The 57,671-nt window shown below is 71.4% G+C and carries 46 protein-coding genes (2 of these 46 cut by a window edge); 14 read left to right on the forward strand and 32 right to left on the reverse strand.

Annotated elements, in window-relative coordinates; all coding sequences use genetic code 11:
• From ACZ5PB_RS37395 to ACZ5PB_RS37420, 6 genes are all read left to right on the forward strand, one after another.
• Window positions 1-2,332, forward strand: the 3' portion of a protein-coding gene (locus ACZ5PB_RS37395) for a MinD/ParA family ATP-binding protein (RefSeq protein WP_468697615.1). Its footprint begins 1,082 nt before the window's first position; 2,332 of the gene's 3,414 nt are visible here — the last part of the coding sequence; its start codon lies off the left edge, out of view; it ends in the stop codon at window positions 2,330-2,332.
• 393 nt (window positions 2,333-2,725) lie between these two features.
• Complete coding sequence (locus tag ACZ5PB_RS37400; RefSeq protein WP_468697523.1) at window positions 2,726-4,657, forward strand: ABC transporter substrate-binding protein; 1,932 nt, start codon at window positions 2,726-2,728, stop codon at window positions 4,655-4,657.
• Window positions 4,658-4,706: 49 nt separating this feature from the next.
• Window positions 4,707-5,780, forward strand: a complete 1,074-nt coding sequence (locus tag ACZ5PB_RS37405) for an ABC transporter permease (RefSeq protein ID WP_468697524.1) — start codon at window positions 4,707-4,709, stop codon at window positions 5,778-5,780.
• Window positions 5,777-6,700 (forward strand): ABC transporter permease, encoded by a 924-nt coding sequence (locus tag ACZ5PB_RS37410; protein ID WP_468697525.1) that lies wholly within the window; start codon window positions 5,777-5,779, stop codon window positions 6,698-6,700. Before ACZ5PB_RS37405 ends, ACZ5PB_RS37410 begins: the two co-directional genes overlap by 4 nt.
• Complete coding sequence (locus ACZ5PB_RS37415) at window positions 6,697-8,031, forward strand: ABC transporter ATP-binding protein (RefSeq protein WP_468697526.1); 1,335 nt, start codon at window positions 6,697-6,699, stop codon at window positions 8,029-8,031. Before ACZ5PB_RS37410 ends, ACZ5PB_RS37415 begins: the two co-directional genes overlap by 4 nt.
• 47 nt (window positions 8,032-8,078) lie before the next feature.
• Window positions 8,079-9,101: an oligopeptide/dipeptide ABC transporter ATP-binding protein gene (locus ACZ5PB_RS37420; RefSeq protein WP_468697527.1), complete on the forward strand. Its 1,023-nt coding sequence runs from the start codon at window positions 8,079-8,081 to the stop codon at window positions 9,099-9,101.
• A 112-nt stretch (window positions 9,102-9,213) separates the two neighbouring features.
• Here the strand turns inward: ACZ5PB_RS37420 and ACZ5PB_RS37425 are convergent, their stop codons facing one another.
• A complete protein-coding gene (locus tag ACZ5PB_RS37425) occupies window positions 9,214-9,417 on the reverse strand; it encodes a CsbD family protein (protein WP_468697529.1) in 204 nt (67 codons plus the stop codon).
• A gap of 192 nt (window positions 9,418-9,609) precedes the next feature.
• Between ACZ5PB_RS37425 and ACZ5PB_RS37430 the strand changes: the two genes are divergently transcribed.
• Window positions 9,610-11,559 (forward strand): flavin monoamine oxidase family protein, encoded by a 1,950-nt coding sequence (locus tag ACZ5PB_RS37430; protein ID WP_468697531.1) that lies wholly within the window; start codon window positions 9,610-9,612, stop codon window positions 11,557-11,559.
• Between the two features lie 152 nt (window positions 11,560-11,711).
• On the opposite strand, the gene ACZ5PB_RS37435 is transcribed toward ACZ5PB_RS37430, so the two are convergent.
• The 9 genes from ACZ5PB_RS37435 to rimP all read right to left on the reverse strand — a co-directional run bounded on the left by ACZ5PB_RS37435 (window position 11,712) and on the right by rimP (window position 23,650).
• Window positions 11,712-12,671 (reverse strand): bifunctional riboflavin kinase/FAD synthetase, encoded by a 960-nt coding sequence (locus ACZ5PB_RS37435; RefSeq protein WP_468697532.1) that lies wholly within the window; start codon window positions 12,669-12,671, stop codon window positions 11,712-11,714.
• A 99-nt stretch (window positions 12,672-12,770) separates the two neighbouring features.
• Window positions 12,771-16,280, reverse strand: coding sequence for a trypsin-like peptidase domain-containing protein (locus ACZ5PB_RS37440; protein WP_468697533.1), 3,510 nt, complete (start codon window positions 16,278-16,280; stop codon window positions 12,771-12,773).
• A gap of 277 nt (window positions 16,281-16,557) precedes the next feature.
• Window positions 16,558-17,460: a tRNA pseudouridine(55) synthase TruB gene (gene truB, locus ACZ5PB_RS37445; protein ID WP_468697535.1), complete on the reverse strand. Its 903-nt coding sequence runs from the start codon at window positions 17,458-17,460 to the stop codon at window positions 16,558-16,560.
• Complete coding sequence (rbfA, locus tag ACZ5PB_RS37450; RefSeq protein ID WP_468697537.1) at window positions 17,457-17,906, reverse strand: 30S ribosome-binding factor RbfA; 450 nt, start codon at window positions 17,904-17,906, stop codon at window positions 17,457-17,459. Before rbfA ends, truB begins: the two co-directional genes overlap by 4 nt.
• A 26-nt stretch (window positions 17,907-17,932) precedes the next feature.
• Window positions 17,933-18,226, reverse strand: coding sequence for a DUF503 domain-containing protein (locus ACZ5PB_RS37455; protein ID WP_468697538.1), 294 nt, complete (start codon window positions 18,224-18,226; stop codon window positions 17,933-17,935).
• Between the two features lie 158 nt (window positions 18,227-18,384).
• Complete coding sequence (gene infB / locus ACZ5PB_RS37460) at window positions 18,385-21,525, reverse strand: translation initiation factor IF-2 (protein ID WP_468697539.1); 3,141 nt, start codon at window positions 21,523-21,525, stop codon at window positions 18,385-18,387.
• A gap of 155 nt (window positions 21,526-21,680) precedes the next feature.
• A complete protein-coding gene (locus ACZ5PB_RS37465; protein WP_468697540.1) occupies window positions 21,681-21,971 on the reverse strand; it encodes a YlxR family protein in 291 nt (96 codons plus the stop codon).
• Between the two features lie 120 nt (window positions 21,972-22,091).
• Window positions 22,092-23,135, reverse strand: coding sequence for a transcription termination factor NusA (gene nusA, locus ACZ5PB_RS37470; protein WP_468697542.1), 1,044 nt, complete (start codon window positions 23,133-23,135; stop codon window positions 22,092-22,094).
• A 2-nt stretch (window positions 23,136-23,137) separates the two neighbouring features.
• Window positions 23,138-23,650 (reverse strand): ribosome maturation factor RimP, encoded by a 513-nt coding sequence (gene rimP, locus ACZ5PB_RS37475; protein WP_468697543.1) that lies wholly within the window; start codon window positions 23,648-23,650, stop codon window positions 23,138-23,140.
• 152 nt (window positions 23,651-23,802) lie between these two features.
• Between rimP and ACZ5PB_RS37480 the strand changes: the two genes are divergently transcribed.
• Genes ACZ5PB_RS37480 through ACZ5PB_RS37490 form a run of 3 tightly spaced genes read left to right on the forward strand, consistent with a single transcriptional unit; the run spans window position 23,803 to window position 25,680 of the window.
• Window positions 23,803-24,309, forward strand: coding sequence for a hypothetical protein (locus ACZ5PB_RS37480; RefSeq protein ID WP_468697545.1), 507 nt, complete (start codon window positions 23,803-23,805; stop codon window positions 24,307-24,309).
• Window positions 24,306-24,740 (forward strand): ferritin-like domain-containing protein, encoded by a 435-nt coding sequence (locus ACZ5PB_RS37485; protein WP_468697546.1) that lies wholly within the window; start codon window positions 24,306-24,308, stop codon window positions 24,738-24,740. The genes ACZ5PB_RS37480 and ACZ5PB_RS37485 overlap by 4 nt, the downstream gene beginning before the upstream one ends.
• Window positions 24,741-24,771: 31 nt before the next feature.
• Complete coding sequence (locus ACZ5PB_RS37490) at window positions 24,772-25,680, forward strand: aminoglycoside phosphotransferase family protein (protein ID WP_468697548.1); 909 nt, start codon at window positions 24,772-24,774, stop codon at window positions 25,678-25,680.
• Window positions 25,681-25,693: 13 nt separating this feature from the next.
• Here ACZ5PB_RS37490 and ACZ5PB_RS37495 read toward each other — a convergent pair whose 3' ends face one another.
• The gene (locus tag ACZ5PB_RS37495) at window positions 25,694-26,596 is read right to left on the reverse strand and encodes an NAD(P)-dependent oxidoreductase (protein ID WP_468697550.1); all 903 of its coding nucleotides are present in this window, start codon (window positions 26,594-26,596) and stop codon (window positions 25,694-25,696) included.
• A gap of 115 nt (window positions 26,597-26,711) precedes the next feature.
• Between ACZ5PB_RS37495 and ACZ5PB_RS37500 the strand changes: the two genes are divergently transcribed.
• On the forward strand, window positions 26,712-27,311 hold the full coding sequence (locus tag ACZ5PB_RS37500) for a TetR/AcrR family transcriptional regulator (protein ID WP_468697551.1): 600 nt from the start codon (window positions 26,712-26,714) through the stop codon (window positions 27,309-27,311).
• 462 nt (window positions 27,312-27,773) lie between these two features.
• Here the strand turns inward: ACZ5PB_RS37500 and ACZ5PB_RS37505 are convergent, their stop codons facing one another.
• The 9 genes from ACZ5PB_RS37505 to ACZ5PB_RS37545 form a co-directional block, all read right to left on the reverse strand.
• Window positions 27,774-29,474 (reverse strand): proline--tRNA ligase, encoded by a 1,701-nt coding sequence (locus tag ACZ5PB_RS37505; RefSeq protein WP_468697553.1) that lies wholly within the window; start codon window positions 29,472-29,474, stop codon window positions 27,774-27,776.
• Between the two features lie 67 nt (window positions 29,475-29,541).
• The gene (locus ACZ5PB_RS37510) at window positions 29,542-30,108 is read right to left on the reverse strand and encodes a GNAT family N-acetyltransferase (RefSeq protein ID WP_468697555.1); all 567 of its coding nucleotides are present in this window, start codon (window positions 30,106-30,108) and stop codon (window positions 29,542-29,544) included.
• Between the two features lie 60 nt (window positions 30,109-30,168).
• On the reverse strand, window positions 30,169-31,014 hold the full coding sequence (locus tag ACZ5PB_RS37515; protein ID WP_468697557.1) for a GNAT family N-acetyltransferase: 846 nt from the start codon (window positions 31,012-31,014) through the stop codon (window positions 30,169-30,171).
• A 194-nt stretch (window positions 31,015-31,208) separates the two neighbouring features.
• Window positions 31,209-32,366: a flavodoxin-dependent (E)-4-hydroxy-3-methylbut-2-enyl-diphosphate synthase gene (ispG, locus tag ACZ5PB_RS37520; protein ID WP_468697559.1), complete on the reverse strand. Its 1,158-nt coding sequence runs from the start codon at window positions 32,364-32,366 to the stop codon at window positions 31,209-31,211.
• Between the two features lie 151 nt (window positions 32,367-32,517).
• Window positions 32,518-33,819 carry a M50 family metallopeptidase gene (locus ACZ5PB_RS37525; RefSeq protein ID WP_468697560.1) on the reverse strand — a complete coding sequence of 434 codons (1,302 nt, stop codon included), beginning with the start codon at window positions 33,817-33,819 and terminating at the stop codon, window positions 32,518-32,520.
• Entirely contained in the window at window positions 33,816-35,093 is a 1,278-nt protein-coding gene (dxr, locus tag ACZ5PB_RS37530) for a 1-deoxy-D-xylulose-5-phosphate reductoisomerase (RefSeq protein WP_468697561.1), read from the reverse strand. Before dxr ends, ACZ5PB_RS37525 begins: the two co-directional genes overlap by 4 nt.
• A 64-nt stretch (window positions 35,094-35,157) precedes the next feature.
• Entirely contained in the window at window positions 35,158-37,833 is a 2,676-nt protein-coding gene (gene secA / locus ACZ5PB_RS37535; protein WP_468697563.1) for a preprotein translocase subunit SecA, read from the reverse strand.
• A gap of 115 nt (window positions 37,834-37,948) precedes the next feature.
• Window positions 37,949-38,707 carry a hypothetical protein gene (locus ACZ5PB_RS37540; protein WP_468697564.1) on the reverse strand — a complete coding sequence of 253 codons (759 nt, stop codon included), beginning with the start codon at window positions 38,705-38,707 and terminating at the stop codon, window positions 37,949-37,951.
• A 64-nt stretch (window positions 38,708-38,771) separates the two neighbouring features.
• Window positions 38,772-40,745: an acyl-CoA dehydrogenase family protein gene (locus ACZ5PB_RS37545; RefSeq protein WP_468697565.1), complete on the reverse strand. Its 1,974-nt coding sequence runs from the start codon at window positions 40,743-40,745 to the stop codon at window positions 38,772-38,774.
• A 255-nt stretch (window positions 40,746-41,000) separates the two neighbouring features.
• Here ACZ5PB_RS37545 and ACZ5PB_RS37550 point away from each other — a divergent pair, with 255 nt between their 5' ends.
• Window positions 41,001-41,807, forward strand: coding sequence for an HAD family acid phosphatase (locus ACZ5PB_RS37550; protein ID WP_468697566.1), 807 nt, complete (start codon window positions 41,001-41,003; stop codon window positions 41,805-41,807).
• A gap of 33 nt (window positions 41,808-41,840) precedes the next feature.
• Here the strand turns inward: ACZ5PB_RS37550 and ACZ5PB_RS37555 are convergent, their stop codons facing one another.
• From ACZ5PB_RS37555 to ACZ5PB_RS37585, 7 genes are all read right to left on the reverse strand, one after another.
• Window positions 41,841-42,035 (reverse strand): hypothetical protein, encoded by a 195-nt coding sequence (locus tag ACZ5PB_RS37555; RefSeq protein ID WP_468697568.1) that lies wholly within the window; start codon window positions 42,033-42,035, stop codon window positions 41,841-41,843.
• A gap of 182 nt (window positions 42,036-42,217) precedes the next feature.
• Window positions 42,218-43,663 carry an aldehyde dehydrogenase family protein gene (locus tag ACZ5PB_RS37560; protein ID WP_468697569.1) on the reverse strand — a complete coding sequence of 482 codons (1,446 nt, stop codon included), beginning with the start codon at window positions 43,661-43,663 and terminating at the stop codon, window positions 42,218-42,220.
• 155 nt (window positions 43,664-43,818) lie between these two features.
• Window positions 43,819-44,556, reverse strand: a complete 738-nt coding sequence (locus ACZ5PB_RS37565) for an aspartate/glutamate racemase family protein (protein WP_468697617.1) — start codon at window positions 44,554-44,556, stop codon at window positions 43,819-43,821.
• A 46-nt stretch (window positions 44,557-44,602) separates the two neighbouring features.
• Window positions 44,603-46,129 (reverse strand): NCS1 family nucleobase:cation symporter-1, encoded by a 1,527-nt coding sequence (locus ACZ5PB_RS37570; RefSeq protein WP_468697571.1) that lies wholly within the window; start codon window positions 46,127-46,129, stop codon window positions 44,603-44,605.
• Between the two features lie 256 nt (window positions 46,130-46,385).
• A complete protein-coding gene (locus tag ACZ5PB_RS37575; protein ID WP_468697573.1) occupies window positions 46,386-47,039 on the reverse strand; it encodes a GntR family transcriptional regulator in 654 nt (217 codons plus the stop codon).
• 61 nt (window positions 47,040-47,100) lie between these two features.
• Window positions 47,101-48,687, reverse strand: a complete 1,587-nt coding sequence (locus ACZ5PB_RS37580; RefSeq protein ID WP_468697574.1) for a PucR family transcriptional regulator — start codon at window positions 48,685-48,687, stop codon at window positions 47,101-47,103.
• 140 nt (window positions 48,688-48,827) lie between these two features.
• On the reverse strand, window positions 48,828-51,197 hold the full coding sequence (locus ACZ5PB_RS37585; protein ID WP_468697576.1) for a type IV secretory system conjugative DNA transfer family protein: 2,370 nt from the start codon (window positions 51,195-51,197) through the stop codon (window positions 48,828-48,830).
• A 252-nt stretch (window positions 51,198-51,449) separates the two neighbouring features.
• Between ACZ5PB_RS37585 and gabT the strand changes: the two genes are divergently transcribed.
• Window positions 51,450-52,781 carry a 4-aminobutyrate--2-oxoglutarate transaminase gene (gene gabT, locus ACZ5PB_RS37590; RefSeq protein WP_468697577.1) on the forward strand — a complete coding sequence of 444 codons (1,332 nt, stop codon included), beginning with the start codon at window positions 51,450-51,452 and terminating at the stop codon, window positions 52,779-52,781.
• 359 nt (window positions 52,782-53,140) lie between these two features.
• Window positions 53,141-53,743: a phosphatase PAP2 family protein gene (locus ACZ5PB_RS37595; RefSeq protein ID WP_468697578.1), complete on the forward strand. Its 603-nt coding sequence runs from the start codon at window positions 53,141-53,143 to the stop codon at window positions 53,741-53,743.
• Here the strand turns inward: ACZ5PB_RS37595 and ACZ5PB_RS37600 are convergent.
• The 5 genes from ACZ5PB_RS37600 to ACZ5PB_RS37620 all read right to left on the reverse strand — a co-directional run.
• Window positions 53,676-54,131, reverse strand: coding sequence for a hypothetical protein (locus tag ACZ5PB_RS37600; RefSeq protein ID WP_468697580.1), 456 nt, complete (start codon window positions 54,129-54,131; stop codon window positions 53,676-53,678). The two genes, ACZ5PB_RS37595 and ACZ5PB_RS37600, sit on opposite strands and share 68 nt — an antisense overlap.
• A gap of 196 nt (window positions 54,132-54,327) precedes the next feature.
• The gene (locus ACZ5PB_RS37605; RefSeq protein ID WP_468697582.1) at window positions 54,328-55,746 is read right to left on the reverse strand and encodes an NAD(P)/FAD-dependent oxidoreductase; all 1,419 of its coding nucleotides are present in this window, start codon (window positions 55,744-55,746) and stop codon (window positions 54,328-54,330) included.
• 34 nt (window positions 55,747-55,780) lie between these two features.
• Window positions 55,781-56,587 carry an ABC transporter permease gene (locus ACZ5PB_RS37610; RefSeq protein WP_468697583.1) on the reverse strand — a complete coding sequence of 269 codons (807 nt, stop codon included), beginning with the start codon at window positions 56,585-56,587 and terminating at the stop codon, window positions 55,781-55,783.
• A complete protein-coding gene (locus ACZ5PB_RS37615) occupies window positions 56,587-57,507 on the reverse strand; it encodes an ABC transporter permease (protein WP_468697585.1) in 921 nt (306 codons plus the stop codon). Before ACZ5PB_RS37615 ends, ACZ5PB_RS37610 begins: the two co-directional genes overlap by 1 nt.
• Window positions 57,504-57,671: the 3' end of an ABC transporter ATP-binding protein gene (locus tag ACZ5PB_RS37620; protein WP_468697587.1), read on the reverse strand. 987 nt of this gene lie beyond the right edge of the window; 168 of the gene's 1,155 nt are visible here — the last part of the coding sequence; the start codon falls outside the window, past its right edge; it ends in the stop codon at window positions 57,504-57,506. The genes ACZ5PB_RS37615 and ACZ5PB_RS37620 overlap by 4 nt, the downstream gene beginning before the upstream one ends.

Genomic DNA, 57,671 nt, shown 5'->3' on the forward strand with positions numbered 1-57,671 from the left:
ACAGCCCGCCCCCCAGCCCGGAGCCGGACCTGCCGCACCGCAGGCCCCCTCCCCCGGCGCACCGGCACCGGCCCCCGCTGCCCAGCAGGGCGGTTACGGCTTCCCGCAAGCCGCCCAGCCCGCCCCGGCAACCCCGGCCCCCGACCCGGCGGCCCAGGGCGGATTCCCGCAGCCCCTCAACACACCCGCACCCGGCGCACCGCAGGGCGGATACGGGTTCCCGCAGCCCGGCAACCCCCTTGCCCCGCAGGCGAGTTCGGCGCCCGCGCCCGCCCCGGCACCCGTACAGCCGGAAGCCGGTACCCCCGGCGCGGCACCGCAGCCCCAGCCCCAGCAGCCGCAGCCGGGTTACGGATTCCCGCAGCCCGCCGGCCCCGCACTGCCCGCGCAGCAGGACCCCGCCCAGGCCCAGCCGGGCCAGGTCCCGTCGCACCAGGCCCCCGTACCGCAGCAGCACCAGCCGGGCCAGCTGCCTCCGCAGGCAATGCCCGCGCACCAGGCACCCCAAGCACCACAGACACCGCAGGCCCAGCAGCCCGAGGCTGCCGCCGCCGGGCCCGGGGCTCCCGTGGACCCCCGTACCGGGGCCGCCTGGCCGTCGCCCGTCACGCCCGACCAGCGGCAGGCTTCGCACGCCGGGGCTCCCCTCGGGTACACCGCCGCCGTCGAGCTGTCCTCCGAGCGGCTGCTGCGCAACAACAAGCAGAAGCCCAAGAGCAGCCGCAACCCCTCCGGCTCCTCCCGCTTCAAGTTCGGCGGCAAGAAGGAGGAAGCCGAGCGGCTGCGCAAGCTGGAGCTCATCCGGACGCCCGTACTGTCCTGCTACCGGATCGCGGTGATCTCGCTCAAGGGCGGCGTGGGCAAGACCACCACGACCACCGCGCTCGGCGCGACCCTCGCCACCGAGCGGCAGGACAAGATCCTCGCCATCGACGCCAACCCTGACGCCGGTACGCTCGGCCGCCGCGTGCGGCGCGAGACCGGGGCGACGATCCGCGACCTCGTCCAGGCGATCCCGTACCTCAACAGCTACATGGACATCCGGCGGTTCACCTCGCAGGCCCCCTCCGGCCTGGAGATCATCGCCAACGACGTCGACCCGGCCGTCTCCACGGCCTTCAACGACGAGGACTACCGCCGCGCGATCGACGTGCTCGGCAAGCAGTACCCGATCATCCTGACGGACTCCGGCACGGGCCTCCTCTACAGCGCGATGCGCGGAGTGCTCGACCTGGCCGACCAGTTGATCATCGTCTCGACGCCGTCCGTGGACGGTGCGAGCAGTGCGTCGACGACGCTGGACTGGCTGTCGGCGCACGGGTACGGGGAGCTGGTGCAGCGTTCGCTGACCGTCATCTCCGGGGTGCGCGAGACCGGGAAGATGGTCAAGGTCGACGACATCGTGCAGCACTTCGAGACGCGCTGCCGCGGTGTGGTGGTCGTGCCGTTCGACGAGCACCTGGCGGCGGGCGCCGAGGTCAACCTCGACATGATGCGGCCGAAGACGCGCGACGCGTACTTCCACCTCTCGTCGCTGGTCGCCGAGGACTTCGTACGGGCACAGCAGGCGCAGGGGCTGTGGACGGCGGACGGCAACCCGCCGCCGCACCTGGCACCGCCGATGCCGGGCCAGCAGGGATACCCGCAGGGACAGGGCCAGGCCCAGGTGCCGGGCCAGGTACCGGACCAGCAGCAGGCCCCGGGCGGCCAGTACCAGCAACAGCCGTACGCCCCCCAGCAGCCGGGCCCGCAGGGACAGCCGGGCCAGCCGGCGCCGCAGGGACAGCAGCCGGGCCCGCAGGGCCAGCCCGGACCGCAGGGACAGCAGCCCGGCCAGCCCGGCCAGCAGCAGTGGCAGCCCCAGCCCGGTCACCCCCAGCCGGGAGCGCAGGGCCAACCGCAGCCGCAGCCCGGCCAGTTCCAGCACGGACAGCCCGGCCAGCCCGGCCAGCCCAGCCAGCAGCAGCCCGTCGGTGGCGCGCCCCAGCCGTACCAGCACCAACACCCGCACCCCCAGCAGCCCCAGTCCCCCGGCGGCTGGCAGCAGGCCCCGGCACCCCAGGGCCAGCCCCTCCCCCCGAACGCCCCCGCCGGCCAGCAGCCCATGCCCCAGCCACTTCCCCTGCCCGCGCAGAACCTCCAGCAGGGTCAGCCGGGCCAACCGGGTCACCCGAACCAGCCGGGCCACCAGGGCCAGCCCGGACAGCCGAGCCACCCCAGTCAGCAACCCACCCCCGCCCACCCCCACCAGCCCTCCACCCCCGACGCCTCCGCTCCTCCCGGCTGGACGCAGCAGCAGCCTCCGCAGGCGCCGCCAGCCCCTCAGCAGTAGGGCTTCAGCGGTATAGACCAATGAGGGCCCGCACCACGGTCACACCAGGACCGGGTGCGGGCCTTCCGCTTGTCCGCCCGCGCCGACGTCCGTACCCCCACCCGCACCCCCACCCGTACGCCCGGACGGTCCTCACCACGCGTCCGACCCGCCCCGTATGGCGCATTCCCGCAGCACACGCGGTAGTTGACACGCCGTTGACACGTCCCGAAGAGCGCTGGTAGACCTTCGCCACACCACTCGGCCGACCCATGATCCACCTGCCGCCGGGGCATGCATGGGCAAACACGGTCCAGCAGAAGCAAGCACAGGCAAGCAGACGCCAGAGCACAGGCAAGAGCACAGGCAAGTACGAGCAAGTGACGTGCAAGTGACGACGCGAGGTCTCCGTCCATGGACACACAGGGCACCACCACTCAGGCTCCGCCGTACGACTCCCCATCCCGGAACCGGAACGCCCGGGCCCGCCGCCTGCTGGCGACCGGCGCCGCCGCCTTCGCCCTGCTGGCCACGGCAGCAGCCCCGCTGAACCCGGCCGCCGCCGCAGCCCAGGCCCCCGAGGCACAGGCCAAATCCCAGGAACAGGCCAACGCCCAGCCCCACACCCAGGCCAAGGCCGCCGACCAGAACCTCACCATCGCCGTCTCCCAGAGCGTCGACTCGCTCAGCCCGTTCCTGGCCTCCCGCCTCGTGAGTACGACGGTGATGCGCCTGGTCTACGACTTCCTCACCAACTACGACGTCAAGGACGCGCACACCGTCCCCGCGCTGGCCACCGAGTGGAAGCCGTCCGCGGACAAGCTGACCTGGACGTACAAGATCCGCAAGGATTCGCAGTGGACCGACGGCAAGCCGGCCACCGCCGAGGACGCCGCCTGGACCTTCAACAAGATGATGACGGACGAGGCCGCCGCCACCGCCAACGGCAGCTTCACCTCCAACTTCAAGAAGGTCACCGCCCCCGACCCCGAGACCCTGGTCGTCGAGCTCAAGAAGCCGCAGGCCACGATGACGGCGCTGGACGTGCCGATCGTGCCCAAGCACGTGTGGGAGAAGGTCGGCGACTTCTCCAAGTTCAACAACGACAAGGCCTTCCCGATCGTCGGCAACGGCCCGTACTACATCGCGGACTACAAGACCGACCAGTACGTGAAGCTGAAGGCCAACAAGAAGTACTGGCGCGGCGCCCCGCAGTTCGAAGAGCTGACGCTGAAGTACTACAAGGACAACGACGCGGCGGTCGCCGCACTGCGCACCGGCGAGGTCGGCTTCGTGCAGGGGCTCACCCCCGCCCAGGCCGCGTCCCTGAAGTCCGAGCCGGACATCAAGGTCAACGACGCCCCGGGCCGCCGCTTCTTCGCCATCGCCACCAACCCCGGCGCCCAGGACAGGACCGGCAAGAAGTTCGGCGACGGCCACCCCGCGCTGCTCGACCCGGCGGTCCGCAAGGCGCTGTTCCTCGCGGTCGACCGCAAGACGCTCGTCGACAAGGTCTACCAGGGGCACGCGGTGGAGGGGCAGGGGTACATCCCGCCCCGGTTCGCCGACTACCACTGGAAGCCCACCCCCGAGCAGCAGCGCGCCTACGATCCCGCCCGCGCCGCCAAGACCCTCGACGACGCCGGGTACAAGAAGGACGCGTCGGGCAAGCGCCTCGGCAAGGACGGCAAGCCGCTCGAATTCCGCATGCTGTGCCACGCCACCGACCCCAACGACAAGGCGATCGGCAAGTACCTCTACGAGTGGTGGGGGGCGCTCGGCATCACCCTGAAGACCGTCTGCCTCGACAACGTCAGCGACCCCTGGCTGGCCGGTGAGTACGACCTCGCCTTCGACGGCTACTCGGTCAACCCCGACCCGGACTACGTCCTGTCCATCCACACCTGCGCCGCGCTGCCGGCCACCCCCAAGGGCAAGGGCCAGACCGACAACTTCATCTGCGACAAGCAGTTCGACGACCTCTACGCGAAGCAGCTCGCCGAGTACGACCCGGCCAAGCGCGCCGCCCTGGTCCGGCAGATGCAGGCCCGCCTGTACGAGACCGGGTACATGAACGTGATGCTCTACCCGAACGCGGTCGAGGCCTACCGCACCGACCAGATCAAGTCGATCAAGACCATGCCGGAAGCGGCGGGCAACATCTGGGGCCAGGACGGCTACTGGAGCTGGTGGTCGGCGGTTCCGGCGGTCAACGACACCGCGGACGACGGCAGCGGCACGAGCCCGGCCGTCTGGATCATCGTGGGCGTCGGTGTGCTGCTGGTCGCGGGCATCGCGGTAGTGGTCGCCCGGCGGCGCAGTTCCACGGCCGAGGACCGCGAGTAGTTCCGAGCACGTACACGCGCGGCACGCACACGAAGGACCACAGGCACCCATGAGCACCGCAAGCACCCCCGCCGTGGTGCGGGAGCCGGACGGCGGCCCGGTGAAGTCCGGGCCGTCCTCCGGCCTCTCCCGCAGCTCACGCCCCTGGCTGACCTATCTGCTGTACGTGGCCGGAAAGCTCGGCGGCGCCGCCGTCTCGCTCTTCGCCGTACTCGTCACCAGCTTCTTCCTGTTCCGGATCATCCCGGGCGACCCGGTGAGCGCGATGACGCACGGCCGCCCGGTGGACGCCGAGCAACTGGCCGCCCTGCGCAGGCAGTTCGGGCTCGATCTGCCGGTGTGGCAGCAGTTCACCGAGTACTGCGGCAAGGCGCTGTCCGGTGATCTGGGCACCTCGTACCAGTTCCACGCCCCGGTCGGGGAGCTGATCGCGGAGAAGTTCCCCGCGACGCTGCTGCTGACCGGGGTGGCGGTGCTCCTCTACTCGCTGCTCGGCCTGTGGCTGGGCACCCGGGCCGCGTGGCGGCACGGCGGGCTCGGGGACCGGTTCAGCACCGGTGTGGCGCTGACCCTGTGGTCGATCCCGTCGTTCTGGCTCGGACTGCTGATGATCATCGTCTTCTCGGTGGGCATAGGGCCGATCCCGGGGATGTTCCCGACCGGCGGGATGGAGTCCGGCAACGAGACGGGGTTCGCCCATGTCGTGGACGTCGCGCACCACATGGTGCTGCCCGTCGTCACGCTCGTCGCCGTCGGCTACGCGCAGACGCTGCTCGTCATGCGGTCCTCGCTGCTCGACGAGATGGGCAGCGACTACCTGACGACGGCGCGGGCCAAGGGCCTCCAGGACGCGCTGGTGCGCCGCAGGCACGCGGTGCCCAACGCGCTGCTGCCGACGGTCACCATGATCTTCATCAATCTGGGCCATGTGGCGGCGGGTTCGATCCTGGTGGAGACGGTGTTCTCCTGGCCGGGACTCGGCGGCCTCTTCTACCAGGCGATCAAGGTGCCGGACCTCCCGCTGATCCAGGGGCTCTTCGTCGTCTTCGCGGGCGCGATGATCCTGACGAACCTCCTTGCCGACCTGCTGTATCCGCTGCTCGACCCCCGGGTGGGCCGATGACGACCGAATCCGTACCGTCCCCGAAGCAAGCCACCGCGCGCTCCCTGGCCAGGGCCCGGCGCCGCCGGTCCGCCGCCCGCTTCTGGCGGCAGTACCGCTCGCACCGGGCGGGCCTGGTGGGGCTCGGGGCGCTCGTCCTGATCGCCGTACTCGCGCTGGCCGCCCCGCTGCTCGTCGGCAGCGACGTACAGAGCGTGGCCAGTGCCAGCGGCGAGGCACTCGAATCCCCCAGTGCCGAATTCCCTTTGGGCACCGACCAGTTGGGGCGCGACCTGCTCGGGCTGCTGCTGTGGGGTGCCCGGGTCTCGCTCGCCGTCGGGCTGATGGCGGCGGCCCTCTCGGTGCTCATCGGCACCCTCGTCGGCATCCTGGCCGGGCACTTCGGCGGCTGGTTCGCGACGATCACGATGCGGATCACCGACTGGTTCCTGGTGATGCCCGCGCTGATCCTGGCGATCGTCCTGGCGACGGTGATGTCGCACAGCATCTGGACGGTGGTGCTGGCCATCGGGCTGACGTCCTGGCCGACGACCGCCCGCCTGGTCCGGGCCCAGACGCTGGCCGTCGAGTCCCGCCCGTACATCGAACGCGCCCAGGCGCTCGGCGGCGGCCACGGCCACATCATGGCCCGCCACGTGCTGCCCAACGTCATGCCGCTGGTACTCGCCCAGACCACCCTCCTCATCTCCTCCGCCATCCTCACCGAGGCCACCCTGGCCTTCCTCGGCCTCGGCGACCCGAACGTCGTCTCCTGGGGCGGCATGCTCCAGGAGGCGCGCGAGACGGGCGCCGTGTCGTCGGGCCACTGGTGGTACCTGGCGCCGCCCGGCATCGCCATCGCCGTGGTCGCGCTGGCGTTCACCCTGTGCGGCCGCACCATCGAGGCCGTACTCAACCCGAAACTGGGGGTGGCCCGTTGAGCGCCGCACCAAGTCCCGCGCACTCCCTCCTGGAACTGAAGAACCTCTCCGTCACGTACGGGAAGGACGTGCACGCCGTACGGGGGGTGGACCTCGCCCTCGCCGCCGGCCAGAAGCTGGGCGTGGCGGGCGAGTCCGGCTGCGGAAAATCCACCCTGGCACTGGCACTCCTGCGCCTCCTCCCGGCCTCCGCCCGCATCACCGGCGAGATCCTGCTCGACGGCGAGGACGTACTGAAGATGAAGTGGGGCCGGCTGCGGGCGGTCCGCTGGGCGGGCGCGTCCATCGTCTTCCAGGGCGCGATGCACTCCCTGAACGCGGTGCACCGCATCGGCGACCAGATCGTTGAACCGGTCCTCGTCCACCGGCAGGCCACCCCGCAGGCCGCCCGTGTCCGGGCCGCCGAGCTCCTCGAACAGGTCGGCCTGCCCGCCGCCCGCGCGAACGCCTACCCGCACGAACTCTCCGGCGGCCAGCGCCAGCGCGTCATGATCGCCATGGCCCTCGCCTGCGACCCGCAACTGATCGTCGCCGACGAGCCCACCACCGCCCTGGACGTGATGATCCAGGCCCAGATCCTGCGCCTGATCGAGCAGTTGGTCGCCGACCAGAACATCTCCCTGCTCATGATCAGCCACGACCTGGCGGTCCTCGCCGACACCTGCGACCGCCTGGCGGTGATGTACGCGGGCCGGGTCGTCGAGGAGGGCCCCGCCCAGGAGGTCTACCTCCGCGCCCAACACCCGTACGGACGCGCCCTGTCCGCCGCCTTCCCCCGCATCGGCGACCCGACCTCCCGCCGCTCCCCCGGCGGCCTCCCGGGCGACCCCCCGGACCCGACGGACCTGCCCACCGGCTGCACGTTCCACCCCCGCTGCCCGGTAGCCCTCACGGCCTGCGACACGCAGGACCAACCCCTGAGACCGGCGGGCCCCTCCCACCAAGCAGCCTGCGTACACGTAACGGCGACCCCACCCCAGCACCTACGCCACCCCTCGCACGAAAACCTCCCGAGGCAGCCGGGGGGCCCACTTGGGGACCTGCCTGGGGGCCCGCCCGGAGGCCTGCCCGGGAGCCCGCGCGGGGGCGAGGCCGGAGGCCAGCCCGAGGACCCGCCCGGGAGCAAGCCCAGAAGCCTGCCCGGGAACCCGCCCGGGAGCCAGCGCGAGAGCCCGCCCGAGGAACCGCCCGGGGGCGAGCCCCGAGGTTCGCTTGGAAGCAAGTCCGGGAGCCCGCCCGGCGACCTGTCCCGGGGCCCGGACAAGGGGCCGCTCGGGCATCCCGGAGGCCAGCCCGGAAGTTCGTCCCCGGGGCCGTCCGGGGGCTCCTGATCGGGGGCTGCCGACCCGTCGACCATCCCATCCGCCGAGGAGCCTCCATGACCACCGCACCGCCTCGATCAACCGCTGCCCCCCTCCTCTCCGCGACCGGCGTCCACGTCACCTTTCCCGGCCGTCGCGGCAGTCCCGCCGCCCGGGCCGTCGACGGGGTCGACCTCGCTCTCGCGCCCGGTGAGATCGTCGCGCTCGTGGGCGAGTCCGGGTGTGGGAAGACCACTCTGGCCCGTGCCCTGCTCGGTCTTGTCCGGCCCACCTCCGGCGAAGTGGCCTTCGCCAACAGCCCGCTCGACTACCGCGCGCAGGCCCTCAAGGCGTACCGCAAACGCGTGCAGTTGGTCCTCCAGGACCCGAGCGGCTCCCTCAATCCCCGGCACACCGTGTACGACGCCGTCGCCGAGGGGCTGCGCATCCACGGCAGCACCACCGACGAGCGCGCCGCCGTCGCCGACGCCCTCTCCCGCGCCGGACTCCGCCCGCCGGAGCGGTTCTTCCTGCGCTATCCGCACGAACTCTCCGGCGGCCAGCGCCAGCGCGTCGTCATCGCGGGCGCGCTGGTCCTCGGCCCCGAACTGATCGTCGCCGACGAACCGGTGGCCTCCCTCGACGCCTCCGTACGCGGCGAGATCCTCGCCCTGCTGCTGCGCCTGCGCGACGACCTCGGCCTCTCCGCCCTGGTCGTCACCCACGACCTCGGCCTCGCCTGGAACATCGCGGACCGGGTCGCGGTGATGTACCTGGGCCGCATCGTCGAGTCGGGCCCGGTCGAGCAGGTGCTGACCGCGCCCCGGCACCCGTACACCCAGGCCCTGTTGTCGGTGCTGCCGGAGGCGGAGGGGGAACCGGTGGTGCTCACCGGCGAGCCCCCGGACCCGTCCCGGATCCCGTCCGGCTGCCGGTTCCACGCCCGCTGTCAGATCCTGGCCTCGGGCGAGGCCGAGGAGGCGGGGGTCGCGGACAAGTGCCGCACCGAGCAGCTGCCGGTGCTCGACGCCGGAGACGAACGGGCCCAGGTCGCCTGCCACTGGGCGCACCGGCGGGCGGCGGAGAAGCGGACGGCATAGCGAAGGGCATGGCGAAGGGCCCCGGTGCGCCCACCAGCGCACCAGGGCCCGACCACCTCGGCCGGACGAAGTCGCCCGACGTACGAGGTCACCGGCTGAACGAAGTCGCCCGTCAGGCGTTGTCGTCCTTCTTGCCGGTCAGAGAGTCCTTGACGCCGCCCATGGTGTCCTTGGCCTTGTCGCCCATCTCGTCGACCTTCGCCTTGAGCTGGTCGGTCTTGCCCTCGGCCTGCTGCCGGTCGTCGCCGGTGACCTTGCCACCGAGCTCCTTGGCCTTGCCCTTGAGCTTGTCGAAGGTGCTTTCGCCGTCAGTCATGGATTCCGCCTTTCAGAGGATTCTGGGGGGATATATCCGCACTCACAATGCCGTAGATGCGGATATATCGCATGTGGACATTTCCCGGCCATATTACTCAGAAAGGGTGAATCGGCACAGCTTCGTGGTGTTCGCCGCATCTGGCGGACCGACGGGCCGGAGTGTGGGTCGCATGAGCACTCAGGAACGCGCATGAACCTCCAGGAACCGTCCGGCACTTCAGCCCGCCCGTCGTCCCGTCCGACCCGTCGTACGGTCATCGCCTCGACCGGCGCGGCAGCCCTCACCACCGGCCTCGCCGCACCCGCAACTGCCGTCGCTGCCACCCCTGCCACCGCTGCCACCCCCACGGCCCCGGCCGCCCCCACCGCCCAGCGCGACGCGGCGCTCGCCGTGGCCCGCGCCATCCTCGTACTCGACCGGAAGAACCGGCCGCTGCTGCCGGACTACTCCCGCGTCCTGCTCACCGACGGCCTGCCCCGCACCCGCCGCGCCCCCAAGAAGGTGCTGGTCGTGGGCGCGGGTCCGGCCGGTCTCGTCGCCGCGCACCTGCTCCGCAAGGCCGGCCACAAGGTCACCGTGATCGAGGCCAACGGCAACCGCGTCGGCGGCCGGGTGAAGACCTTCCGGACCGGCGGCCACGAGAACGCCAAGGCCCCCTTCGCCGACCCCAAGCAGTACGCCGAGGCCGGGGCCATGCGCATCCCCGACAGCCACCCCCTGATCACCGGCCTGCTGGACGCCCTCGGCCTGGAGCGCCGCCGCTTCCACCTCACCGACGTGGACGCCTCGGGCAAGCCCGCGATGCGCACCTGGATCCTGGTCAACGGCGTCCGGATGCGCCGCGCCGATTACCTGCTGAAGCCCCGCGCCGTCAACCGCTCCTTCGGCGTCCCCGCCCAGTACGAGGACGTCCCGGCCTCCGAGATCGTCCGCACCGCCCTCGCGCCCGCCCGCGCGCTGATCGAAGGCAGGAGCGGCGAGGCGCTGGTGGAAGGCTGGGTGACGGTGCTGGAGAGGTACGGGCACTGGTCGATGTACCGCTATCTGACCGAGGTCGCGAAGCTGGACGACGCCACGATCGACCTGATCGGCACCATCGAGAACATGACCTCCCGCCTCCATCTCGCCTTCCTGCACAGCTTCCTGTCGTCCGCGCTGATCAGCCCGGACACCAAGTTCTTCGAACTCCCCGACGGCACCGCCACGTTCGCCGACTCGCTCTACGCGCGCGTGAAGGACCTGGTGCACCTGGACCGGCGCGCGGTACGCGTCGAACACGGTCCGCGCGGCGTCACCGTGCACACCGTCTCCGAGGGCAAGAACGGGGCGGAGGTCGTACAGGAGACCTTCGAGGGCGACGAGGCGATCCTCACGGTGCCGTTCAGCGGCCTGCGCCACGTCACCTTCACCCCGGCCCTCTCGTACCCGAAGCGGCGCGCGATCACCGAGGTGCACTACGACTCGGCGACCAAGGTGCTGCTCGAATTCTCCCGCCGCTGGTGGGAGTTCACCGAGGCCGACTGGAAGCGCGAGCTGACCGCGGTCCGTCCCGGCCTGTACGAGGACTACCGCGCCGGCCGCGCCCCCGCCGACGGCTCGCTCCTCGGCAAGCACCCCTCGGTACCGCAGGGCCACATCAGCAGGAGCCAGCGGGTGCACTACGCGGCGCACCAGGCGGCCCAGCCCGTACAGCCGGAGGCGGCGCACGTCATCGGCGGCGGCTCCGTCACCGACAACCCCAACCGCTTCATGTTCGAGCCGTCGTACCCGGTGCCGGGCAGCAGGGGCGGCGTCCTGCTCGCCTCCTACAGCTGGGCCGACGACGCCCTGAAGTGGGACTCCTTCGACGACGACGAGCGCTACCCGAGGGCGCTGGGCGGAGTGCAGGACGTCTACGGGCAGCGGATCGAGGTGTTCTACACGGGCGTGGGCAAGACCCAGTCGTGGATGCGCGACCCGTACGCGTACGGCGAGGCCTCGGTCCTGCTCCCCGGCCAGCACACGGAACTCTTCCCGGCCATCCCCACCCCCGAGGGCCGGCTCCACTTCGCCGGCTGCCACACCTCGATCAAACCGGCCTGGATCGAAGGCGCCCTGGAATCCGCCCTCCGCACCGCCCTGGAAGTCCACAACTCCTAGGCCCCACCCCTAGCCCCCTTGAGCGGCGGGTATACCGCCGCTCCCTTGGGCGGCGGGGCCGCCCCCCGGGGGCGGAACGGGCGGGCAAGGGGGCGGCCCCCGACGGAGTCGCACAACCCGACCCCGCCCCACCTACGCCCCCGCCACCACCCCTAGCGACCCCCCGCGTCCACGTCCCCCGTCAACACCCTCGCCTTCTTGACGTCATCCCCGATCGCCTCCAACAACCCCTCCAGCGACTCGAACTTGGCCATCCCCCGCACATACGCCAAGAACTCCACCGCCACATGCAGCCCGTAAAGATCCAGCCCCACCCGGTCAATGGCATACGCCTCAACAGTCCGCTTCTTGCCCTCGAACTGCGGATTCGTCCCCACCGAGATCGCCGCCGGCATCCGCTCCCCGTCCGCGGTCAGCCACCCCGCGTACACACCGTCCGCCGGAATCGCCGTGTGCGGCAGCGTCTCCACGTTGGCGGTCGGATACCCCAGCTCCCGCCCCCGCTGCTCCCCCCGTACGACCACGCCTTCGACACTGTGCGGCCGCCCCAGGATCTCCGCGGCCCCCGCCACGTCCCCCTCGGCGACGAGCCGCCGGGTCAGGGTCGAGGAGAAGGGCTCGCCGCCCCCGGCCGCGCCGCTCACGAACAGGTCGATGACCTCGACGTCGTAGTCGTAGGTCGGGCCCAGCTCCGCCAGGAACTCCACGTTCCCCGCCGCCCGGTGCCCGAACCGGAAGTTCGGCCCCTCCACCACCAGCCGCGCGTGCAGCTTGTCGACCAGTACCTTCACCACGAACTCGGCCGGCGACAGCTTCGAGAACTCGGCGGTGAACGGCAGGATCAGCAGCGCGTCCACCCCCAGCTCCGCCATCAGCTCGGCGCGCCGGTGGTGCGGGGCCAGCAGCGGCGGGTGGCTCCCCGGCCGCACGACCTCGCTGGGGTGCGGGTCGAAGGTCACCACGACGGACTGCACGCCCAGCTCGCGGGCCCGCTCCACCGCCCGCCCGATGATCAGCTGGTGCCCTCGGTGCACGCCGTCGTAGGAGCCGATGGTGACGACGCTGCGTCCCCAGTCCTGGGGGATGTCCTCCAAGCCACGCCAGCGCTGCACTGTGACCGCTCCTTGTACGTCTCTAGTACGTGATGTTGGCTGCCCGTAGTGACTGCCCCAGGCGTTCACCGAACCCCTCGGACCTGCTCTACGCAGTGTCTAAGACTGCCATGCCCACGCCCGGCGCCCCGCATCGGTGCCCCCGTCCCGGGGGCGCGGCACCGCCGCCTCGGCCAGCGTCTGCACCATCCGCCGGGAACTGGGACCGACCACCGCCGCCCAGTCCTGCGGCGCCGTCGCCAGCCACCCCGCCAGCTGGGCGGCGAAAGCGGGCACCTCACGGGCCAGCGCGACCAGCCGCCGGTCGAAGCAGGCGGCGCCCTCGGGGGTACGGACCAGCAGCGCCCCGGCCCGCCGCACCAGGTCCCGGGTCCGCTGGGGGGCCCGCACCGCCGCCCCGTGCGCCGCCGCCCGCAGTACGGCGTCCAGCACGGGGAAGTCGGTGCCGTGCGCCGGTTCCTCGCGCGGGTACTCCTCGTACTCCAGCAGTACGTCGAGAAGCTCGGCCCGCAGCGCCCCCGACACCGGTGTCCCGGGCGCGGCGAGCACCGGCGCCAGCGCGCTGCGCACCTGCCGGGGACTCCCCTGGAGCATCCCGCTGACCAGCGGGAACAGCACTGCGCGGGCGCCGGGCCCGCTCTCCAGCCGCTCGTCGACGAAGGCGGCGGCGTACCCGGCGCCCTCGGGGCGGCGCACCACGTACTCGGCGACCAGCGCCGCCGCCCGGCGGGCCAGCGCCGGGGTGTCGACGGCGGCGAGCGCCGCGAGTACCTCCCTGGCCCGCTCGCCGCCCCGCTCCCCGCCCCCCGAGTGCAGCCCGCTGCGCAGCGCCGCGAGCACCGGCTCGGGGTGCGTGCCCAGCGCCGCGACCAGGGCGTCCGCGGGCACCCGTGGCTCGCCCACGGTGAACGCGGCGACCGCGCGCGGCAGGAACCGCGACCGTGACACCGGATCCCGTACGAGGAGGGCGAGGGCGGCCCCGTGCAGGCTCAGGTCCCCGGGTCTGGCCAGCAGTGCCAGGCCCGCGAACCGCAGCAGCTCCCGGTCCGCGCCACCCGTCGCGTACGGAGCGACGACCGCCGCGTAGGAGGCGGCGGCCACCCGGCGCCCGGCCCGCTCGTCGTGCGCCCATCGGTCGACGGCCCGGCACAGTACGGACGGCTCGTCGGCGCAGAGCACCCGCAGCAGTTCGTCGGCGCGCGGGTGGGCGGCCTCCACCAGGGTCTCCACCAGATCGTCGACGGCGAGCGCGCGATGGGTGTGCAGCAGCGCCTGCGCCACCTCCGCCACGGTCACCCCGGCCCCGCCGGGCAGCTCCCGCGTGTCCCCGAACCAGCCGCACAGCAGCACCTGGGTCCGCCGCACGTCCGCCACCAGCAGCCGCGCGACGGCGTCGAGGTACCGCTCCCCGCGCTCCTCGGGCCCGGCCGGGGACGACCGGGGCGCGCCGTCCGCGAGCACCAGTACCCGCAGCAGGTCCAGCCGCTCGGCCTGGTCGAGCGCCAGCTCCTCCCAGAACCAGGGCCCGAACCCGCCGAGCCCGCCGAGCCCCTGCGGTCCGCCCTCGCGCAGCGAGCGCGCGGTGACCGCCCCGGCCAGCTCGCCGAGCACGTCCCGGTACGCCCCCACGTCCCGCACCCGCAGCAGCGTCTGCGCCAGCAGCGTGGCCCCCCACCACTGCGCGTCGGCGCCCTCCGCCACCGCCAGGGCGGCGATCAACTCCCGCATGCGTACGGCCAGTTCGGCGGTCCCGTGGTGCCTCTCCAGGAGCAGCATGGCCTCGATGACGGGGCCGATCCGGTGCCGGGGCACGGGCAGTTCGCGCGGCTCGGTCCGGTGCACCAGGTCCCGTACCGCCTCGCCCAGGTCCAGGTGGGCGCCCTGCACCCAGTCGGCGAGCTCCTCGTGCGCGAACCGGTAGCCGCCGCCCGCGGGCACGATCAGCCCTTCGGTCAGTACGGCCGAGGCCCAGCCGGTGCGCCACGGGAAGATCTCCTCGAAGGCCCGGCGCCCCAACTCGCCCTGTCCCGGCCCCAGACAGCGCCGCGCCGCCTCGTGCACCCGCCCCGAGGTCTCGGCCGCCAGCCGCCGTACCGCGTTCCCGCGCAGGGCGGGGCGCCGGGCCGCCGCCACCCGGACCGCGATGCGCAGGCACATCAGGCCCAGGTGCGCCTCGAAGACCTCCTCGCGGGTCGGGCAGCCGGAGGTGACCGGGCCGCCGGGCAGGGCGGCCCGTACCTCCGCGAGCAGCCGCAGGGTCAGCGGGTGCCGGGCGTCCGCCTCGCCGAGGGCGCCGTCCTCGATCCCGTACCGCTCGCGGGCGACGGCCGCCTCCGGCTCGTCCAGGTCCGCGATCAGGACGGCGGGCGGCAGCCGCTCGGCCCGTACGGGGTGCAGCGCGTGCGGCGGGTAGAGCGCGCCGGCCTGCTCCCAGTGCTCGGGCCGGCAGGCCACCACCAGGCGCGCCCCGGACTTCCGCAGCCAGTCCGCCGTCCCGGTGGTCCACTCGGCGAGCCGGTGCGCCAGTACGGGCGGCATCTCCTCGGGCCCGTCGAGCAGGACGAGCAGGGGCCGCCCGGCCTCCCCGGCCAGCCGGGCGATCCGCTCGGGGGTGGCGAGGGTCATGTCACCTGCGGTGCCGGAGGCGGCGACGATCCGGCCTGCCTGGGCGAGGGTGCGGGCCAGGGCGTCGGCCACCGAGGTGTCCCGGTCCCGCAGGTCGGCGCCGCGCAGCCAGACGGTCGGTGCGGGCGCCGCCCCGCAGGCGCGCCGTGCGGCCAGCGCGGCCAGTTCGGTGCTGCGTCCGGTCCCGGGGGCGCCGACCAGCCCGAGCACGGACGCGCTGCCCGTGGCGAAGTCCTCGAACTCCCTTCGCAGACAGTCCCGTTCGACCGGTTCCCGCCACTGCGCGGGGCCGCCGACCGAGCCGACCGAGGTGGCGGTCAGCTGCAACGCCCCGGCCAGATTGAGGTCCTCGCCATATGCGGGCACGGTCGCCGCGTTCCGCCGCAGCAGCTCGCCGAGCGGTCCCCGGTCCGCGCCGGGCAGCGGCACGGCGAATCCGGCGGCCCGGTGCGCGGAGTGGAGCGAGGTCCCGATGACGGCGAGCACCGCCCCCGTCTCCGCGTCCAGTACGGGTCCCCCTGCGGCCTCCCCGCCCAGTCGCAGCGCGTCGCTGCCCGCCGTGCCCATCGCCAGCTCCATGGCGGAGTCCAGCAGGTGGAAGCGGTCGGTGGCCGTGTACGTCACGGGCGCGGCCCCCAGCACCCGCGCCTCCCGCCATCCCCCGGCGACGAGCCGTACGTACGTCCCGACGCTCACCTTCGCCCGCCCGGTCACCGGCAGCGGGCGCACGTCGAGTCCCTCGGTGCGTACGAGGGCGAGGCCGTGCTCCGGCAGCGGGGTGATGGCATCGGCCTCGGCGAGGCAGGTGCGGTCGCCGGGTGCGTGCAGCACCACTCTGGTCAGCCCGTCGACGACCTCGTGGCCGGTGACGACGGTGCCGAGCTCGTCGGCGACGAAGCCGGTGCCGCGCGGTCGTCCCGCCAGGTCGCAGATCCGTACCAGCACGGCCGCCGGAACCGGCCGGGCCCCGTCGTCCGCCGCCATAGAGAAGCACCCCCTGCCGACGACGGTAGGCAGAGGATGATCAGTACGAGAAGAACGCCCGGCGAAAGCGCCCCCCGTCACTCCCCGCATTCACTCCGAGCGCCTGCCCGATGGGGTGAAACGAACGGCTGAAACGGACAGACCCTTGGTCAGGGGGAGAGTGCACGGGGGAGGCGGGAGGGGAACCGTGGAGCGGGCAGTGCGCCGACTGTCCGCCCCACGGTTTCGCGGAGCCTGTCCGCCCCACGGTTTCGCGGAGCGACGGGATCCCCGGGTATCAGCCGAAGACGGCCAGGCTCTTGGCCTTGCCCCGCTGGTCCTCGACCAGTGCGAGGAACGTTCCGTCGGGCCCGTAGACCGCGACGGGGCTGCGCTCGTGCGCGGGCATGTCGATGCGCACGCCGTTCATGATCAGTGCGGCGCGCTTCTCGTCCACGTCCCAGCGCGGGAAGGCGGCGGCCGCCGCGTCCGCGATGGGCATGACGGCCAGCTCCTCCTGGTGCGCGTCGAGCGTCCTGGCCGCGTCGAGCCCGTACGGGCCGACCCGGGTGCGGCGCAGCGCGGTCAGATGACCGCCGACCCCGAGCCCGGCGCCCAGGTCGCGGGCGAGGGCGCGGATGTACGTACCGGACGAGCAGACCACCGAGACCACGAGGTCGACGACGGGCGTGCCGTCCTCGGCGACCGCCGGGCGCACGTCGTACACCTGGAAGGAGGAGACGGTCACCGGGCGGGCCGGGATCTCGAAGTCCTCGCCCTCGCGGGCCCGCTTGTAGGAGCGCTTGCCGTCGATCTTGATGGCGCTGACCTTCGACGGCACCTGCATGATCGCGCCGGTCAGTTCGGCGACGCCCGCGTCGATGCCCTCGCGGGTGACCGCGGAGGCGTCGGTGGACGAGATGATGTCGCCCTCGGCGTCGTCGGTGAGGGTGTCCTGGCCGAGCCGGATGGTGCCCAGGTACTCCTTCTCGGTCAGCGCGAGGTGACCGAGCAGCTTGGTGGCCTTCTCGACGCCGAGGACGAGGACGCCCGTCGCCATGGGGTCGAGGGTGCCTGCGTGGCCGACGCGGCGGGTTCTGGCGATCCCGCGCATCTTGGCGACGACGTCGTGCGAAGTGAAACCGGACGGCTTGTCGACGATGACCAAGCCGTCCGGAGTCTTCGTTACTGCGTTGCTCATGCGGTGGCGTCGTCCTCGTCGTCGTCACCGGGCTTCTTGTACGGGTCGGCGTCACCGGCGAACTGCGCGCCGGAAGAGGTCTCGCGGACCTTGGCGTCGGTGGCCCGCGCCTTGTCGAGGAGGTCCTCGATGGTCTTGGCGTTCTCCGGCAGGGCGTCCGCCACGAACGTCAGGGTGGGCGTGAACTTGGTGCCCGCCGCCTGCCCGACCGCCGAGCGCAGGACGCCCTTGGCGCTCTGCAGTCCCGCTGCCGCACTGGCACGGTCCTCGTCGTCGCCGTACACCGTGTAGAAGACCGTGGCCTCCCGCAGGTCACCGGTGACGCGGGTGTCCGTGATCGTCACGTGCGTCCCCAGACGCGGGTCCTTGACCCCGCGCAGGAGCTTCTCGGCGACGACCTGCTGAATGAGGTCCGCCAGCTTCTTCGCCCGAGCGTTGTCGGCCACTGGTCCTTCTCCTTGTGTGTTCTTGCTCAGTCTTCGTCACTGTGCAGCCGCCGCCGTACCGACAGCAACTCCACCTCGGGCCGGGCGGCCACCATGCGCTCGCACCGGTCCAGTACGTCTGTGAGGTGCCCCGTGTCGCCGGACACCACCGCGAGTCCGATCGTGGCCCTGCGGTGGAGGTCCTGATCGCCGACCTCCGCCACGCTGACCGCGAACCTGCGGTGCAGCTCGGCGACGATGGGCCGGACGACGGAGCGTTTCTCCTTCAGCGACCGTACGTCGCCGAGCAGGAGGTCGAAGGACAGAGTCCCCACATACATGTGTGTCCGGATGTCCCGCCGGTTCGGGTTCATGTGCCACTGCCACTGCTTGGCAGGGACACCAGAACCGTACACGCAACGGCCGGGGCCGCTCGACGGAAATAATCTCCGCCGAGCGGCCCCGACCGTCGGACACCCGCGGTGTCGCTACGCGGCGATCAGCCGCGCGGCTTCTCCCGCATCTCGTACGTCGCGATGACGTCGTCGATCTTGATGTCGTTGAAGTTGCCGAGGTTGATACCGCCCTCGAACCCTTCGCGGATCTCGGTGACGTCGTCCTTGAAGCGGCGCAGACCCTGGATGTTGAGGTCCTCCGCGACGACCTTGCCGTCACGGACGAGGCGCGCCTTGGTGTTGCGCTTGACCTCACCGGAGCGGACGAGGACACCGGCGATGTTGCCGAGCTTGGACGAGCGGAAGATCTCGCGGATCTCCGCGGTACCGAGCTCGACCTCCTCGTACTCGGGCTTGAGCATGCCCTTGAGCGCTGCTTCGATCTCCTCGATGGCCTGGTAGATCACCGAGTAGTAGCGGACGTCGACGCCTTCGCGATCGGCCATCTGCTGTGCACGGCCGGCCGCACGGACGTTGAATCCGATGACGATGGCGTCGGAACCCGTCGCCAGGTCGATGTCGGACTCGGTGACCGCACCCACACCGCGGTGCAGGACGCGGATGTCGACCTCGTCGGAGACGTCGAGCGCCAGCAGCGAGGCTTCGAGGGCCTCGACCGAACCGGACGCGTCACCCTTGATGATGATGTTGAGGTCCTGCACGAGACCGGCCTTGAGGGCCTCGTCCAGGTTCTCCAGGGAGAACCGGACGCCACGGCGGGCGAACGCCGCGTTCCGCTCACGAGCGGCACGCTTCTCGGCGATCTGCCGGGCCGTACGGTCCTCCTCGACGACGAGGAAGTTGTCGCCGGCGCCGGGGACGTTGGTGAGACCCAGCACCAGGACGGGGGTCGAGGGACCCGCTTCCTGCACGTTGTTGCCGTTGTCGTCGAGCATGGCGCGCACTCGGCCGTAGGCGTCGCCCGCGACCATCGTGTCACCGACGCGGAGGGTACCGCGCTGGACGAGGACGGTGGCGACAGCACCACGGCCCTTGTCGAGGTGGGCCTCGATGGCAATACCCTGCGCGTCCATCTCGGCGTTCGCCCGGAGGTCGAGCGAAGCGTCGGCGGTCAGGATGACCGCTTCCAGCAGGGCCTCGATGTTGAGGCTCTGACGGGCCGAGATGTCGACGAACATGGTGTCGCCGCCGTACTCCTCCGCCACCAGACCGAACTCGGTGAGCTGACCGCGCACCTTGGTCGGGTCGGCACCCTCGACGTCGATCTTGTTGACCGCGACGACGATCGGGACACCGGCGGCCTTGGCGTGGTTGAGCGCCTCGATCGTCTGCGGCATCACACCGTCGTTGGCCGCGACCACCAGGATCGCGATGTCGGTGGACTTCGCACCACGGGCACGCATGGCGGTGAACGCCTCGTGACCGGGGGTGTCGATGAAGGTGATGGCGCGCTCTTCACCGTTGACCTCGGTGGCGACCTGGTACGCACCGATGTGCTGCGTAATACCGCCGGCCTCGCCCGCAACGACGTTCGTCTTGCGGATCGCGTCCAGCAGTCGGGTCTTACCGTGGTCGACGTGACCCATGACGGTCACGACCGGCGGACGGGAGACGAGCATGTCCTCGCCGCCCTCGTCCTCGCCGAACTCGATGTCGAAGGACTCGAGAAGCTCTCGGTCCTCCTCCTCCGGGCTGACGATCTCCAGGACGAAGTTCATCTCGTCCGCGAGGAGCTTGAGCGTCTCGTCGGAGACGGACTGCGTGGCAGTGACCATCTCGCCGAGGTTCATCATCACGCCGACGAGCGACGCCGGGTTGGCGTTGATCTTCTCGGCGAAGTCGGTGAGCGAGGCACCGCGCGACAGGCGGACGGTCTGTCCGTTGCCGCGAGGCAGCATCACGCCGCCCACGGACGGGGCCTGCATGGCCTCGTACTCCTGGCGCCTCTGACGCTTCGACTTGCGACCGCGGCGCGCGGGACCGCCGGGACGGCCGAAGGCGCCCTGCGTGCCACCACGTGCGTTGGGACCACCGGGACGGCCGGCGAAGCCGGGACGTCCACCGCCGCCGCCACCGGGACGGCCGGCGAAGCCGCCGCCACCGCCGCCGGGACCGGCCGGACGGCCCGCGAAGCCACCGCCGCCGCCACCGGGACGACCGGCGAAGCCGCCGCCGCCACCGGGACGACCGCCGCCGCCACCCGGACGGCCTGCGCCGCCACCGGGACCGCGACCGCCGCCACCGGGACCGCCACCAGGACGGGGACCGGCAGCCGGACGCTGCGGCATCATGCCCGGGTTCGGACGGTTACCCGCGGGGGCACCGCCCGGACGCGGGGCGCCGCCCTGAGGGCGGGGCATGCCACCGGGGCTCGGACGGCCTGCGCCGCCCTGGCCGCCCTGCGGACGCGGAGCGCCGCCGGGGCCGCCCTGCGGACGCGGGGCGCCACCGGGGGCACCGGCACCGCCGGGACGAGGCGCGCCACCCGGACGGGGCGTCTGCGGACGCGCCATGCCGGTGGAGCCACCAGAGGTGAAGGGGTTGTTGCCGGGACGGGGACCCGAGGGACGGGCACCGCCGGGACGCGGGGCGCCCTGACCGGCGGGACGCGCGGGGCGGTCGCCGCCACGCTCGCCACCACGGTTGTCGCGCTGGCCGCCCTCGCGGGGGGCGCTGTCACGCTGGGCCGGGGCCGGACGGGCCGGACGCGGGCCAGGAGTGGCACCGGCGGGACGCGCGGCCTGCGGCGCTGCCGGAGCAGCGGGCTGGGCCGGCGCGGGGGCCGAGAACTCGGCCTGCGGCACCGGGGTGACCGGGGCCGGCTTGGCCACGGCGGGCTTGGGACCCGGACGCGGACCGGCGGCAGCCGGGGTCGCGGCGGGGGCCGTGGGCTCGCTCTTGGGGGCCTCGGCGGCGGCCGGCTTGGGGGCCGGTGCACCGGGCTTGGGGGCGCCGGGGCGGGGAGCCGCCGGGGCGGGGGTTGCCGCGGACGGGGCCGCGGGCTTGGCAGGCGTCGCCTTGCGGGGCGCGCCGGGCTTCGCTGCGGACTTGCCGGCGTTGCCGCCGGGGCCCTGCAGTGCGTCAGTCAACTTGCGTACAACCGGCGCCTCGATCGTCGAGGACGCCGAACGGACGAATTCACCAAGTTCTTGGAGCTTGGCCATGACGACCTTGCTCTCCACACCGAACTCCTTGGCGAGTTCGTATACCCGGACCTTAGCCACTTCGCTCCTTTTAGGTCCGGGTTGAACGCCGGACCGTCGCTACTTCATGGGCGTACTCATCGCGTACTCATCGAGTGCTCATCGCAATCTCGACCTACTTCCAACTCGCGAGGTACCTGACCGCACGGGGACCCGTGCCGTTCGTTTGGTGCGTCTTACGGTGTCGCCTGCTCGACGTACCGCGCCACGTATTTCTCCAGTGGCGCCGTATCGAGCGGCCCCTGGCCCCGAAAGGCCCGGGGGAACGCCCGGCGGCGGACCGCCAGGTCGTAACAGGCAGAGGCGGGGTGTACGTAAGCACCCCGGCCGGGCAGCGTACCGCGAGGATCAGGGACACACTCACCCTCGATCATCACGGTGCGCAGCAGATCGCTCTTGGCCGCTCGCTCCCGGCAACCCACACAGGTTCGCTCAGGGCATGCGCCGGTTTGCGTTTGGCCAGACACGACTAAGTCTACCTCCCCGCACCGACCTCACCCCTTTGGGGCAAGAATCGAAAACCTGTTGGTCCAAAAAGTGCTGTGGCCCGGGTCTCACCCGGGCTCACCTCACTGCACGCGGCTCACTCAGCCGCGGTCGCCACGCGCGTCCCGGTCGTCACGCCGGTACTCGCCGGGCTCCTCGCCCTCAGCGAGCTCCTCGGTGTCGGGGCGGATGTCGATGCGCCAGCCGGTGAGGCGGGCGGCCAGGCGGGCGTTCTGCCCCTCCTTGCCGATGGCGAGCGACAGCTGGTAGTCCGGCACGGTCACCCGGGCCGAGCGGGTCGACATGTCGACGACCTCGACCTTGGAGACCCGGGCCGGGGAGAGCGCGTTGGCGACCATCTCGGCCGGGTCGTCGGACCAGTCGACGATGTCGATCTTCTCGCCGTGCAGCTCCGCCATGACATTGCGCACACGGCTGCCCATCGGGCCGATGCAGGCGCCCTTGGGGTTGATGCCGGACCGGGTCGAGCGGACCGCGATCTTGGTGCGGTGACCGGCCTCGCGGGCGATGGCCTCGATGACCACCGAACCGTCGGCGATCTCCGGGACCTCCAGCGCGAACAGCTTCTTGACCAGGTTGGGGTGCGTGCGCGACAGGGTCACGGACGGGCCGCGGACGCCCTTGGCGACCCGGACGACGAAGGTGCGCAGGCGCAGGCCGTGCGTGTACTCCTCGCCGGGGACCTGCTCCTGCACCGGCAGGATGGCCTCCAGCTTGCCGATGTCGACAAGTACGTTCTTCGGGTCCTTGCCCTGCTGGACCACGCCGACGACGACATCGCCCTCGATGCCGGCGTACTCGCCGAAGGTCTGGTCGTCCTCGGCGTCGCGCAGCCGCTGGAGGATGACCTGCTTGGCGGTGCTGGCGGCGATCCGGCCGAAGTCGTCAGGAGTGTCGTCGAACTCCTTCGGCTCCTGCCCCTCCTCCAGGTCCGCCGGGTCCTCCTTCGCCCACACCGTCACATGGCCGTTCTCACGGTCGAGCTTCACGCGGGCACGGCGGAAACTGCCTTCGGTGCGGTGGTAGGCGATGAGGAGGGCCTGCTCGATCGCCTCGACCAGTACCTCGAAGGAGATCTCCTTCTCCCGCACCAGACCCCGCAGGGCGCTCATGTCGATGTCCACGGCTACGCCTCCTCTTCCTTCTCGTCGTTCTTGTTGTCGTTCTTGCGGTTGAACTCGACCTCGACGCGGGCCTTCGCGATGTCCGCGAACTCCACCCGGCGGGCGGTGGGCTTGCGCCCCTTCACGCCCGGCACCTCCAGGTCGAGCCCGTCCTCGTCCACGACGAGGATGCGGGCGACGAGCTCGGCGCCGTCGTTCAGCGTGAGCTTCGCGAGGCGGCCGGTGGCCCGTACGTAGTGGCGGTGCTCGCTGAGGGGGCGGTCCGCGCCCGGGGAGCTGACTTCCAGGACGTACTCGTCGTCGCCCATCTCGTCGCTCTCGTCGAGCCGGTCGGAGATGAGGCGGCTGATCTCGGCGCACGCGTCGAGTTCCACGCCGTCCTCGGAGTCCACGACGATACGCAGCGTGCGGCGCCTGCCGGCCTTGGCGATCTCGATTTCCTCAAGATCCAGGCCCTGGGCGGCGACCAGCGGTTCCAGCAGTTCGCGCAGCCTGTCGCTCTGGGTGGTGCTCATCCGGGTGACTCCTCGGCCGCGTGTGCTGTTGTTTGTTTCGTCGTGTGTCAGGTCAAAGGGTATCCGGTCCCGAGGGGTGTTGCCGTCCGTCCGCCGCACACCGCAGGTACGCTCGCCTGCGGTGATCAAAAGGGACCGAGGGAGACGGACAGTTGCGCACGCCCACCACTCGCAGACGTGCGCTGGCCTGGAGCGGGGCCGCCGCCGCGGGCCTGCTGGCCGGCTGCTCGGACGGTTCCGGTACGTCAGGTTCCGCCGGTACGGAACAGCACACGGCCGCCCGTACCGCCGCCGTACGACTGCGCGAGGCCTCCACTCGTACCAGCCTTGACCTGCTCGCCCACTACGACGCCCTGCTGAAGAAGCACCCCGCCGAGACCGCCCGGCTGAAGCCGCTGCGCGACGAGGTCGCCCGGCAGGCGAAGGTGCTGCGGGGCAAGGGGAAGGCAGTCGCCGGCAGTGCGCCGGTGGCGGTCGCCGCCGACCGGAAGGCCGCACTGAAGGAGCTGTCCGCGGCCACCCGGCGGGCCTCCGACGCGCACCTGGCCTCGCTGGCCGGGGCCACCCCGGAACTGGCCCGGCTGCTGGCCTCGGTCGCCGCCGCCGGTGCCGGACACGTGTTCCTGCTGGACGAACTGACGGGCGGGGCGAAGAAGTGAACCTGGAAGCCGTACAGGCCGCACTGGCCGCCGAGCACGCGGCCGTCTACGGCTACGGAGTGGTGGGCGGAAGGATCGCGGCGGAGCGCAGGACCGAGGCCAAGGAGGCCTACGACGCGCACCGTTCGCGGCGGGATGCGCTGGCCAGGACGGTGCGTGACCTGGGCGGGAAGCCGGTGGTCGCGCAGGCGGCCTACGCGCTGCCGTTCCCGGTGCCGGACTCCGCCGCGGCGGTGGACCTGGCCGCCGAACTGGAGGACCGGGTGGCCGGGGTGTACTCGGACCTGGTGCGGGCCGCCGATGGACCGTTGCGGCGGGAGGCGGCCGGGGCGCTGCGCGAGGCGGCGGTGCGGGCGGTCCGCTGGCGGGGCAGCAGCGTAGCCTTTCCTGGGCTCGCCGAACTGACCACTTCGGTACGCGAAGGCGTGTGAGCCTTACGAATCGAAGGAGAACACCCCACCGATGGCTTTCGAACCGCCGCAACGCCTCGTCAGGGCGCTGGGCGAGGCGTACGGGGAACAGGCCGCCACCGACTGGCTCGGGAGACTGCCGCGGCTGGCCCAGGAGGCCCTCGCCGAGCGGGAGTTGACCTGCGAACGGGTGCAGGCGCCGGGCGGGCGGAGCTCGCTGGTGGTGCTGGTGCGCCGCTCCGACGGCACCCAGCGCGCACTGAAGCTGGCCCCCGGAGCGGCCCGCCCCGAGCTGGAGCGGGCGGCGCTCGCGCACTGGAACGGGTGGGGTGCGGTGGAGCTCGCGGAGGAGCCCGTGACCGGCTCCGCGGGGGACGGGGTGCTGCTCCTGGAGCGGCTGCACTGCGAGGTGTCGCTGCGGTCCCTCCCCGAGGCGAAGGCTCTGCTGGAGGCGGCCGGCGTCGTACGGAAGCTGTGGGTGGCGCCCGCCGAGGGGCACCCCTTCGAGACGGCCGAGGAGCGCACCGGCAGGCAGTCGGAGCCGATGCGCAAGGCCCCCCGGGAGTACGCCCCGCTGGTCGACGCGGCCCTCGCGGCCCGCGAGGAGCTGCTCGCGGGAACCCCCGAACTCCTGCTGCTGCACGGCAACTTCCGCCAGGGCAAGGTGCTCGGCGGCGACCGTACGCCGTGGCTGGCGGTCGGCCCCGACCCGCTGGTCGGCGAGCGGGCGTACGACCTGGCCCGGCTGGTCCGCGACCGGATCGACGACCAGATCGCCACCGCCGCCGGCTCCCCCGCGACCCGCCGCCGGATCAACCGGCTGGCCGACTCCCTGGACGTGGACCGGGAGCGGCTGCACGGCTGGACCCTGTTCCGTGCGGTCGAGTCGGGGGTGCGGGCGATGGCGGCGGGGCGGCGTCAGGACGGCGAGATGCTGCTGGAGTTCGCGAGCTGGCTGTAGGGCCGGGTGTGCGTCAGTCGGTCGCGGGCCCCCGTCCGAACATCTGGAACAGCCGGGTCAGGCTGTCCTCCGCGTAGCCCTCCTCGACGCCCCGCCGGAAGGTCTCCAGTACGGCGGCGGGCAGCGCCGCGTCCACGCCCGAGTCGCGCGCGGTGTGCACGACGTGGTCGAGGCTGGCGACGGCCATGGACATCCGCTCGACCCCGCCGTCGTGCTGCCCGGCCTCGATGCGCGGGGTGTAGTAGTCGAGGAACTGGTCCATTCCGCCCAGGACTTCGGCGGCGTACGGCTTGATGTCGGAGGCGCTCAGTCCGTTGGCGTCCGCCACCGCGAGGGCGTGCAGCCAGGAGGTCAGCGCGGTCCAGAAGATGTCCATCTGCACCTGGTAGTAGAGCGCGGCCAGACCGGGGTCCTCGCCCCGGTAGTCGGTGCCCGTGATGACCTTCAGCGCGTCCTCGTACCTCTCGAAGAGGTCGCGCGGGCCGCTGTAGTAACTGGCGAGCTCCTGCGAGCCGATGCCGGACGGGGGCGTCCGCACCCCGCCGGTGAGCTGCGCTGCCCCGTGCTTTGCCAGCCAGGCGGCGCCCTCGCGGGTCTTCTGGGGGGTGTCGGAGCTGAGGTTGACCACGACCCGTCCTTCGAGGGCGGCGGCGGCCGGCTCCAGGAGGGCGTACATCGCGTCGTAGTCGGTGAGGCTGAGCACCACCAACTCATTGGCACGCAGGGCCTGTTCGGCGCTCTCGGCGCGGATCGCGCCGCGTGCGACGAGTTCGTCGGCGCGGGCGGCGGTGCGGTTGTGGACGGTGACGCGGTAACCGGCGTCGAGGTAGGCGGCGGCCATCGCGCGGCCCATGGGGCCGAGGCCGATGACGGTGACGGACTGCTGCTGCTTCTGCTGCTGCTGCTGTGCACTCATGGCAGGACAACGCTTTCTCTAGAACGAACGCTCTATCTAGGGAGGAACTTAGCACGTACTAGAACGACCGCTCTACCCATTCTGAAACGAACGCTCTACTCGGTACGATCTCCGTGTGAAGAAGAAGCCAGAGCAGCAGCCCGCCGACGCCCTCGGGACCCGTGAGCGGATCGTCCGTACGACCTCGCGGCTGATGCAGCGCCAGGGCTACCAGGGCACCGGCATCAAGCAGATCGCCCGCGAGGCGGAGGCCACGCTCGGGTCCGTCTACCACTTCTTCCCCGGCGGGAAGCAGGAGCTGGGGACGGCTGCCGTGCGGCACGGGGACGAGGAGTTCGCGGACATCCTGGGCCGGATGCTGGCCTCGGAGGAAGACCCGGCGACGGCGATCCTCGTCCTGACGAAGGTGCTGGGCGAGGGGCTGCGCGAGTCGGACTGGCTGGACGGGTGCCCGGTGACCTCGGTGGTCGTGGGCACGGCGCCGGACTCCCCCGGCATTCAGGAGGCGGCGGCCGAGGCGTTCGCGCGGTGGCGGTCGCTGGTCGCGGACGCGTTGCTGCGGGCGGGCTTCGCGGAGGGGGACGCGGGGGAGCTGGCGATCACGGTCGTCAGCGCGCTGGAGGGGGCGGAGATGGCGGCGCAGGTGGGGCGGAGTGTGGAGCCGCTGGAGGTTGTGGGGCGGCATCTGGCGCGGTTGATCCACTCCTACCGCTGAGGGGGCGGGGCCGGGGTGTGGGGGCCGGGGCGGAGGTCGGGCGGGGTCGGGGTGTTCGGCTCCGCCGGGGGCCGCCCCCTTGCCCGCCCGTCCCGCCCCCGGGGGCGGCCCCGCCGCCCAAGGGAGCGGGGGCATAGCGGCGGCTCCGCCGCGCGAGGGGGCATTTAGGGGCGCGGGGAACTGCGCGGCCAGCCACGAACGACCCGCACACCCCACCCACCCCAACCGGGCTGCCACCCGGGGCCCGGGGCGCAGCCCCGGCAACCCACCCACCCCCTGCCCGCCCACACGGGCCCGGGGTCCGGGGCAGCGCCCCGGTTTCGGGAAGGGGCGGGGTGGGGAAGTGGCCCCGCGCAGCGGACCCCACGCGCGCGGGCGGGGCACCGCAGGCGGGGCACAGGGAAGGGCCCCGTCCCCTCCCCTGTCGGGAGTGGCGGGGCCCCTGCGCGCTTCGCTGAGCCGTCAGACAGCCGCCGTCAGGCGGGCGATGGCCTCGTCGACCGTCAGCTCCTCGCGCTCGCCCGTCCGGCGGTCCTTCAGCTCCAGAACGCCGTCGCCGGCCCGGCGGCCGGCGACCAGGATCTTCGGACAGCCGATCAGCTCGGAGTCGGTGAACTTCACACCGGGCGAGACGCCGGGCCGCTCGTCGACCAGCACCCGCAGCCCGGCCTCGCCCAGCTTCTCGGCGACCTCGACGGCCAGTTCGGTCTGGAGCGCCTTGCCCGCCGCGACGACGTGCACATCGGCCGGGGCGATCTCGGGCGTCCAGCACAGGCCCTTGTCGTCGGCGGACTGCTCGGCGAGCGCGGCCACCGCGCGCGAGACGCCGATGCCGTACGAGCCCATGGTCACGCGGACCGGCTTGCCCTGCTGGCCGAGCACGTCGAGGCCGAAGGTGTCGGCGTACTTGCGGCCGAGCTGGAAGATGTGGCCGATCTCGATGGCGCGGTCCAGCTTGAGGCCGGTGCCGCACTTGGGGCACGGGTCGCCCTCGTTGACCACGACGACGTCGAGGTAGTCGTCGACCTCGAAGTCACGGCCCGCGACGACGTTCTTGGCGTGGGTGTCGGGCTTGTTGGCGCCGGTGATCCAGGAGGTGCCGGGGGCGACGCGCGGGTCGGCGATGTAGCGGACCTTGGCGAGGCCCTGCGGGCCGACGTAGCCCCGTACGAGGTCGTCGCGGCCCTCGAAGTCCTCGGCGGTGACGAGTTCGACGACGGCGGGGGCGAGGTGCTCGCCGAGCTTGCCGAGGTCGACCTCGCGGTCGCCCGGGACGCCGACGGCGACGATCTCGCCGTCGACCTTCACCAGGAGGTTCTTGAGGGTGGCGGAGGCCTCGACGCCGAGCTGGGCGGCGAGGGTCTCGATGGTGGGGGTGTCGGGGGTGTCGATGTCCTCGGCGGCGGGGTGGGCCGCGCCCTCGACGGGCTTCAGCGCGAAGGTGACGGCCTCGGTGTTCGCGGCGTAGTCGCAGTTCGGGCAGTCGGCGAAGGTGTCCTCACCGGCGGCGGCCGGGGCGAGGAACTCCTCGGAGGCGGAGCCGCCCATGGCGCCGGAGACGGCGGAGACGATGCGGTGGTCCAGGCCGAGGCGGTTGAAGATCTTGATGTACGCCTCGCGGTGCAGGCGGTACGACTCGGCGAGGCCCTCGTCCGTAGTGTCGAAGGAGTACGAGTCCTTCATCTGGAACTCGCGGCCGCGCAGCACGCCGGACCGGGGGCGGGCCTCGTCGCGGTACTTGGTCTGGATCTGGTAGAGCATCACCGGCAGGTCCTTGTAGGACGTGCACTGGTCCTTGACCGTCTGGGTGAAGATCTCCTCGTGGGTGGGGCCCAGGAGGTAGTCGGCGCCCTTGCGGTCCTTGAGGCGGAAGAGCAGGTCGCCGTACTCCTCCCAGCGGCCGGACGCCTCGTAGGGCTCCTTGGGCAGGAGGGCGGGGAGGAGGACCTCCTGGGCGCCGATGGCGTCCATCTCCTCGCGCACGACGCGGGAGATGTTGTCCAGGACCTTCTTGCCGAGCGGCAGCCAGGACCAGATGCCGGCCGCGTTGCGACGTACGTAGCCGGCGCGGACCAGCAGCTTGTGGCTGAGGGTCTCGGCGTCCGCCGGGTCGTCACGCAATGTCTTGACCATCAAACGGGACATGCGCTGGACCTGGGCCATGGTGAACTCCTGCTCGGAAGGGTGATGTCAGGAGGTTAGCCGGGGGGTGGGGGCGGGCGGAAATCGGTTACGTCCGCGGGTCGGCCCGGCGCAGCAGCGGCAGGTGCGCTCCCATCACCGCGTACGGCCTCGGGGCGCTCGGGAAGTGGACCTGGCCGGCCAGGTCGGCGTACCCGAGGGAGCGGTAGAGGGCGCGGGCCGGGCTCTCGATGTCGATGGCGGAGAGGATCGAGCGGGGCTCGCGGGCGGCGTCGGTGAGGGTGGTGATCAGGGTGCGGCCGATGCCCCTGGCCTGGAAGTCCGGGTGGACGTGGAGTTCGGTGATCACGAAGGAGTGGTCGAGCCAGCCGCCCTGGCCGGTGTGCTCCAGGTAGGGCTCGACGATGGTGGACCACCAGTGGGTGCGGTCGTTGGGCATGCCGTAGACGAAGCCGACGAGGCGTCCGTCGGGGGTGGTCGCGCCGAGGGCGCGGGCGCCGGGCGAGGTCATGTGCCGCAGGACGATGTGGCGTCGTACGCCCACCTCGTCCGCACCGAGCCCGAAGGCGAGGGCCTGCACGGCGAGTGCCTCGTCCACGCGCGCGGCGAGGTCGAGGGGGCCGATCACTGCGGCTTCGTCGGTCAGGGGCGTCATGGGCGAACCCTAACGGCCCCGGGGGCACGACGGAGTGGATCAGCGTGACGACCGGTGGATCTAGAAGAGGACGCTCATGAAGGCGCCGACCTCGCGGAATCCGACCCGCCGGTACGACGCCCTGGCCGGGGCATTGAAGTCGTTGACGTAGAGGCTGACGACGGGGGCGACGTCGGCGAGGGCGTAGCGCAGGACGGCGGCCATGCCGGTGACGGAGACGCCCTTGCCCCGGTGTTCGGGGTCGACCCAGACGCCCTGGATCTGGCAGGCGGCCGAGGTGGCGGCGCCGATCTCGGCCTTGAAGACGACCTTGCCGTCCTCGATGCGGGCGAACGAGCGGCCCGCGCCGACCAGTTCGGCCACCCGTGCCTGGTAGAGGAGTCCGCCGTCGCCCGCCATCGGCGAGACGCCGACCTCCTCGGTGAACATGGCCACGCACGCGGGCATGATCGTTTCCATCTCGTCCTTGCGGATGCGGCGGACGAGCGGGTCGGGGGTGATGTCGTCGGGCATCTGCTCGGCGACCATCAGGGGCTGGTGGCCGCGGACCTCGCGGGCCGGGCCCCAGCTCGGTTCGAGGAGGCGCCAGAGCTGGGCGGTGGCTTCGGCGGGGCCGACGATGGAGGAGCAGCGGCGGCCGGTGCGGCGGGCCCGTTCGGCGAAGGCGCGGACGGCTTCGGGGGTGGCGCAGATCGGCACGAGGTTGGCGCCGGAGTAGCAGAGGCTGCGCAGCCTGCCGCCCTCGTACCAGCCCCACATCTCGCCGCCGAGGCGCCACGGGTCGAGTCCGGCGACCTGGACGCGCGAGGTGACGAAGGCGTTGTTGACGGGCTCGCTCTCCAGCAGGGCGAGTGCCTCGCCCAGCTCGTCTGGCGCGAGGACGCGGGTGGTGGTCGTCGTCAACACGTGGAGGGCCTCACCGGTACGGTTCGCTGATCTCCGCACTGTACCCGGCACCTCCCGAACCACCCAGTCGGACCGAAGTCGGTCCGGATCCGGACCGGGAAGGGACCCTTGAGGGACCGAAAAGCCCCGCGTACCGGGCGGTACGCGGGGCTTTCACGCAGTGGTGCGGGTGGTACGGGTGGTGCTCGCGGGTGCTACTTGGCGATCGAGATCTGCGGCTCGCCCGAGGGCACGCCGTCCTTCTCCATCTGCTCGGCGATCTTCATCGCCTCTTCGATGAGGGTCTCGACGATCTTCGACTCGGGGACGGTCTTGATGACCTCGCCCTTGACGAAGATCTGGCCCTTGCCGTTGCCGGAGGCGACGCCGAGGTCGGCCTCGCGGGCCTCGCCGGGGCCGTTGACGACGCAGCCCATGACGGCGACGCGCAGCGGCACCTCCATGCCTTCGAGCCCGGCCGTGACTTCCTCGGCCAGCTTGTAGACGTCGACCTGGGCGCGGCCGCAGGACGGGCAGGAGACGATCTCCAGGCGGCGCGGCTTGAGGTTGAGGGACTCCAGGATCTGGATGCCGACCTTGATCTCCTCGACCGGCGGGGCGGAGAGGGAGACCCGGATGGTGTCGCCGATGCCCTCGGAGAGCAGTGCGCCGAAGGCGACGGCGGACTTGATGGTGCCCTGGAAGGCGGGGCCCGCCTCGGTGACGCCGAGGTGCAGCGGGTAGTCGCACTGGGCGGCGAGCTGACGGTAGGCGTTGACCATCACGACCGGGTCGTTGTGCTTGACCGAGATCTTGATGTCGCCGAAGCCGTGCTCCTCGAAGAGGGAGGCTTCCCAGAGGGCGGACTCGACGAGTGCCTCGGGGGTGGCCTTGCCGTACTTCTTGAGCAGGCGGGCGTCCAGCGATCCGGCGTTGACGCCGATGCGGATCGGGGTGCCGGTGTCGCGCGCGGCGTGCGCGATCTCCTTCACCTTGTCGTCGAACTGCTTGATGTTGCCCGGGTTGACGCGGACCGCCGCGCAGCCCGCGTCGATCGCCGCGAAGACGTACTTCGGCTGGAAGTGGATGTCGGCGATCACCGGGATCTGCGACTTCTTCGCGATGGTCGCGAGCGCGTCGGCGTCGTCCTGCGTGGGACAGGCCACTCGTACGATCTGGCAGCCGGACGCGGTGAGCTCGGCGATCTGCTGGAGCGTGGCGCCGATGTCGGACGTACGGGTGGTCGTCATCGACTGCACCGACACGGGTGCGTCTCCGCCGACCGCGACGGTGCCGACCTGGATCTTGCGGCTGATCCTCCGGTCGGCGAGCTTCGTCGGAACGGCGGGCATTCCGAGAGAAATTGCAGTCATCTGGTGTGCAACCCCAAGTGTGGATCTAGGCCCCGGTGACGCGCGGCGGGCTCCGGTCTTCAGGTATTCGAGCGTACGTCACCTCGTCAGACCGGAGTACACCACGTCGACAAATCCACTCCTTGGTGGTCCGGATCCGTGAGGTGAGGCATCAGGAGATGCGTACGGGGTTCACCACGTCCGCGATCAGCACCAGCACGGTGAAGCAGATGAAGATGCCCGCGACGACGTACGCGACCGGCATGAGCTTGGCGACGTCGAAGGGGCCGGGGTCGGGCTTCTTGAACACCTTGGCGAGGTTGCGCCGCAGGGACTCCCAGAGCGCGCCCGCCATGTGTCCGCCGTCGAGCGGGAGCAGCGGCAGCATGTTGAAGAGGAAGAGCGAGAGGTTGAAGCCCGCGACCAGGAAGATCACCATCGCGACGGTGTTCTCCATGGGCAGGCCCATGCCGAGGATCTCGCCGCTGACCCGGGCCGCGCCGACGACGCCCATCGGGGAGTCCGCCTTGCGCTCCTCGCCGTTGAACGCCGCGTTCCACAGGTCGGGGACCTTGGAGGGGAGCGCGATGAGGGAGTCGAGGCCGGACTGGAACATGACGCCCATCTGGTCGATGGACTCGCCGAAGCTGAGCGGGGTGACGGCCGATGCGGGACCGAAGCCGAGGTAGCCGGCCTCGACGTAGGTGTCCTTGACCGCCTGGCCGTCGGCGTCCTTCTTGAGGACCTTGTTGGTCATCACCTGGGTGGTGAGCACCTTCTGCTCGCCGCCGCGCTCGACGGTGATGCTGACCTGGCCGCGGGATTCGCGGATGCGGTCGGAGAGCGTCGCCCAGTCGGCGACCGGCTGCCCCTGGAAGGCGACGATCTTGTCACCCTTCTGGAGTCCGGCTGCTTTGGCGGGCGAGGCCGGGTCGCTCGCCCTGCAGTCGCGGTTCTCGCTCTGCGAGATGACGCAGGGGACGACGTTGTCGACGGTGGTGGTCGACTTGTTCAGGCCGATGAAGGTGAAGACGCCGAGGAACAGCACGAACGCGATGACCAGGTTCATGAAGGGTCCGGCGAACATCACGACGAACCGCTTCCACGGCTTGCGCGTGTAGAGCAGCCGGGTCTCGTCGCCGGGCTGGAGTTCCTCGTACGCGGCCGAACGGGCGTCCTCGATCATGCCGCGCCACGGTGAGGTGGAGCGGGCCTCGATGCGGCCGTCGGCGCCGGGCGGGAACATGCCGATCATGCGGATGTAGCCGCCGAGCGGGATCGCTTTGATGCCGTACTCGGTCTCGCCCTTGTGCTTGGACCAGAGCGTGGGGCCGAAGCCGACCATGAACTGGGGCACGCGGACGCCGAAGATCCTGGCGAAGGTGAAGTGGCCGAGCTCGTGCAGGGCGATCGAGACGAGCAGCCCGACAAAGAAGATCACTATCCCGAGGACCGTCAACAGGATGCTGGTCATGCGCGGGCCTCCGCTGTTGCCGTCACGTTCGTAGCCGTCACGTTCTTCGCCGCCAGTTCGCGGGCGCGGGAGCGCGCCCAGTTCTCTGCTTCCAGGACGTCGGCGACCGTGAGGGAAGTTCCCTTGACGGGCGTCCCGTGTTCGGCCACGACCTCGGCGACCGTATCCACGATTCCTGTGAAGGGCAGCCGTCCCGCGAGGAACGCGTCGACGCATTCCTCGTTCGCGGCATTGAACACCGCCGGGGCCGTGCCCGCGAGCTCCCCGACGTGCCGGGCGAGTCCCACGGCCGGGAAGGCCTCGTTGTCCAGCGGGAAGAATTCCCAGGTGGACGCCTTGCTCCAGTCGAATGCCGGGGCCGCGTCCGGGACCCGCTCGGGCCAGCCGATGCCGAGGGCGATCGGGCCGCGCATGTCGGGCGGGGTGGCCTGGGCGAGGGTCGAGCCGTCGATGAACTCCACCATCGAGTGGACGTAGGACTGCGGGTGGACGACGACCTCGATGCGGTCGAACGGGATGTCGTAGAGGAGGTGCGCCTCGATGACTTCCAGGCCCTTGTTGACCAGGGTCGCCGAGTTGACGGTGATGACCGGGCCCATGGCCCAGGTGGGGTGGGCGAGCGCGTCCTCGCGGGTGACGCCCGCCAGCTCCGCCTTCGTACGGCCCCGGAAGGGACCGCCGGAGGCCGTGACGACCAGCTTGCGCACGTCGGCGCGCTTACCGCCGGCCAGGGCCTGGAAGAGCGCGGCGTGCTCGGAGTCCACCGGGATGATCTGGCCGGGCTTGGCCAGGGCCTTCACCAGGGGGCCGCCGACGATCAGCGACTCCTTGTTGGCGAGGGCGAGGGTGCGGCCCGCTTCGAGGGCGGCGAGGGTGGGGGCGAGACCGATGGAGCCCGTGATGCCGTTGAGGACGGTGTGGCAGTCGGAGGCAGCGAGGTGGGTGGCGGCCTCGGGGCCGGCCAGGATCTCCGGGAGCGGCTCGCTGCCGTACCGGGCCCTGAGCGCCTCGCGCAGGGCGGGCGCGGCCTCCTCGCGGGCGACCGCCACCTGACGTACCCGCAGCTGGTGCGCCTGGTCGGCGAGCAGCTCGACCTGGGAACCGGCCGCGGAGAGCGCGGTGATCCTGAACCGGCCGGGGTTGCGCAGGACCAGGTCGATGGCCTGGGTGCCGATGGACCCGGTGGAGCCGAGGACGACGATGTCGCGCGGCCCTTCGGTCACGGCTCCGTAGCGGAGGTGCGGGTCGGCGAGCGGGGCAGGGCTGTCGGTCATCCCCCCATTGTGTCCCGGGCGGGAGGCGCTGTGGACAGCACGCCCCCGCTTCACACCCGCCGAGTCATTTGCGCGGCCTCCGTGGCGGGTCGTTCTCCCGCCTTCCCCGGTCCTGGTGGGTCACCACGCCTTCCTCGGTGTCCATGGTGGGGGCGGTGAAGCTCAGTCCGTCGTCCTGGCGGGGGGCCAGGCCGGCGGGCGGTTCGTCGCTCTCGACGCGGAGGTGGAAGAGGAATCCGACGGTCTCCTCCTTGATGGCGTCCATCATGGCCGTGAACAGCTCGAAGCCCTCGCGCTGGTACTCGAAGACCGGCTCGCGGCCGAGCATGTAGCGCAGGCCGATGCCCTCCCTCAGGTAGTCCATCTCGTAGAGGTGTTCGCGCCATTTGCGGTCCAGTACGGCGAGCAGGACGCGCCGTTCCAGGTCGCGCAGGGCGTCGCTGCCGAGCTCGGCCTCGCGGGCCGCGTACTGCTCGTGGATGTCGTCGCGGAGGGCTTCGGCGAGGTCGGCGGGGGTGAGGTCGGGCTGCTCGTGGACCTCGTCGGTGGTGAGGGTGATCGGGTAGAGGTCGCGCAGTGCCCGCCAGAGCCGGTCGAGGTTCCATTCCTCGGCGTAGCCCTCGGCGGTCTCGGCCGCGACGTAGGCGTCGACGGTGTCGTCCATGAAGTGGCCGATCTGGCCGGTGAGGTCTTCGCCGTCCAGGACGCGGCGGCGTTCGCCGTAGATGAGCTTGCGCTGCCGGTCCATGACCTCGTCGTACTTCAGGAGGTCCTTGCGGGCCTCGAAGTTCTGCCGCTCGATCTGTGACTGGGCGGATGCGACGGCGCGGGTGACCAGCTTGTTCTCGATGGGTACGTCGTCGGGGAGGTTCGCCATGGTCATCACGCGGTCGACGGCCTGGGCGCGGAAGAGGCGCATCAGGCTGTCTTCGAGGGAGAGGTAGAAGCGGGACGCGCCGGGGTCGCCCTGGCGTCCCGAGCGGCCGCGGAGCTGGTTGTCGATGCGGCGGGACTCGTGGCGTTCGGTGCCCAGGACGTAGAGGCCGCCGAGTGCTTTGACCTCGTCGTGGGGGGTGGGGGATTTTTCGAGGGTCACGGGCCGGGCGTCGCTGACCGTCTTTCCCTCGGTGTCCTCGGGCTCGGTGTCCGTCGGGTCCGGGCCGCCGCCGAGCATGATGTCGGTGCCCCGGCCGGCCATGTTGGTGGCGACGGTGACCGCTCCCCGGCGGCCCGCGCGGGCGACGATCTCGGCCTCGCGCTGGTGGTTGCGGGCGTTGAGGACCTCGTGCGGGACGCCCTGGCGGCGCAGCAGGGCGGACAGGGACTCGGACTTCTCGACGGAGACGGTGCCGACGAGGACGGGCTGTCCGGTGGCGTACCGCTCGGCGATGTCGTCGACGACGGCCGCGTACTTGGCGTCCTCGGTGCGGTAGATCAGGTCGGCCTCGTCGCGGCGGACCATCGGCTTGTTGGTGGGGATGGGCACGACCTGGAGTTCGTAGATCTGGTGGAACTCGGCGGCCTCGGTCATGGCGGTGCCGGTCATGCCGGAGAGGCCCTTGCCGTAGAGGCGGAAGAAGTTCTGGAGGGTGATGGTGGCGAGGGTCTGGTTCTCGTTCTTGATCTCCACGCCTTCCTTGGCCTCGATGGCCTGGTGGAGGCCCTCGTTGTAGCGGCGTCCGGGGAGGAGGCGTCCGGTGTGTTCGTCGACGATCAGGACTTCCTCGTCCAGGACGACGTAGTCCTTGTCCTTGCGGAAGAGTTCCTTCGCCTTGATGGCGTTGTTGAGGTGGCCGATGAGCGGGGTGTGCACGGAGTCGTAGAAGTTCTCGATGCCGAGCTGGTCCTCCAGGAATTCCACGCCCTGTTCGAGAATGGCGACGGTGCGTTTCTTGGGGTCGTATTCGTAGTGGTGGGAGGCGCGGATCCCGGCGAGTTCTTCCTTTTCCGCCTGGGTGACGTAGCGCTCCTCCTGGATCAGTACGCCGTTCATCTTCCCGACCAGTTTCACGAAGGCGCCGTACCACTTGGTGGGCTGGTCGGCGGGGCCGGAAATGATGAGCGGGGTGCGGGCCTCGTCGATGAGGATGGAGTCCGCTTCGTCGACGACGGCGAAATGGTGGCCGCGCTGGACGAGTTCGTCGTGCGACCAGGCCATGTTGTCGCGCAGGTAGTCGAAGCCGAATTCGGTGTTGGTGCCGTACGTGATGTCGCAGGCATAGGCGGCACGCCGGTCGGCGGGGGCCATGTCGGCCTTGATGACGCCGACGGTGAGGCCCATGAAGCGGTACGCCCGGCCCATCCAGGCGGCGTCGCGCTCGGCCAGGTAGTCGTTGACGGTGACGAGGTGGGCGCCCTTGCCGGTGAGGGCGTTGAGGTAGAGCGGGAGCGTGGCGACGAGCGTCTTCCCCTCGCCCGTGCGCATTTCGGCGATGCACTGGAGGTGAAGTGCCGCCCCGCCCATGATCTGTACGTCGAAGTGCCGCATTCCCAGGGTCCGCCTCGCCGCTTCGCGCATCGCGGCGAAGGCCTCGGGCAGGAGATCGTCGAGGGATTCGCCTCCGGCGTACCGCTCCTTGAACTCAGCGGTCAGGGACTGGAGTTCCGGATCGGAAAGATCCCGGTAATCCTCCTCCACCAGGGCGACCTGCCGGGCGATTCCCTGGAGTTTTCGCAGGGTACGGCCTTCTCCCGCGCGCATTATCCTGTTGGTGATGTTCCCCAGACCGAGCCCTGGCATCGTGATTCCCCCACCTGCCGCACATCCGGACGGCTCATTGTCGGCGCGAAGTTTCGTTGCCGCAAGGAGAGTCAGGGCAGGTGGGGCGGAATGGATTCAGGGGAACGGGTGGGAATTACCGGGATTTCCACTTCTCCCACTGCGCGTCCACTATTTCCTTCGGTACGCCGCCGGGGTCGCTCCCGTCCAGCGTCTCGGCCCGGAAGGAGAGCGTGGTCGCCCCGGTCCGTACGACCGTCAGGTACTCGTACGCCGTCCGCCCGCCCCTGACCTCGCGCAGCGCGAGCCGGTACGCCTGTGCCTCGTCGCCGACCCCGGCGGGTGCGGGCAGCTTCTCGACGCCCGTGTACTTCGCGGCGACCGCGCCCGTGCCCTGCCCCCGGTTCTCGGTGAGGCCGCTCTTGCACTTCTCCCCCGCCGTGCGCAGCGCCCCCATCACCTCGGCCGCGCCTCCGGCCCCGTACGAGCGCAGCTGGACCGCGATGTCGGCGCCCTTGGGTTTCGCCGGGTCGCTCAGTCTGCGGTGCACCTGGGAGGCGGGTCCGCCCTCGGCGGTGCGGAGGGCTACGAGGGGCTGGCAGTGGGCGGGGGCGGCGGTGTAGTCGTCGCTCAGCGGGCTGCCGGAGACGGTGAACTCGGTCGTGCGGTACGGGCCGACCTGCTCGCCGGGGCTGAAGGCGTGGGCGTTGAGCGCGGGTTGGGCCAGGGGCCCGGGGGTCGCCGTGGGCGGCTTGGCGCCGGGCGGGGTGCCGGGGCTGCCGCAGGCCGTCAGTGCCGCCGCGCAGCAGACCGCGCACACCACACCCAGCGCTGTCCGTCGTGCCGCTCGTATGCGCGTCCGTGCCGTCGCGTTCTTCCCGTACCCCTTGTTCATGTGCACATCGTGGAGCACGGGAAGAGGCGGTGTCACCCGTTCCGCTTGTCGGTTGAGCGTGCGGTCAGCGGATGGGGCGGTGCACGTTGTCGTTCTTCGCGGGTCCGGGGGTCGCGTCGGCGATCCACGGGCCGTCGCCGCTGGGGTCGACGATGCCCTGTTCCAGCCAGGTGTACGTACCGGACAGGACGCCCTCGACGACCTTGCGGTCGAGGTCGTCGGTGTTGGTCCAGAGCCGGTCGAGGAGTTCCTCGGTGCGGATGCGGGACTGGCGGCAGAAGATGTCGGCGAGCTGGTACGCCTCGCGGCCGTACTCCTCGGTGGTGCGCAGGAGTTCGGCCCGTACGCAGGCGGCGCTCATCGCGAAGAGCTCCGCGCCGATGTCCACGATCCGGCCCAGGAAGCCCTGCTTGGTCTCCATGCGGCCCTGCCACCGGGACATCGCGTAGAAGGTGGAGCGGGCCAGCTTGCGGGAGGTGCGCTCGACGTAGCGGAGGTGGCCGGACAGGTCGGGGTGCCCTTCGGGGTGGAACTCGCTGTAGGTGCGCGGGAGTTGGCCGGGCCCGGCGACCAGCTTGGGCAGCCAGCGGGCGTAGAAGCCGGTGGCCTGGGCGCCCGCCTTCGCCTTGTCGGACAGGGACTTGTCGGGGTCGATGAGGTCCCCGGCCACCTTCAGGTGCGCGTCGACGGCCTCGCGGGCGATCAGCAGGTGCATGATCTCGGTCGAGCCCTCGAAGATCCGGTTGATCCGCAGGTCGCGGAGGATCTGCTCGGCGGGTACGGCGCGTTCGCCGCGCGCGGCGAGCGACGCGGCGGTCTCGAAGCCGCGCCCGCCCCGGATCTGGACGAGTTCGTCGGCCATCAGCCAGGCCATCTCCGAGCCGTACAGCTTGGCCAGCGCCGCTTCGATCCGGATGTCGTTGCGGTCCTCGTCGGCCATCTGCGAGGACAGGTCGAGTACGGCCTCCAGGGCGAAGGTGGTGGCCGCGATGAAGGAGATCTTCCCGCCGACCGCCTCGTGGCGGGCGACCGGCTTGCCCCACTGCTCGCGCACCGAGGACCACTCGCGGGCGATCTTCAGGCACCACTTTCCGGCGCCGACGCACATCGCGGGCAGCGAGAGGCGGCCGGTGTTGAGGGTGGTGAGGGCGATCTTGAGGCCGGCGCCCTCGGGGCCGATGCGGTTCGCGGCGGGGACGCGGACCTGGTGGAAGCGGGTGACGCCGTTCTCCAGACCGCGCAGCCCCATGAAGGTGTTGCGGTTCTCGACGGTGATGCCCGGGGAACCCGCCTCGACGACGAAGGCGGTGATGCCGCCCCTGCCGCTCTCGGTCTTCGGCACGCGCGCCATCACGACCAGCAGGTCGGCGACGACGCCGTTGGTGGTCCAGAGCTTCACGCCGTCCAGGACGTACGCGTCGTCGCCGTCGGGCACGGCCGTGGTGGCGAGCCGCGCCGGGTCGGAGCCGACGTCCGGCTCGGTGAGCAGGAAGGCGGAGATGTCGGTGCGGGCGAGGCGCGGCAGGAAGGCGTCCCGCTGCTCCTGGGTGCCGAACAGCTTGAGCGGCTGCGGTACGCCGATGGACTGGTGGGCGGAGAGCAGCGCGCCGATCGCGGGGCTGGCGGAGCCGACGAGGGCGAGGGCCTTGTTGTAGTACACCTGGGTGAGGCCCAGGCCCCCGTACTTCCGGTCGATCTTCATGCCTAGCGCGCCGAGTTCCTTGAGCCCGTTGACCGTCTCGTCGGGGATGCGGTCCTCGCGCTCGATCCGGGCGCCGTCGATCTCGGTCTCGCAGAACGCGCGCAGTTTGGCGAGGAACGCCTCGCCGCGTTCGGCGTCCTCGGCCGGGGGCACCGGGTGCGGGTGGATGAGGTCGAGCCGGAAGCGGCCGAGGAAGAGCTCCTTGGCGAAGCTGGGTTTGCGCCAGTCCTGCTCGCGGGCGGCCTCGGCGACCTGACGGGCCTCGCGCTCGGTGACTTTGGGCGGCCGGTCGTGCGGGGCGTCGGATGCGTGGGATGCGTTGTGTGGTGCGGACATGAGGCTCACCTCGCCGCGAGTCGGGATCAAGGACCCGGACGACGCCGTACCGTCGCAATGAGCCTGTACGGCTACCGACCGGTTCTACCCACTCGTATTTACCCCATTGTGCCCATCGCTACCAGCCCTCGCGCGAGAAGCGGGGGCCGACGGCAATGGTTGGACAAAGAACCGGGATGAGGCCTTGAGGGCGGTCGCGTGATGCGCGTAGACAAGTCGCGACCTGCCACTTCCTCACCCATCGGAGATCGATCCATGCCGCGTTGGAACACCCGGATCGTCGGCCTCGCCACCGCCCTGACCCTGGCGGGAGGTGCCGTTTACGGTGCGGGCGTCGCCACCGCCGACGGCACCGCGACCGATCGCACCGCCACCCACGAGCCGCAGAACATCGCCGACCTGGTCACCCAGATCGACCGCTACTACGGCGGCAGGCAGAACGCCGACGGCACCTGGTCCGCCTCCCCGCACAGCCCGTACGCGCGCGACGTGCGACGGGTCGAGCAGGCCGCGAAGAAGCACCTCGCCGAGGCCGGGCACCGGGGCGCGCGGCACGGCAAGAAGCCCGCCGTGGTCCTCGACGTCGACGACACCATGCTCCTGACGTACGACTACGAGAAGGCGACCAACTTCACGTACGGCGCCAAGACGTTCACCGACTACGTGAGCAAGGCGGACCGCGGCCCCGTCTACGGCATGCCCGAACTCGTCAACTACGCCAGGAGCAAAGGCGTCGAGGTCTTCTTCCTCACCGGCTCCGCCGAGGACGTCCGCGCCCCGTTCGCGAAGAACCTCGCGAAGGTCGGCGTGAAGACCCCGCTCGACCGGGCGCACCTCTTCCTCAAGGACAAGGTGAACCCGCCGGCGTACCTGAAGGAGGCGTGCGGCGCGGGCGCCGCCTGGAAGTGCGACGGGGGCGAGTACAAGGCCGCCACCCGCAAGTACATCGAGTCCCGGGGCTTCGACCTGGTCGCCAACATCGGCGACCAGGACTCGGACTTCACGGGTGGCTACGCGGACCGCACCTTCAAGCTGCCGAACCCGATGTACAAGGTCAGCTGAGGCCCTTCCGGCGGAGTTCCACCTGCCGGGGTTCTAGTCGCCGTCGCCGCCGCTCGGCCCGCTGCTGCGCCTGTTCTTCTTCGCGGAGCTGCGCACCAGTTGGCCCAGGGCGAGCGTCACGGCGGCGACCCCGCGTGTCCAGCGGGGGCCGCCGCGGTCCGCCCACACGACGCACACGCATCCGCCGATGGCGAGCACCACGAGTCCCAGCAGCAGCAGTTTCATCATGGCTCCAGCCTCTCACTGCCTCGGGCGCCGGCTTGCCGAGGCCTGCTGGAGTGCCTGTCTCCACCCACGCGGCTCCCCGCGCACCGCCGCCGACACGGTGTGCGGGGACGCCGAAGGGGAGGCCGGTGGGCCGATCGTCATGATGACGTCGGGCCTGCCGGCCTCCCCCGGGCAGGGATCCGCTACAGGTCGATGCCGGTGAGCACCATGACGCGCTCGTACGTGTAGTCGTCCATCGCGTAGCGGACGCCCTCGCGGCCGACGCCGGACTGCTTCACGCCGCCGTACGGCATCTGGTCCGCGCGGTAGGACGGCACGTCGCCGACGATCACGCCGCCGACCTCCAGGGCGCGGTGGCCCCGGAAGGCCGCCTGGATGTCGTGCGTGAACAGACCTGCCTGGAGGCCGTACTTGGAGGAGTTGACGGCGGCGAAGGCCTCCGCCTCCCCGTCCACCTTCTGCACGGAGAGGACCGGTCCGAAGACCTCCTCGCAGGAGAGGGTGACGTCGGCGGGCAGCTCGGCGAGCACGGTGGGGGCGTAGCTGGCCCCGTCGCGCTTGCCGCCGGTCAGCAGCTGGGCGCCGGCCTTGACGGCCTCGTCGACCCAGGACTCGACGCGCTTGGCGGCGTCCTCGTTGACGAGCGGGCCGACGTCGGTGGCGGCGTCGGACGGGTCACCGGTGACCTGTGCCTCGACGGCCGCGACGATCTTCGGCACGAGCCGGTCGTACACGGAGGCGTCCGCGATGACCCGCTGGACCGAGATGCAGGACTGGCCGCCCTGGTAGTTGGAGAAGGTCGCGATGCGGGTCGCGGCCCAGTCCAGGTCCTTCTCGGAGGCGAAGTCGGGGAGGACCACGGCCGCGCCGTTGCCGCCGAGCTCCAGGGTGCAGTGCTTGCGCGGCACCGAGTCCATGATCGCGTAGCCGACCTTGTCGGAGCCGGTGAAGGAGATGACCGGCAGGCGCTCGTCCTGGACCAGGGCGGGCATCTTGTCGTTCGCGACGGGCAGTACGGCCCAGGAGCCGGCGGGCAGGTCCGTCTCGGCGAGCAGCTCGCCGAGGATCAGCCCGGAGAGCGGGGTGGCCGGGGCCGGCTTGAGGATGATCGGCGCGCCGACGGCGATGGCCGGGGCGACCTTGTGGGCGCAGAGGTTCAGCGGGAAGTTGAACGGCGCGATGCCCAGGACCACGCCCCGGCTGAAGCGGCGGGTGAGCGCGAGCCGGCCGACGCCGCCGGCGTCGGTGTCCAGGCGCTGGGCCTCGCCGCCGTTGAAGCGGCGGGCCTCCTCGGCCGCGAACCGGAACACGGAGATCGCCCGGCCGACCTCGCCGCGGGCCCACTTGATGGGCTTGCCGTTCTCGGCGGAGATCAGCTGCCCGATCTCCTCGGTGCGCTCGACGAGGCGGTCGGCGACGTGGTTGAGGGCGGCGGCGCGGACGTGGGCCGGGGTGGCGGCGAACTCGTCCTGCACGGCGTACGCGGCGGCGACGGCCTCTTCGACCTGGGCGTCGGTCGGCACGCTGACCCGGCCGACGAGGCGGCCGTCCCAGGGAGAGGTGACGTCGAGGGTGTCTTCGCCGGTGGCCTGGCGGCCGGCGAGCCAGAAGGCGTGGGTGGAAGTCATTGGGTGTTCCGGCCCTTCCGAGATCGGGGGTGGGTCTTCGGTTCCACCGTAGGGGCCGGGGCGGGCGGCGTCGTTTGTCCAGGGTGGAGTGTTGCGGGTGAGGGGTGTGCCGGGATGGTGGGTGGGGTGGGATCCCGGCCCTCGGGGCCCGGCTCTCAGCCGGCCGCAGGGCTGGAGACCGGCGGCCAGGCTCGGAAGCTCTTGGCGCGCGGGGCGGCGTACGTCCGTATCTTCGATGTCCGTAGGCCGAGCCGGACCAGGGACTCCGCGACCGCGACCGCCGCCGTGACACCGTCGACCACGGGGACCCCGGTGCGCTCCACGACCCGTTCGGTGAGGCCGGACATGCCTCCGCAGCCCAGGCAGATGACCTCCGCGCGGTCCTCGGTGACGGCCTTCACCGCTTCTCCGACGATGGCTTCGACCGCCGCCGCGGGGTCGCGTTCGAGGTCCAGTACGGCCATCCCGGAGGCCCGTACCGACGCGCAGCGCGCGGACAGGCCGGCCAGGGCGAGGCGGTCCTCGATGAGGGGGACGGCGCGGTCGAGGGTGGTGACGACGGAGTAGCTGCGGCCGAGGTACTGGGCGGTGGAGGCGGCGGCCTCGGTGATGTCGACGACGGGGACGTCGAGGAGTTCCTGGAGGCCCTCGCGGCCGTGTTCGCCGTATCCGGCCTGGATCACCGCGTCGAAGGGGCCCCGGTGGGCGCGGACGGTCTCCATCACGGCGACGGCGGCGAGGTGGCTCTCGTAGTTGCCCTCGACGGACTCGGCGCCGAAGGCCGGGGTGAGCGGGACGATCTCGGTGCCGGGCGAGGCGACGGTCGCCGCCTGCTCGCCGATGCTCCTCGTCATCGATTCGGTGGTGTTGACGTTGACGACCAGCAGGCGCATGAGGGTCACTTTCCGTACGGGGGGGGGACAGGGGCGGGGCGGGCGGTCACGCGCTGGGTACGGCGATGGCCTCCCCGTCGACGTCCTCGGCCGCCGCTCCCGCCCGCTCCCGCCGGGCCAGGACGACGTACAGCAGTCCGGCGAGCAGGGTGCCGATGAACCAGGAGAAGCCGGAGACGGCCGAGAAGTACGGGACGAAGGCGACCGCCACGGCGACGGCCGCGGTGGGGACCAGGGCGGTCACGGCGCGCGGGTTGACGCCGCGGCGGTAGGCGTAACTGGCCTGCGGGTCCTCGGTGTAGAGGTGCGGGACGTTCACACGGGTGCGGCGGACCAGCCAGTAGTCGGCCATCACGATGCCGAAGACCGGGCCGAGCAGCGCACCCAGTCCGCCGAGGAAGTACTCGACGACGGCCGGGCTGTTGTAGAGGTTCCAGGGGAGGATGACCAGCCCGAGCACGGCGCTGACCACGCCCGCCCTGCGGAAGTCGAGCTTCTGCGGGAAGAGGTTGACCAGGGTGTAGACGGGGGCGACGAAGTTCGCCATCAGGTTGACCGCGACGGTCAGCACGATGAGCGAGAGCGAGGCCAGGACCAGCAGGAAGGTGCTGGGGATGGCCTGGACGATGTCGGCGGGGCCGCCGAGCACCTTGCCGTCGAGCTTGAACTGGGCGCCGCTGAGGACGACCGCGATGGCGGCGAAGAAGAGCATGTTGACGGGTATGCCGACGAGGTTGCCGATCAGGACGGAACGGTTGCTCTTGGCGGACCGGGTGAAGTCGCAGAAGTTGAGGACGAAGGTGCCGTAGACGACCACCCAGAGAGCCGCGGCCTCGCCGATGTGCAGCCAGCGGTCGGCGCCGGTGAAGGGGCTGCCCGCGTCCGTCGCGATCGACCAGTCCGCCTTGGCGAACATCCACACGGCGAGCGCCAGCAGGGTCACCAGCACGGCGGGGGCGGCCACTTCGATGTACTTCCGGATGACGTCCATGCCGTAACTGACGATCAGCACCTGCACCAGCCACAGCGCCAGGAACGCCACCCAGCCGAGGGCGGAGAGGCCGAGCAGCGAGTACTGCTCCCAGGACTTCAGTCCGGGCATCAGCGTCACCAGCAGTGCGGTCAGCACCGAGGAGGCGAGATAGGTCTGGATGCCGAACCAGGCGATCGCGACGCCGCCCCTGATGACGGCGGGGAGCTGGGCCCCCCGGACACCGAACGCGATCCGGCTCATCACCGGGAACGGCACCCCCGTCTTCGACCCCATGTAGCCGGACAGGCTGAGCAGGACGAAGAGGAAGACCGAGGCGAGCGCGAACGCCACCAGGATGTCCCAGACGCTCATCCCCAGCGCGAAGAGGCCGAGCGCGAAGGCGTAATTGCCCAGGCTGTGCACGTCGTTGGCCCACAGGGTGAAGACGCTGTAGCCGCCCCAGCTGCGTCCGGCCCGCTTGGTCGGCGCGAGGTCGGGGTGGTAGAGGCGGGGGCTGAGATCGGGATTCGCCGCGCCGGTGCCGCTGCTGTTCGCCGCACCCGTGCCGCTGCTGTGCGCTGCGTCCTGAGCTGTGGTCACGCGTGCCGCCCTTCCCAGTGATTTCGGTATACGAAACCTGGTTTTCGAAGCAAGTGACCGGGACGCTACGGGCGACTCAATACGGCAGTCAAGAGATCAGGACCGCAAAAATGCAGATGGGAGACGGCATCCAGGTTCGACCGGGGTCGGAATGTCGGGGATGCGGGCACCTAAATATGGGATACCAAATGGATTCCCGCTGGGTGGACGAGAGCTGGGCGTCCCACGGCAGGAGGGAGCGAACGGGGCCGGAGCCCTACTTCTGGGAGGCCCGCAGATGTGCGGCGGCGGCAGTGCGGCCGGTCTCCAGGTGCTTGAGCACCAGCGCCTCGACGCGCGGCACGTCCCGTGCCGCGATCGCGTCGTAGAGACCCTCGTGCTCCCTGGCGACGTCCATCAGGTCGTCGTGGCGCACCAGCAGCCAGCGCAGCCGGCTGCGCATGCCGCGTTCCAGCTCGGAGAGGAGTTCGTTGGCGGCGAGGGTGGTCACCGTCTCGTGGAAGTCGGCGGCGGCCCGGCGCGCCCTGACGGCGTCGCCCCGGCGGGCCGCTTCGAGTTCGGCGTCCAGCGCGGCCCGCAGCTCTTCGAGCCCCGCACGGGTATGCCGCTGGGCCGCGAGCCGGAAGGTCAGGGTGTCCAGCGCGGAGCGCACCTCGTCGAGGTCGGCGATGTCCGTGGGGGTGAACTCCCGCACCACGGCCCAGGTGCGCGGCCTGGGGGTGACCAGTCCTTCGGTGACCAGGGCCTTGAGCGCGTCGCGGATCGGCAGGCGGCTGACGCCGAGCTCGGCGGCCAGCTCGCGTTCGACGAGCCTGCTGCCCGGGGCGCGCACGCCGTCGACGATTTCGTCGCGCAGGTGGCGGGTGATCCGATCGGACTCGGGTTCGAAGCCCTCTGCTGCGTCTGCCATGGGGGCGATTCTCCCATCAGGCCGCAGGTGGCACGGGCGGGCCGGTCCTGCTGCCCCGCCCCTACTCCCCCGTCGCCGTCGAAGTCGCCTTCAGGGCCAGCCAGAGTTCCATCCGTACGTCCGGGTCGTCCAGGGAGCGTCCGAGGATCTCCTCGACCCGGCGCATCCGGTACCGCAGCGTGTGCCGGTGCACGCCGAGCTGGGCCGCCGCCGCGTCCCACTGGCCGTGCCGGGAGAGCCAGGCGCGGAGGGAGGCGACCAGGTCGCCGCGGCCCGTGGCGTCGTGGTCGTGGAGGGCGCGCAGCATGCCGTCGGCGAAGGCGCGGACGGCGTCGTCGGCGAGGAGGGGCAGGACGGAGCCGTTGGCCAGTTCCTCGTGCTCGACGAGGGTGCGGCCCCGGCGGCGGGCCACCGAGAGGGCCTGTTCCGCCTGTTTGAAGGCGGTGGCGGCGGCGATCGGGCCCGCCGGGGCGGACAGGCCCACCACCAGGTCGTCCTCCTCGGCCGATTCCATCGGGCGGGCCGCTCCCCCGCCGCGTACCGCCGCCTCCGTATGCTCCGCGCACGCGGCCGCCGCCGCGCCGCCGTCGGCCGCGAGGATCACCACCCGTACGCCGTCCGGTACGACGAGGATCGCCTCGTTCGCCCGGGCCGCCGCGGATTCGAGTGCGTCGACCAGGGCCTGGAGGCACTCCACGCCGTTCGTGCCCTCGCCCGCCGCCTCGGCGATGAGGAGCCGGAAGGGGGCGTCGAGCAGGCCTCCGTAGAGGTCCCCGGCGACCGCCCGCGCGTGGTCCGGCTCGCCTGCGAGGAGCATCCGCAGCACGGCAGCGCCGAGCCGCGCCTCGGCGGCCTGGAGGGCGCGGGTGCGTTCCGTGGTGAGGGTGAGGAGGGCGATGGCGGAGTGGACGGCGTAGCGCTCGGCCGTGCCCAGCGGGGCCGCCGTGCCGACCGCGAGGGCACCGCGTGCGCGGCGTCCGGCGCCCAGCGACTGGAGTTCGACGCGGTCCTCGGTGCCGCCGACCACCGCGCTGGCGGGGGCGGGGCGCAGCCGGAGGCGTTCCACGTCCTCGGCGAGGCGGGTGGCCCGGCGGCCGGCCCAGTCGGGTGCGGCGGCGACGACCGCGCCGGAGGCGTCGTAGACGGCGGCCCAGCCGTCCACGTGCGCGGCCAGCCGGGCGACGAGCTCGGCGGGACCGGCCAGCGCGGCCTTGGTCAGTTCGCGCTGGGCCTCGAAGCCCGCGGTCACCGCTCGGTACTGGTCGGCGGCGATGGCGGCCGAGACCGCCTTGGAGATCGCCAGGAAGGGGGTCCGGCGCGGCACTTCGAGGAGCGGCAGGTTCTCCTCCTTGGCCGCGGCCAGCAGGGCCTGCGGGATCTCCTCGTACGAGACGCCCACCGCGAAGCCCAGCCCCACCACGCCCGCCCCGGCCAGCCTGCGCACGTACCGGCGCATCGCGTCCCGGTCCTCGGCGTCCAGCTTCATCGCGGTGATGAGGAGGAGTTCGCCGCCCTCCATGTAGGGGACGGGGTCGGCGAGTTCGCTGACGTGCGCCCAGCGCACCGGCGTCTCCAGCCGGTCCTCCCCCGCGCGCACGACGAGCTTGAGCGCGGAGTGGTGGACGAGGGAGGCGAGCGTGGGCGGCATCAGGGGGTGCGACCTTCGGCAGTGGGCGGGACAGCGGCGGGCGGACAGCGGCGGGCAGTGCGGGAGCGGGCGGAAACTTCGCCGTCCCGTACGAACGGCTCCCCCAATTCTGCCAGGACGTACCCAAGGCGTGCCCCCGCTCAGTCCCGCAGGTCCACCAGCAGCGGCGGCGCGTGCTCCCCGCGCACCGTGGTCAGCGACAGCACCGCGTGCCCGGCGGGCACCCCGCGGGCCAGCTCGGAGGCGGACCAGCGTTCGCGTTCCACCTTCTTGATGGTGACCGCGCTGGTGACGACCGCCTTGCCGGTGACCATCTTGCGCAGCGCGTGCAGTGCCCGGGTCAGCGGCTGGTTGGCGAAGACGGTGTGCTGGGCGACCTCCTTGGTCTCCACCCACTCCGTCCCCCACGCCTCGGTGAAGCGCCGCCCGTCCCAGGTGGTGACCCCGGAGAACGCCATGTGGCAGCCGACCGCGCCGAGCAGCGGGATGTGCAGGGCCTCGGGTACGTCGTCGACGGTACGCAGGCTCAGCACGACGCCCGCGTTGGCCGAGCGGAGCCTGCTGATGCCCCGTACCGTCTCGGCGGTGAGCGTCGCCGTCGCGTCGTCGAGCACCAGACAGCTGAAGAGGGCACGGTCCGTGCGGAGCGTCACCGCCGCCAGGAACTGGGCCAGGATCAGCCGCGCCAGCAGCCGCGACGCCTCCGCGTGCCCGCGTTCGGGCAGTTCGACGCGGACCCGCATGGGGTGGTGCTGGAGGGCGCGCAGCGAGAACGGGCGGGCACTCTGACGGGTGTCGAAGAAGTCGGCGAAGGCGGGCCGGTCCAGCAGGGCCAGCCGGTCGGCGAGGGCCGGGCAGGGGTCGGCGGCGGTACCCATCTGCCGCATCCGGGCAGTGAGGTCGCGTTCCAGCGCGCCCTGCCCGGCCGCCGCGAGCCGGTCGGTGAGGGCCTGGAGCGCGGCCGGGTCGCCGCGCAGCAGTTCGTACAGCTCGGGTACGGCGGGGAAGCGGCCGTGCACCGCGTGGAAGGGGCCGACGAGCTGGGCGAGCGCGGTCGCGGCGCGGCCGGTGTCGACCGCGTCGAGGTCGCCGACCAGGCCCTCGGCGAGGACGGCGGCGGCGGTCTCCGCGTCGCTCACCCCGCCGTACAGGTCGAGGTCGTGGACCGAGGCACTGTCGCCGATCTTCACGACGACGTCGTACGCCTCGTCGTCGGCGAGCGGTGTCCCGGCCGCGCAGACCGCGAGCACGCTGCACTTCCCGGCGAGCGCCTGGAGGGCGAGGGATTCGACGACCGGGACGGTGAGCCGCCGGGTCTTGCCCGCGCCGGGCGGGCCGACGGCCAGCAGCGACGTACCGAGGACGGCGGGTTCGAGTGCGGTGCCCGCGCCGCCGCGCCGGTACGGGTTGGGGTCGCCGTCGACGTAGTGGCCGATCCGCACCTGGGAGGCGAGCAGGTCGTGGGTGGCGGTGCGGCGGGGCAGGTCGCGGGCGCCGGAGGGGTGGGTGAAGGCGGCGGCGCCGTCGCGCAGGACGGTGGCGGCGAAGACGCGGCGGCGTTCGGGGTCCTGCCCGACGGCCTTCCATGCGGTGTTGATGCGTACGAGGTCGACGTCGCCCATCTGTCCGCCGCGCACCTCCGCGGTGAGCCGGTTCGCGGCCTCTGCCTCGCCCGCGGCCCGCAGTTCGGGCCAGCGGGCGGGGTCGGCGGTGGGGTGGGCGGGGGTGACGGGGTCCGGACGCGGGCGCTTGTCGCGGAGCTCGCGCACCACGCTGCCCCAGCCGCCCATCCGGGCGAACGGCCAGAGCAGGCCGACGACGATCAGCCCGTAGGCGCCGTAGCTGACGAGCGTGGAGAGCAGGCGGTCGCCGCCGGCGATCCAGGACTTGGGGAGCAGGGTGAAGACGGAGTCGATGAGGGGCACGTTGCGGGTCCAGACCAGGACCTGCACCAGGAAGGCGAGCGAGGCGGCGGTCAGGGCGCGGTACGGCTGCTCGCGGCTGCGGACGAAGCGCCGGAAGACCTCGGCCCAGTTGCCGAGCCGGCCGAACCAGTACACCAGGAGCGCCCCGAAGAGCCCGGTGTAGACGACCACGCCGTCGGCGGCCTCCTGCGTCCTGGGGCCGCCGTACATCCCGGGGTTCCACCACTCGCCGGGCGTCACCAGCTTCATCGGGACCAGCCAGTACGGGATGTAGTTGTTCCACCAGAGCGACCAGATCAGCAGCCCGGACAGCAGGGACACCACGGCACCGATGAGCAGGGAGCGGTCGGTGACGCCCTCCTCGGCGGGCCGTTCCGGTCGCGGCACGTGCGCGTAGCGCCAGTACCCGGGCTCGGCTGCGGGCCGCGGCGTCTTCAGCCAGTCCTCCAGCCGGGACAGCGGGGCGGCGGCGGGCGGCGCGTGGGCGGGCAGGGGCGGCAGGTTGGGGGGCGGCGGTCCGGCGGGCCTGGGCACCGCTCCCGCACGGGTGGTGTGCGCGGCGTCGTGCCTGTCACCGGTGTTCATGTGCTGCCCCTCGTCCCCACGAACCGCTGGCTGTACGGACTTCCGTACAGCCCCACAATCTAGTGGCCGCACGCGCGCGTGCAGGGTTGCCGGAGCCGTGAGCCCGCTATGTCCGTACCGGACAAGCCGGCACCCGGACTTCTCCGAGACGGAACATGCCCACGCGAGGGCGCCGCCCCTAGCCTGCGAGGTAGCCAAAGCGTCCGTTTCGCCCCCTGGTGCGAGCCAGAGCCCCACCCCGAGGAGCCCCTCATGAGCGCAGTTCCGCAGGAGCGCCGCATCGTCACCGCCATTCCCGGCCCGAAGTCGCAGGAGCTCCAGGCCCGCCGTACGGCCACGGTGGCCGGCGGGGTGGGTTCCGTCCTTCCGGTGTTCACGACGCGCGCCGGTGGCGGCATCGTCGAGGACGTCGACGGCAACCGTCTGATCGACTTCGGTTCCGGCATCGCCGTGACCTCGGTCGGCGCGTCCGCCGAGGCCGTGGTGCGCCGGGCCTCCGCCCAGCTCCAGGACTTCACGCACACCTGTTTCATGGTCACGCCGTACGAGGGTTACGTCGAGGTCTGCGAGCAGCTCGCGGAGCTGACGCCGGGTGACCACGCCAAGAAGTCCGCGCTGTTCAACTCGGGCGCCGAGGCCGTCGAGAACGCCGTCAAGATCGCCCGTGCGTACACCAAGCGCCAGGCCGTCGTCGTCTTCGACCACGGCTACCACGGCCGCACCAACCTGACGATGGCGCTGACCGCCAAGAACATGCCGTACAAGCAGGGCTTCGGTCCGTTCGCCCCCGAGGTCTACCGCGTCCCGGTCGCGTACGGCTACCGCTGGCCGACCGGCCCGGACAACGCCGGTGCCGAGGCGTCCGCCCAGGCCATCGACATGATCAACAAGCAGGTCGGGGCGGAGAACGTCGCCGCGATCATCATCGAGCCGGTGCTCGGCGAGGGCGGCTTCATCGAGCCGGCCAAGGGCTTCCTGCCCGCCATCAGCCAGTTCGCCAAGGACAACGGGATCGTCTTCGTCGCGGACGAGATCCAGTCCGGCTTCTGCCGCACCGGCCAGTGGTTCGCCTGCGAGGACGAGAACGTCGTCCCGGACCTGATCACCACCGCCAAGGGCATCGCGGGCGGTCTGCCGCTCGCCGCCGTCACGGGCCGCGCCGAGATCATGGACGCCCCGCACTCCGGCGGCCTCGGCGGCACCTACGGCGGCAACCCGGTGGCCTGCGCCGCCGCGCTCGGCGCCATCGAGACGATGAAGGAGCTCGACCTCAACGGCAGGGCCAAGCGCATCGAGGAGGTCATGAAGGGCCGGCTGGCCGCCATCCAGGAGAAGTTCGACATCGTCGGCGACATCCGGGGGCGGGGCGCCATGATCGCCATCGAGCTGGTCGAGTCGGGCACGAAGAACCCGAACCCGACGGCCGCCGCCGCCCTCGCCAAGGCCTGCCACCAGGAGGGCCTGCTGGTCCTGACCTGTGGCACCTACGGCAACGTGCTGCGCTTCCTGCCGCCGCTGGTGATCGGCGAGGACCTCCTCAACGAGGGCCTGGACATCCTCGAAGCGGCGTTCGCGGGGGTCTGATCGCGGGCCCCGGGCGACTGGGGCAGACTGGCGCTGTGAAGAACCTGTGGGGGGCCAATGGCGGGATCGCAGTCCCGCTGTCGGCCCCCTCCTTCCTGCCGTACGGTTCCTGGCAGATGAGAGAAACACCCCGTCCGCAGGTGACTGCGGGCGGGACCAGGACGACGCTTTCCCGGCTTCGACCTGGTCGTGCCTTCGCGCACAGCACCGGGGCCTCGGGCTCCGGATCTCCTCCCCGATCGGACGGCGTGACGCCCCACACCCCCCGGGGCGTCCGACCCTCCGGTCCGACCGACTGCCCCGGAGCCACCCCCCCTGCTCCGGGGCAGTCGGCATTTCCGCTGCCGTTCGTCCTCACCGTGACCGCCGCCGCGCTGCTGTTCGCGCTGATCACCTGGCAGGTCGTGGTCCAGGGCCCGCTGTCGCACCTGGACGAGCGGCTGAGCCGTGCCGCCGTCGGCCGGGGGCCGCTCCCGCTGACCGAGTTCCTGGCCGACCTGGGCAACACACAGGTCGCGCTGCCGGTCCTGGCGGTGGCGTGCGGGTACGCGCTGTGGCGCGGGCGACGGCTGCCGGTGGCGGCGGCCGTCGCGGCGATGGTGCTGGTCCCGGCCGTCGTCGTACCGCTCAAGTCCCTGATCGGCAGGCCCGCGCCGCTCGATCCGACGGCGAGCGGCTACTTCCCCTCCGGGCATGCCGCGACGGCGGCCGTCGCGTACTGCGGGGCCGCTCTGCTGGCAGGGGCGTGGGTACGTGGCCGGTGGGCGGTGCCCGTCGCGCTGGCGCTCTGTGCGGGAACCGGCATCGGGCTCGTGCTGCGGGGCTATCACTGGCCGTTGGACGTCGCCGCCAGCTGGTGCCTGGGCGTGCTGCTGCTGGCACCGCTGTGGTGGCTCAGTCGTCGGCCGCCATCCGGCTCGCCGCCTCGTGCATCGCGAGTTCGAGGAGCGCCGGGTCCGTGAGGGTGCCCCGGCCGTCCGGGGTGACCAGCCAGCGGACGCCGCCGGTGGTGGCGCGGCCCGGGTAGGGCACGACGATCCAGGTGCCGTTGCCCGCGCTGCGCACCCCCGTACCCAGCCAGCGGGCGGCGGTGCCCGCGGGGACGAAGAAGCCCATCCGGGAGTCGCCGAAGTCGGCGAGGACCGGACCGGGGCGGTCCACCAGCCGGGCCAGCACGTCGAGGGTGGGGTAGCCGAGTTCGCCGGACAGGATCAGGACGTCCCAGCGGCGGCCGGCCGGGAGCAGGGCGACACCCAGGGGATTGCGCTCCCACTCCCAACGGCACGCGTCGGGGTCCGGTGCCACCGAGACCAGCCACTCCACCGCGGTCTTCGTTTCCGAGCCAACCATCGCGCTCGGCCTCCTTCGTTCCCGTTTTCGCCGTGCACCGAATCGGTGCGTACACGGGAGAGAGGGAGGCCGGGCGCGATCATGACGCGGGTTTCAGCACTTTTCGGTGGTGAGCCGCGTCACAGCATGATCGTGGTTGTGCGCCCCCGGCTTCACCAGGGGCGCACTGACGTCCGCAGGACGCAGGGAGCGGGGCTCAGCTGTCGAAGCCCAGGCCCAGCTTGTCCATCGTCTTGAGCCAGATGTTGCGCCTGCCGCCGTTGTCGTCGGCGCGGGCCATCGAGCGCTTGGTGATCTCGATGCCCGCCCAGGCGACCGGCTCGGGCGGGAACGGCAGCGGCTTGCTGCGCACCATCTCCAGCTCGGTCCGCTCGGTCTTCTCCCCGTCGAGGAGGTCGAGCATGACCTCCGCGCCGAAGCGGGTCGCGCCGACGCCGAGGCCGGTGTAGCCGGCCGCGTAGGCGACCTTGCCCGCGTGCGCGGTGCCGAAGAAGGCGGAGAAGCGGGTGCAGGTGTCGATCGCGCCGCCCCACGCGTGCGTGAAGCGCAGGCCCTCCAGCTGCGGGAAGCAGGTGAAGAAGTGCTCGGCCAGCTTGAGGTAGGTCTCCGGGCGGTGGTCCAGCTCGGCGCTCAGCTTGCCGCCGTAGTGGTAGACCGCGTCGTAGCCGCCCCACAGGATGCGGTTGTCCTCGGAGATGCGGAAGTAGTGGAACTGGTTGGCGCTGTCGCCCAGGCCCGCCCGGTTCTTCCAGCCGATGGAGGCGAGCTGCTCCTCGCTGAGCGGCTCGGTCATCAGGGCGTAGTCGTAGACCGGCACGGTGAAGTGCCGCAGCCGCTTCACCAGCGACGGAAAAACGTTTGTGCCCAGGGCCACGCGGCGGGCGAAGATCCGGCCGTACGAGGTGCGTACGGCGGTCCCGTGGGCGTCCGAGGCGAGCTCGGTGCCCTTGGTGTTCTCGTAGATCCGGACACCCAGCTCCAGGCACGCCCGCTTGAGGCCCCAGGCGAGCCGGGCCGGGTTGAGCATGGCCACGCCGCGCTTGTCCCACATGCCGCCCAGGAAGGTGGGCGAGTCGACCTCGGCGCGCATGGCCTCGGCATCGAGCATTTCGACGTGCTCGGTGAGGCCCAGCTTCGCGGCCTCCTCGTACATCTCCTGGAGCTCTTCGAGCTGGTGGGGCTCGGTGGCGACGTCGATCTCGCCGGTGCGCTCGAAGGCGCAGTCGATGCCGTACCTGGCGACGGCCTCCTCGATGGCGTCGAGGTTGCGCTCGCCGAGCTCCTCCAGCTTGCCGATCTCCTCGGGCCAGCGGGCGAGGCCGTTGCCCAGGCCGTGGGTGAGGGACGCGGCGCAGAAACCGCCGTTGCGCCCGGAGGCGGCCCAGCCCACCTCGCTCGCCTCGATGAGCACGACGTCGCGCTGCGGGTCGCGCTCCTTGGCGATCAGCGCGGTCCACAGACCGCTGTAACCGCCGCCGATCACCAGGAGGTCGCAGCGCTCGTCCCCGGTGAGGGACGGCTCGGGGGCGGGGCGGTCGGGGTCGTCCAGCCAGAACGACAGCGGCTTCGCGCCGGAAAGGGATCGTGCGGCACTACGCATGGCTACCGGGGCCATGGTTTCCAACTCCTTCGGTTCCCCGGGAGGGGAACTACTTGGGTGATGCGCTGTTCTTGCGGCGGCTCGCGATGAGCTGGCCGCCGAGGACCACCAGTACGGCGATGACGAACATAGCTGTACCAATGACGTTGATTTGTACGGGTGTGCCGCGCTGCGCGGAGCCCCACACGAACATGGGGAAGGTGACCGTCGAGCCCGCGTTGAAGTTCGTGATGATGAAGTCGTCGAACGACAGCGAGAAGGCCAGCAGCGCACCGGCCGCGATGCCGGGGGCGGCGATCGGCAGGGTCACCCGTACGAAAGTCTGGACAGGGCCGGCGTAGAGGTCGCGGGCCGCTTCCTCCAGCCTCGGGTCCATCGACATGACACGTGCCTTCACGGCGGTCACGACGAAGCTGAGGCAGAACATGATGTGGGCGATCAGTACGGTCCAGAAGCCGAGCGGGGCGCCCATGTTGAGGAAGAGCGTCAGCAGGGAAGCCGCCATGACGACCTCGGGCATCGCCATCGGCAGGAAGATCAGCGAGTTGATCGCGCCGCGCGCCCGGAAGCGGTAGCGGACCAGCGCGAAGGCGATCATCGTGCCGAGCAGGGTCGCGCCGAGCGTGGCCCAGGCGGCCAGCTGGAGCGACAGCGCGAGCGAACCGCACAGGTCGGCGACGCCGCACGGGTCCTTCCAGGCATCCAGCGAGAACTGCTGCCAGGCGTAGTTGAAGCGCCCGTTGGGCTTGTTGAACGAGAACACCATCACGACGATGTTCGGCAGGATCATGTACGCGAGGGTCAGCAGCCCCGCGATGACGACCAGATTCCGTCGGAACCACTTCCATACGGCCATCAGACGAGGTCCTCCGTCCCGGACTTGCGCATGTAGACGGTGACCATGATCAGCACGATCGCCATCAGGATGAAGGACAGCGCGGCGGCCGTCGGATAGTCGAGCACCCGCAGGAACTGCGACTGGATGACCGAGCCGACCATCTTGGTGTCGGTCGAGCCCAGCAGTTCGGCGTTGACGTAGTCACCGGCCGCCGGGATGAAGGTCAGCAGCGTGCCGGAGACGACACCCGGCATGGAGAGCGGGAACGTCACCTTCCGGAAGGTCGTGGCCGGGGTCGCGTACAGGTCCCCGGCCGCCTCGTGCAGCCTGCCGTCGATCCGCTCCAGGGAGGTGTAGAGGGGCAGGATCATGAAGGGCAGGAAGTTGTACGTGAGACCGCAGACCACCGCGAGCGGGGTGGCGAGCAGCCGGCTGCCCTCGGTCCAGCCGAGGAAGTTGGTGATGTCCAGGATGTGCAGGGTGTTGAGGACGTCGACCACCGGGCCGCCGTCGGCCAGGATCGTCTTCCAGGCCAGCGTACGGATCAGGAAGCTGGTGAAGAACGGTGCGATGACCAGCACCAGGACCAGGTTCCGCCAGCGCCCCGCCTTGAAGGCGATGAGGTACGCGAGCGGATAGCCGAGCAGCAGGCACAGGATCGTCGCGGTGCCGGCGTACAGCAGCGAGCGGATGAACTGCGGCCAGTACTCGGACAGCGCGGCCCAGTAGGTCTGGAAGTGCCAGGTGACCTTGAAGCCGGCCTCCAGCGAACCCTGCTGGACGGAGGTCGAGGCCTGGTAGACCAGCGGCAGCGCGAAGAAGACCAGCAGCCACACGATGCCGGGCAGCAGCAGCCAGTACGGGACGAGGCGCTTGCGCGCCGACGTCTTGTGCACGGGGGGCTCCGCCTTGGCGGGCGGGGCTTCGGTGAGCGTCACGAGGCGTCCTCCACCGATTGCACGCCCGCGTCGATGGCCTGGTCGGCGTCGAGGCCGAAGGTGTGCTCCGGGTTCCAGTGCAGGACGACCTCGGAACCGGGGGTGAGCCGGACGTCCCGCTCGATGTTCTGGACGTACACCTCGAAGTCCGCACAGGACGGGCT

The organism is Streptomyces sp. NPDC032721 (assembly GCF_055579625.1).

Coding starts and splice junctions, on each gene's coding strand:
- ACZ5PB_RS37400 (WP_468697523.1), top strand. CDS start 2,726: ATGGACACACAGGGCACCACCACTCAGGCTCCGCCGTACGACTCCCCA.
- ACZ5PB_RS37405 (WP_468697524.1), top strand. CDS start 4,707: ATGAGCACCGCAAGCACCCCCGCCGTGGTGCGGGAGCCGGACGGCGGC.
- ACZ5PB_RS37410 (WP_468697525.1), top strand. CDS start 5,777: ATGACGACCGAATCCGTACCGTCCCCGAAGCAAGCCACCGCGCGCTCC.
- ACZ5PB_RS37420 (WP_468697527.1), top strand. CDS start 8,079: ATGACCACCGCACCGCCTCGATCAACCGCTGCCCCCCTCCTCTCCGCG.
- ACZ5PB_RS37425 (WP_468697529.1), bottom strand. CDS start 9,417: ATGACTGACGGCGAAAGCACCTTCGACAAGCTCAAGGGCAAGGCCAAG.
- ACZ5PB_RS37430 (WP_468697531.1), top strand. CDS start 9,610: ATGAACCTCCAGGAACCGTCCGGCACTTCAGCCCGCCCGTCGTCCCGT.
- ACZ5PB_RS37440 (WP_468697533.1), bottom strand. CDS start 16,280: ATGGCGGCGGACGACGGGGCCCGGCCGGTTCCGGCGGCCGTGCTGGTA.
- truB (WP_468697535.1), bottom strand. CDS start 17,460: ATGAGCAACGCAGTAACGAAGACTCCGGACGGCTTGGTCATCGTCGAC.
- ACZ5PB_RS37455 (WP_468697538.1), bottom strand. CDS start 18,226: ATGTATGTGGGGACTCTGTCCTTCGACCTCCTGCTCGGCGACGTACGG.
- rimP (WP_468697543.1), bottom strand. CDS start 23,650: ATGAGCACCACCCAGAGCGACAGGCTGCGCGAACTGCTGGAACCGCTG.
- ACZ5PB_RS37490 (WP_468697548.1), top strand. CDS start 24,772: ATGGCTTTCGAACCGCCGCAACGCCTCGTCAGGGCGCTGGGCGAGGCG.
- ACZ5PB_RS37495 (WP_468697550.1), bottom strand. CDS start 26,596: ATGAGTGCACAGCAGCAGCAGCAGAAGCAGCAGCAGTCCGTCACCGTC.
- ACZ5PB_RS37505 (WP_468697553.1), bottom strand. CDS start 29,474: ATGGCCCAGGTCCAGCGCATGTCCCGTTTGATGGTCAAGACATTGCGT.
- ACZ5PB_RS37510 (WP_468697555.1), bottom strand. CDS start 30,108: ATGACGCCCCTGACCGACGAAGCCGCAGTGATCGGCCCCCTCGACCTC.
- ispG (WP_468697559.1), bottom strand. CDS start 32,366: ATGACTGCAATTTCTCTCGGAATGCCCGCCGTTCCGACGAAGCTCGCC.
- ACZ5PB_RS37525 (WP_468697560.1), bottom strand. CDS start 33,819: ATGACCAGCATCCTGTTGACGGTCCTCGGGATAGTGATCTTCTTTGTC.
- dxr (WP_468697561.1), bottom strand. CDS start 35,093: ATGACCGACAGCCCTGCCCCGCTCGCCGACCCGCACCTCCGCTACGGA.
- secA (WP_468697563.1), bottom strand. CDS start 37,833: ATGCCAGGGCTCGGTCTGGGGAACATCACCAACAGGATAATGCGCGCG.
- ACZ5PB_RS37540 (WP_468697564.1), bottom strand. CDS start 38,707: ATGAACAAGGGGTACGGGAAGAACGCGACGGCACGGACGCGCATACGA.
- ACZ5PB_RS37545 (WP_468697565.1), bottom strand. CDS start 40,745: ATGTCCGCACCACACAACGCATCCCACGCATCCGACGCCCCGCACGAC.
- ACZ5PB_RS37550 (WP_468697566.1), top strand. CDS start 41,001: ATGCCGCGTTGGAACACCCGGATCGTCGGCCTCGCCACCGCCCTGACC.
- ACZ5PB_RS37555 (WP_468697568.1), bottom strand. CDS start 42,035: ATGATGAAACTGCTGCTGCTGGGACTCGTGGTGCTCGCCATCGGCGGA.
- ACZ5PB_RS37560 (WP_468697569.1), bottom strand. CDS start 43,663: ATGACTTCCACCCACGCCTTCTGGCTCGCCGGCCGCCAGGCCACCGGC.
- ACZ5PB_RS37565 (WP_468697617.1), bottom strand. CDS start 44,556: ATGCGCCTGCTGGTCGTCAACGTCAACACCACCGAATCGATGACGAGG.
- ACZ5PB_RS37575 (WP_468697573.1), bottom strand. CDS start 47,039: ATGGCAGACGCAGCAGAGGGCTTCGAACCCGAGTCCGATCGGATCACC.
- ACZ5PB_RS37580 (WP_468697574.1), bottom strand. CDS start 48,687: ATGCCGCCCACGCTCGCCTCCCTCGTCCACCACTCCGCGCTCAAGCTC.
- ACZ5PB_RS37585 (WP_468697576.1), bottom strand. CDS start 51,197: ATGAACACCGGTGACAGGCACGACGCCGCGCACACCACCCGTGCGGGA.
- gabT (WP_468697577.1), top strand. CDS start 51,450: ATGAGCGCAGTTCCGCAGGAGCGCCGCATCGTCACCGCCATTCCCGGC.
- ACZ5PB_RS37600 (WP_468697580.1), bottom strand. CDS start 54,131: ATGGTTGGCTCGGAAACGAAGACCGCGGTGGAGTGGCTGGTCTCGGTG.
- ACZ5PB_RS37605 (WP_468697582.1), bottom strand. CDS start 55,746: ATGGCCCCGGTAGCCATGCGTAGTGCCGCACGATCCCTTTCCGGCGCG.
- ACZ5PB_RS37610 (WP_468697583.1), bottom strand. CDS start 56,587: ATGGCCGTATGGAAGTGGTTCCGACGGAATCTGGTCGTCATCGCGGGG.